Raw genomic sequence first — 47,266 nt, forward strand, 5'->3', positions numbered from 1 at the left:
TTGGCACTGGCTTATCAAGCACCCTGTTGAGTTCTCAAAGAACAACCGCACACCTTCAAACGTTCCGCTCTCGCGGCCCGTTCCCCGGGGCACTCGTTCAACATTACCTGGTCGTTTCCGCTCGACCAAATCCGGGGATCTGATCGGCCTCGCCCAGTTTCTCCACACCGACATCCGCTCGAGGCGGAGAGTCTGTGAAAAGTGGCTCACGCAGACCGGCCGACTTTCGTCTTGCCCGGCTCCTGCTGGCTGAGTCACTCTACCCGGTCGGTGTCGCGGTGGCAAATCCAATGTTCTGGATCCGCGCCGCTCCGCCCGGCTCTGCAGCAAGCCTAGCTCGCTCCAGTTGCTCCCGAGGCCGCGATCCGGATTGTCACTTTCGTGGCTGTCCGTACCGGTATCTCGCTTGCAGAGAAGAAATTACTTGACTGATCGCCCGGACCGCAAATCGATGACCGTGCGCATTGCCTGTCGCACGGTGGCACACAGCGAAAGGAAACCGTGACAGAGTGGCCTCATGGACGCATCCGAGACGCTGGCGGTCGACGCGTTTCTCGGCTTGCTGGTGCCGCTCTGGCAGCTGGTGATCGGCGTACTTGTGCTGGTCACCGTCGTTGTCTCGGTCCGGAAGCTGTTCCTGCGCGGCCCCACCCGAATGGGCGGCGCGCTGCTCCTGGTCGGGTCCGCGGTGGTCGGACTCGCCGTGGTGAGTTACCTGATCCAGACTCTGTGACCCCGGATACATTCGCTCACAGACGACGGTTCGCCAGGCTCGGCAACTCTTCCCGGATCGTCTCCAGCCGGCCCAGGTCCAGGTCGGCGACGGTGATCCCCTCGGCGTCCGGCGCCTGAGCGAGCACGGTGCCCCACGGGTCGATGATCATGCTGCGGCCGAAGCAGGTCCGCCCCGGCTCGTGGTCACCGATCTGACCGGCGGCCAGCACGTAACACTGGTTCTCGATAGCCCGGGCCCGGAGCAGCACCTCCCAGTGGTCCCGCCCGGTGTGCAGCATGAACGCCGCGGGCACCACCAGGATCCGCGCGCCGGCCACCGCCAGTCGCCGGTACAACTCGGGGAACCTCAGGTCGTAACAGATGCTCAGCCCGGTCGGCACCCCACCGATCTCGGTGACGACCGTCTGCTCCCCCGGTGCCACGGTGCGCGACTCCTGGTAGGAGACGCGGCCGGCGATCTCCACGTCGTACAGATGGATCTTGCGATAGGTCGCGGCGAGCGAACCGTCGGGCCGGAACACCAGCGTGGTGTTGAAGGTGCGGGTGTCATCCGGACCGGTCTCGTGGAACGAGCCGGCGTGCACCCAGATGCCCAGCTCGCGAGCGGCCGCGGCGAAGAACTCGGCGAACTCGCCGTCGACCGGCTCGGGTTTCGGCGCGTCGGCCGCGCGACCGAGGAAATCCACGTACTCCGGCAGGACCGCGAGCTCGGCGCCGCCTGCGGCGGCACGCTCGAGCAACGAGCGGGCGACGGAGAGATTGTGGGCACGGTCTTCGCGAGAGTTCAGCTGGCAGACGGCGACGCGCATAGATGCGAGCGTACGTCGTCAGCCGGCCCCCGGTCACCGACCAGCGTCTACCAGCCGACCTCGGCCGGCATCAGCAGCACCTCGGAGCCGACCGGGTGGTAGCCGGCGTTCAACAGCGTGCGCAGGCTGGCTGCGTTGCCCGGAGCGCACTGCGCCCAGATCGGGCGGGCCTCCGGGATCAGGTGCCGGGCCGCCGTGGCCAGCAGGCGGCCATGGCCCCTCCCCTGCGCCGCGGGATCCACCTCGAAGGCGACCTCCCAGCGCCCGGCAAGCCCGCGCCCGACGATCAGCAAGCCGTGCTCGGACTCCCACACCCGGACGTCGGCACGGTAGCGGTGGGCGCGCAGGGCACGGGGATGAGAACTGGTGTCGAGGGGAGTGAGCCGGAGCGGCGGGTCACCCGGCAGCGGGGTCGCCAGCAACGACACGTCGAGGGCGCCGGCGCACAGTTCGAACCGGTCCTCCAGCGCGGTGAGGAAACGCGGCCCGCTGGGGGCGGCGAAATCCTCACCGGCGAGTTTCTCCGCCCAGGCGGGCTCGACGTCGGCGGCGACGACGATGTGGCCCGGAAACGACACCACCGCCGCCCGGTCGGGCGACGGTGGTGGCACGATCTCAAGCCACGGATCCGGCACGTGCCGGTCGCCGTGTTCGATGCCGACGAGGATGCTCGCCAGATCGCGAGAACCGGTCAGGCCGACTTCTCCTCACGGGCGTGCCGGCGACGGCCGACGAACTCGCGCGGGACGATTGTCGGATTCACGTTCTCCAGCACCACCGCACGGTTGATCACCACGCGGGCCGCGTCCGGGTTGCTGGGCACCTCGTACATCACGGAGAGGAGGACCTCTTCCATGATGGCGCGGAGGCCACGAGCGCCGGTGCCGCGGAGCATGGCCTGGTCGGCGATCGCCTCCAAGGCGCCCTCGTCGAACTCCAGCTCCACGCCGTCCAGCTCGAAGAGACGCTGGTACTGCTTGACGTAGGCGTTGCGGGGTTCGGTGAGGATCTTGATGAGGGCTTCGCGGTCGAGGTTGCGGACCGTGGTGATCACGGGGAGACGACCGATGAACTCGGGGATCAGGCCGAACTTCAGCATGTCCTCGGGCATCACCTTGCTGAAGATGTCGTCGGTGTTCCGCTCCGAGATCGACCGCAGCCGGGCGCCGAAGCCGACCCCGCTCTGGCCGACGCGCTGTTCGATGATCCGGTCCAGCCCGGCGAACGCGCCACCCACGATGAACAGCACGTTCGTCGTGTCGATCTGGATGAACTCCTGGTGCGGGTGCTTACGGCCGCCCTGCGGCGGAACGTTCGCCACCGTGCCCTCGAGGATCTTCAGCAGGGCCTGCTGCACGCCCTCGCCGGAGACGTCCCGGGTGATCGACGGGTTCTCGCTCTTCCGAGCGATCTTGTCGACCTCGTCGATGTAGATGATGCCCTGCTCGGCGCGCTTGACGTCGTAGTCAGCCGCCTGGATCAGCTTGAGCAGGATGTTCTCGACGTCCTCGCCGACATAGCCGGCTTCGGTGAGCGCCGTGGCGTCCGCGATGGCGAACGGCACGTTCAGCATCCGCGCCAGGGTCTGCGCGAGGTGCGTCTTGCCGCAGCCGGTGGGGCCGATGAGCATGATGTTGGACTTGGCCACCTCGACGTCGCTACCGCCGCCGGGAGCGCCGCTCGACTCGGCCTGGATCCGCTTGTAGTGGTTGTAGACCGCGACAGCGAGAGCCTTCTTCGCCTGCTCCTGGCCCACCACGTAGGTGTCCAGGAACTGGCAGATCTCCATCGGCTTGGGAAGCTCTTCCCACTTCACCTCGCCGGTCTCGGCCAACTCCTCCTCAATGATCTCGTTGCAGAGATCAATGCACTCATCGCAGATGTAGACCCCTGGGCCCGCGATGAGCTTTTTGACCTGCTTCTGCGACTTCCCACAGAAGGAGCACTTGAGTAGGTCGCCGCCGTCACCGATCCGTGCCACCTACGTTCTCCCTGCCGCTCAACGACCGGCCACCAGCCAGTCCGTTTCCGAGGACTGATTGCCTCGTTGCCATCTCATCGTCTGCCGACCCGCGTAACTGAGGATGCTGGCTCGACGTTACCCGCAAAGGGGCTGTTCTCCGACCCCCCAAAACGGGCGTGTCAGGGACCGGCCAGTCTAGTCGGACCGGCCAGGCCCCTGACAGCGCGTACGTCAGCTGCCGGAGCCGACGGCCTGCAGGCTCTTCTTACGGCTGACCAGGACCGTGTCGACCAGGCCGTACTCCTTGGTCTCCGCCGCGGTCATGATCTTGTCGCGGTCGATGTCCTTGCGGACCTTCTCGACGGTCTGGCCGGAGTGACGGGCCAGCATCTCCTCGAGCTGGGTCCGCATCCGCATGATCTCGCGGGCCTGGATCTCGATGTCCGAGCCCTGGCCGTAGCCGCCCTCGGTGGCCGGCTGGTGGATGATGATCCGCGAGTGCGGGAGCGCCATCCGCTTGCCCGGCGTACCGGCCGCCAGCAGCACCGCGGCCGCGCTGGCCGCCTGGCCCAGGCAGACCGTGCTGATGTCGGGACGGACATACTGCATGGTGTCGTAGATCGCCGTCATGGCGGTGAACGAGCCACCGGGCGAGTTGATGTACATCGTGATGTCGCGGTCCGGGTCGGTGCTCTCCAGCGTCAGCAGCTGGGCCATCACGTCGTTGGCCGACGCGTCGTCCACCTGAACGCCGAGGAAGATGATCCGGTCCTCGAACATCTTGTTGTACGGGTTCGACTCCTTGATGCCCCACGAGGTGCGCTCGGAGAACGAGGGCAGCACATAGCGGTTGTGCACCGGAGCGAACCCGGGAGGCATGGAAAGGTCGGTCATGGTTCAGCTCCTCAGTTCAGCGTTCCGGCACCGTCCGGGACCTGCGCGGCCCCGGTGATCACCTTGTCGATGAAGCCGTAGTCCTTCGCCGCGTCTGCCGTGAACCAGCGGTCGCGGTCGAAGTCTTCGGCGATCTGCTCCTGGGTCTGACCGGTGTGAAACGCGATCCGCTCCTGGAACATGCGCTTGGTGTACAGCATCTGCTCCGCCTGGATGGCGATGTCCGCGGCGGTGCCGCCCATCCCGCCGGAGGGCTGGTGCATCATGATGCGGGCGTGCGGCAGGGCATACCGCTTGCCGGCCGCGCCCGCGCAGAGCAGGAACTGCCCCATCGAGGCGGCCATGCCCATCGCGACGGTGGACACGTCGTTGTCGATGAACTGCATCGTGTCGTAGATGGCCATGCCCGAGTAGACCGAGCCGCCGGGCGAGTTGATCCACAGGTGGATGTCCGCCTCCGGGTCCTCCGCGGAGAGCAGCAGCAGCTGCGCACAGATACGGTTGGCGACCGCATCGGAGACCTCGCTGCCGAGGAAGATGATCCGCTCACGCAGCAGGCGGTTGAAGACCGAGTCGTCGAGGTTGCCACTCAGGGTGGAGGCGCCGCGCCGCGACACGGGCCCGTCGGGAGTGTGGAGATCGGTCATGGCAGCCCTTCACAGCTTGCTGTGTCGGCCGGTGTCCGGCCGGCCGGTTGTCCGTCGTACGACCAACCTAACCGGTCGGATGCGCAACAGCTTCCCGCTCGGGCAGGTGTTCGCTGACAGCGCACCGGCCCCGGACGTACGCCTGAAACGGCACCGGCCACCGCGCACCGTGAGCGGTGCGCGGTGGCCGGTGCATGCCTGTCTCAGGTCAGTGGTTGTGACCCGCGTGCTCGTCCTCGCTGGCGGCCCGCAGGTCGTCCAGGGAGAGCGTGTTGCCGTCGCTGTCCTTCATCGTGACCTGCTCCATGACCGACGCGAGGGCCTTGCCCCGGCGCACGTCACCGAAGACGGCCGCCGCGGCGCCCGACCGGACCAGCTGGTCGTAGTACTGCTGCGGCTGCATCTGGGCGCGCTGCGCCCGGTGCACGATCTCGTGACCGAACTCGTCGTCGCTGACCTGGACGTCCTCGGCGTCAGCGATGGTGTCGAGCAGCAGCTGGATCCGCACGCCCTCTTCGGCGGCCTCGGTCAGCTCCTGGTCGATCTGCTCCTCGGTCTTGTCCTCGGAGGCGAGGTAGTCCTGCAGGGAAGCGCCGATCTTCTCGAGCTGATCGGTCATCGCCTGCTTGCGGCCCTCGACCTCGTCCTTGACGACGCCTTCCGGAGCCGGGATCTCGGCGGCCTGGACGAGCTGCTTGAGAGCCTCGTCGCGGGCCGCGTAGATCTGCTCGACCTTCTTGGCCTTGGTGAGCCGCTCGCGCAGGTCGCCGCGCAGCTCCTCCAGGGTGTCGAACTCGCTCGCCAGCTGGGCGAACTCGTCGTCGATCTCGGGGAGCTGCTTGTCCTTGACGGTCCGGACGATGACCTTCACCTCGGCATCGTTGCCGGCGAAGTCGCCGCCGACGAGCTGGGTGGTGAAGGTGGTCTCGTCGCCGGCGGACAGGCCGACCAGCACCTCGTCCAGACCGGGGAGCAGCTGCTTGCTGCCGACCTCGTGGGAGATGTTGGTGGCCGAGCCACCCGGCACCTCTTCGCCGTCGACGGTGGCGTTCAGGTCGAGCTGGACGTAGTCCCCCTCGGCCGCGGCGCGCTCGACGGTCTTCAGCGTGGCGAACCGCTCGCGCAGGCCGTTGATCTGCTCATCGATCTCGTTGTCGCCGATCGCGACAGCCGGGACCTCGACGGTGATGCCGGCCAGCTCCGGGACGGTGATCTCGGGACGGACGTCGACCTCGGCCGTGAACTTCAGCGGCGCGTTGTCGGCGAACTCGGTGATCTCGACCTCGGGGCGACCCAGCGTCTTGACGTCGTGCTCCTGGACCGCGGCGAGGATCTGCTGCGGAATCGCCTCCTGAACGGCCTCGTTCAGGACCGCTCCACGGCCGACACGCTGGTCCACAACCGCGGACGGGACCTTGCCACGACGGAAGCCCGGCACCTGAACCTGCGCGCCGATCTCCCGGTACGCCTTCTGCAGGCTCGGCTTGAGCTCGTCGAACGGCACCTCGATGGCGAGCTTCACCCGAGTCGGGCTCAGAGTCTCGACGGTGCTCTTCACAGGCGTACTCCTTGTTGCGCGGGTAGTTGAAATCAGTCGGGGTGGCGGGATTTGAACCCACGGCCCCTCGCTCCCAAAGCGAGTGCGCTACCAAGCTGCGCCACACCCCGTGGCGTCGGCCAGTGTATGCGGTCTGCTTACTCGTGTGTGCGCTGGAGTCACCTGCGGGGGAATCCGGTTCGCACAGACGGTGGGTGATTCAGTAAGCTGTGCCCAAGACCTCGGGATTCCGGGGCCTTGCGGGCGTAGCTCAATGGTAGAGCTTCAGTCTTCCAAACTGACTACGCGAGTTCGATTCTCGTCGCCCGCTCAAAACGCATCAGCCCAGCTCACAGAGCTGGGCTGACTGCTTTTCCGGGGTGTTTCACGGGGTTGTCCAGGGTGTTTCACAGGCCCTCGGGAATCCGGATCGACTCGATCCAGGGCGGTGGCGCCGGCGGGTTGCGGCCCACCAGGCCGGCCACCACCCGGGCCTGTCCGGGTGCCTTCTCCGGCCACGGTGTCTCCCCGTCGGTGAACACCACCACGATGTTCGGTTTCAGCTGGGCGCGTAAAGCGTGCTCGATACCGACCCGCATGTCGGTGCCGCCGCCACCCTCCAGCACCACCTCGCCGATGGCCGCGACCCGCCGGACGGTGTGGACATCCGCGTCGCAGGACAGCACCGCGACCCGCTCCCGGCCGATGCCGACGGTGCGCAGCACGCCGGCCAGCTCGGCGAGCACCACCCGCAGCTCACCGTCGCCCATCGAGCCGGACGTGTCGACCACCACCGCGACCCGGGCCATCGGGCGGCGCAGGCGGGGCAGCACCACCCCGGGCACGGCCGCGCCCCGGCGGGACGGCCGCTGGTAGGTGTAGTCGACAGCGCCGGACGCCCAGGACGCCGCCTCCCGGACCGCGCCGGCCAGCGCCCGCCGCCAGTCCACCACCGGTTCCAGGATCTCGTCGGCCCAGCGCCGCCACCCGGCCGGCACGCTGCCGCGGCCGGTCGCCCGGGCCTTGACGGCCTGCGCGGTCTGCCGCCGGATCGCGGCCGCCTCGACCACGCTGACCTGGGGCGCGTCCGCGGACTCCCACGGCATCGGCTGCCCGTGCGCGCCGGAGCCGCACTGCGGGTGGTGCGGGGTGGGCGGGATCGACGGCAGGTACTCCTCGAACAACCGGCCGGGCGGCAGGTCGAACGTCGCCGGTCGCAGCGCACCGGCCGGCAGCCCGGCGATGTCGTCGTTGATCTCGCAGTCCTGGGCGATGTTGATCCGGTGGTGGTCGCGGCGCAACGCCGGCGGGACCAGCTCGGCCCGGCCGTGATGGTCACGCAGCAGATGGGCCACCTCGTGGACCCAGACCGCGGCGAGCGCGGCGACCGGGATGGCGTCGACGAACTCCGGTGAGACGTAGCAGCGCCAGTGCCGGTCGACGGCCATCGTGGACACCGCGGTGGTCGGCACCACGGTCAGGCTGTAGAGCGCGGAAGCCAGGTAGGGCTGCTCCCCCGCCGCCCGCAGCCGCGCGCCGAGCAACTTCGTCCGGTCCAGCTCGCGGTGCTCAGGCGCCACCGGTCAACATCCCGGACGCACTGAGCACCTCGACGAACGCGTCGATCGCGGGCGGCACCGGCCACGCCGGTTGCCGCATACGGGCCAGGTCGAACGCGGCCCGGGCGGCCACGTCCGGCACACCGGCGTCGACCGCTTTCGCCAGCACCACCCAGCCGGCCTCCCAGCGTTCCCGGGTCACCGACGCCTCGATCGCGGCCACCACGGCGGTGAGGAAGGCGAGTTGCCGGTCCCCGCGGTCGGGCAGCGCGAACGCCTCCGGGTCGGCCAGCACCCGCTCCGGGTCGGGCAGGTCGAGCTCGTGCAGATACGTCGCCAGCTCCAGTCCCGCACCGTCACCGACCGCGCCGATCAGTGCGGTGGTCAGCGCGTCCCGGCCGGTGTCCGTACAGAAATGGAAGACCAGCAGGCGCAGGGCCATGTCCCAGGTGCGCGGCGAGGGCCAGGCGCCACCGCGGGCCTCGGCGTCGGACGGCAGGTGATGGGTCAGGCCGGGCCGGGCGGTGAGGAACCCGGCGATCACGCCCCGGGCGCGGGCCAGCGCACCGGCCGCGCGAGCCGGGACGATGGCCGGCACGTCCACCTGCGGCCAGACCCCGGCCAGGCCCCGGGCGACCACCCGGGGGTCGTACGTCCAATGCAGGTGGACGAAGCGGTTGGCCAGCGGCGGGCTGAGGTGCCAGCCGTCCGCGGCGCTGGCCGGCGGGTTCGCGGCCGCGACGATCCGCACCGCCGGTGGCAGGGTCAGGCTGCCCACCCGGCGTTCCAGCACCACCCGGAGCAGGGCGGCCTGCACGGCGGGCGGCGCCGAGGACAGCTCGTCGAAGAACAGGATGCCGCGGCCGGCCCGGGACAGCCGGACCGCCCAGTCGGGTGGCGCCATCGGCACGCCCTGGACCGCCGGGTCGTCGCCGACGATCGGCAGGCCGGCGAAGTCGGACGGCTCGTGCACGCTGGCGATCACGGTCTCCATCGGCGCGCCGAGCCCCTCGGCGAGCTGGGTGAGCGTCGCCGACTTGCCGATGCCCGGCTCACCCCAGAGCAGCACCGGCAGGTTCGCGGCGACGACCAGGGCCAGGGCGGCCACCCGCTGGTCGGTGGCCGGCTCGGTCCGGGTGGTGCGGATCCGGCTCAGCAGCTCGTCGGCGGCGTCCAGCCCGGTTGTCATGCGTGCTCCTTCAGATACTCGACCGCGGCGTGGAACGCCGGGCCGCGCTGGTCCTTCGGCTCGAGGTAGGCCAGCATGTCGTCGAGGTAGTCGAGCACCGACACGTCGTCCTGGTTGGGCATCCGCGGGTCGGCGCCGGCGTCGACCAGCGCGATGATCAGCTCGGGCGGCCAGAGGTTGACCACCGCGAGGTAGAGCGGGGTGCTGCCCTCCTTGTCCCGGTCGTTGACGTTCAGACCGGCCTCGAGGAGCCGGGGCAGCAGGCGGGTGTGGTCGAACGAGCGCAACCGGTGCAGCAGCGTGCGCCCGCGGCCGTCCCGGACACCCGGGTCCATCCCGCCGTCGAGCAGCTCGAGGACCACCCGGGTGCCGCCGTGCACCATCCGCAGCCACAGGTCCCGCCGGTGGTCGCGCAGCCGTTTCGGGAGCCGGCCGGACATCCCGGTCCAGGCCTGCGCCGCGGCGAAGCAGCCGGACACCGGGCCGCCGAACGCGCGCAGGGCGCGTTCCCGCTGCGCCTCGGCGGCGGTGTGCGCGGGCAGGTGGAGCCGCCCGTCCCGGTGGTCGATCACGTGCCACTCCCCGTGGCAGCGGACCCGGGTGAACACCGCCCGGTCGGCCGGCTCAGCCGGCGGGGCGGCCGGGGTGCCGGGGAACAGCGCCGAGCGGATCAGCGGGTGCAGCGCGCCGGCCGGGAGCCGGCCGTGCCGGACCAGGTCGAGATCGGGTGGGAAGCGCAGCAGGCGGGGCGACAGGTGCGGAAGGCGGCGCACCTCCGTGTAGCCGTCCCAGGTCACCTGCTGAGCTGTGGCCGTCACCACGTCGCCGTCGACGCCCAGGCGCAGGATCTGGCGGCGGTCCAGCCAGCCGGTCAGCGTCAGGGTCCGCTCGCCGAACTGGGCGGCGACCCGCCGGGCCTCGGCCACCAGGGCGTACGGATCGATCAGCCGGAAATGATCGTCGGTGAACAGCCGAACGGCCTCCTCGTGGCTGATCGGCAGGCCGGCAGCGTGCCAGGCCTCGAGCAGGTCGGTGGGCGTGCGCGGCCCCTCGACCCCGGCCGCGGTCAGAGCAGGCCCGCTCACCGTGGCGCGCAGCTCACCGGCCCGCCGGGCGTCCCAGTGGTGCGGTGCCAGCCGGATCGGTGGCACCGGCAGGTGTTCCGCGTCCACCGGCAGCAGGTCGGCGAGCCGGCCGGTGCCGAGGGTGAGCCGTTGCGAGCCCAGCACCGACTGCGGGCTGCGGACCGTGAGCAGCACCGTCTCGAGGTCGACCGGGCCGTCCGGTGCCAGCAGATAGAGCACGTCGGTGGCCAGCGTCGAATAACCGCCGAGGGCCCGGGGCAGGTGCCAGCGCAGCAGGTCGGGCGCGAACCCGGCGAGCATGCCGAGCAGCGTGGCCGCGCCATCGGGGCCGAACCGCTCGGCGAGCGACGCGGCGTCGAAGGTGACGTCGACGTCGCCGGCCGCGCAGGCCGCCGCCCAGTCGCCGCGCTCCCGGGCCGCGGTGCACTCCGTGATCATCCGGGCCGGTACGGCGTACCGCCGGATCCGCTCCCACTCGGCCAGGCTCATCGGTACACGCTCGCGATCGCGCCGAGGTCGGTGTGCGGCGGTGTCACCGAGCGGGGTGACTGCCGGCGCATCCGCCGGGGCACCCCGCCGTTGAGGCCGAGGTGCTCCAGCTGCCCGGCGGCGGCCAGCAGCACCCGCGCGCCCCGGCCGGTCACGCCGGTGAACCGCAGGTCGAGACGGCGCAGGGTGCTGCCCGGCAGCGCGGCGGCCAGCAGCGCGGCACCGGTGTCGCCGACCTCGTTGGGCCGGCCGCCGAGGGCCCGCTCGGACGGCGGCCGGGCCAGGTCGAGGGCGACCCAGTCGCGCAGATTCGCGGCCAGCGGCGCCACGTCGGTGATCCCGTTGCCGCCCAGCCCGAGCGTCATGCCGAGGCCGGCCAGGCCCTCGGCGAGCGCGGCCGCGCCGTCGTCGCCGAGGTGGTTGACCGCGAGGTAGAGCTCGCGGACGCCGCCGTCGCGGACCAGTCGCAGCAGCACCGGCACCGCCGCGGCGCGCAGCCCGTTGGCGCCCAGGAACAGCCGCTGCATCACCGGCGGGCGGGCGGCCAGCGCGTCGGCCAGGTGCTCCAGCCCGGCCGCGGTGAGCCCGGTGTTGACCAGGTCGAGGGTGCGCAGCGTGGTGTTGCCGGCCAGCGCCGCGGCCAGCCGGGCCACCCCGGCGTCGCCGATCGGGTTGCGCTTGAGCCAGAGGGCGCGCACGTCCCGGTCGGTGCGGAGCCGGTCGGCGAGCGCGGCCGCGCCCTCCGCGTCGATCCGGTTGCAGCCGAGATAGACGGTGCTGAGACCGTGGCCGGGGACGAGCGCGTCGGCGACCGCCTGGACGCCCGGGGTGCCGAGTCCGTTCGTACCCAATAACAAATGGGTCGCGTGCGGTGAGGCGACCGCGGTCCGGACCAGCCGGGTCGCCTGCTCCGGGCCGACGCCCTGCTTGCAGAGATCGACCCGGCCGTCCGGACGGACCAGCCCGCGGGCGAACTCCTCGACCGCGACCACCGGTTCGGGTGACGCGAGCCGGCGCAGCAGCCCGTCGAAGTCGGCCGGTGCAGCCAGGCCGCTCTCCGGGTCACTGATCGCCGGGCACCGCACGGCGGGGGTCTCGTCCATCGGCCACCATCCCACCGAACGAAAAGGTCCAGGTGGCGAAGCCGGCCGGATTCGAACCGGCGTCCTCCTGCTCGATGCCAAGGCGCGACGACCTCTGCGCTACGACTTCGCCGCGGCGGAGCCTACGGGAGTGGTACGACATTCTCGGACCCTCGTTGACAGGTGACCCGTTGGTCACATAACTTAGCGTCATGACCGACGACGATCGGGTGTTCAAGGCCCTGGCCGACCCGAGCCGTCGCTTCCTGCTCGACCTGCTCTTCGTCCGGGACGGCCGCACGCTCACCGAGCTGGAGTCCGAGCTGGCGATGACGCGCTTCGGCGTCGCCAAGCACCTGCGGGTGCTCGAGGAGGCGGGACTCGTCGTCACCCGCCGATCGGGCCGGGAGAAGTTGCACTTCCTCAACCCGGTGCCGATCCGCCAGATCCACGACCGGTGGATCGACAAGTACACCGAGCACCAGATCACCACTCTCATCGATCTCAAGCACACGCTGGAGGAAGAGTCATGAGCGACACCAAGGTGTTCCGCATCTGGATCAAGGCGACTCCGGAGAAGATCTGGGAGGCGCTCACCGACCCGGAGTGGAACAAGCGCTACGGCTACGGCACCCCGCAGACCTACGACCTGCAGAAGGGCGGCCAGTACCAGGCGGTCGCCAGCCCGGAGATGAAGGACTACGCGAAGGCGCACGGGTTCGAGATGGCCGACATCGTCGTCGAGGGCGAGGTGCTCGAGGCGGACGCGCCGCGCCGGCTGGTGCAGACCTGGAAGATGCTGATGGACCCGGGCACCGCGGCCGAGCCGTACACCACGCTGACCTGGGACATCGAGGACTCCGGGCCGGGCGTCTGCCGGGTCACCATCACGCACGAGCTGACCGGCGCCCCGGCGCACGCGGCCATGGTGCAGGGCAACCCGGACGCCGGCGCCGAGGGTGGCGGCGGCTGGGCCTGGGTCCTCAGCGACCTCAAGTCGCTACTGGAGACCGGCTCGATCCTGGCCGGCAAGTAACCGGGCGGAGCGGTCCTGGCGGGACCGCTCCCACCGTCCGATTTTGCTAGCGTCCGACCCATGGCCGTGTTCTGGTTCGCCGTTCTCGGGCTGGGCATGTCGATGAGCGGCACGGCGATCTGGCTGGCCCGGCGGGACAGGCGGCGCGCGCTCGACGAGCGGGACGAGCCCGAGCAGCACGGCCGCCACAGTGGGTGAGAGCCGCGGCTGACAGACTTGACCGCGTGAGTGACGGGGAGTTGGCGGCGTACAGTCTCGTCGAGCTCGCCGTCGACCGGTTGCGGCGCGACATCCTGAGCGGGCGCACCGACCCGGGTGAGCGGCTGGTCGAGGAGCAGTTGACCAAGCGGCTCGGCATCAGCCGGGCGCCGCTGCGCGAGGCCATGCGACTGCTGGCCGAGCAGGGCCTGGTCGAGCACATCCCGCGGCGCGGCGCGCGGGTGGCGACCCTCTCCGACGCCGACGTGGGCGAGCTGTACGAGATCCGCGACATCCTGGAACGCCACGCCGTCACCAGCCGGCCCACCGGCGCCGATCTGGCCGGGCTGCGCTCCGCGCTGGACGTCATCCGGGCGGCGACCGATCAGGACGACCGGCTGGAGCTGGCCAACGCGCACCGCCGCTTCCACGTCGAGGTGGTCGCGCTCAGCGGCAACCGTCAGCTCACCGCGCTCTACGAGACGGTCCTCGTGAAGATCCAGCTCTACATGGCGGTGAACATGCGCCGCGAGGCCGAGGTGGCCCGGGCCGAGGACGGGGTGCTGCGCCACGAGCGGCTCTTCGCCGCGGTCGAGCGGGGCGACGCCACCGAGATCCTGACCGCGTTGAGCGCGCACGGGGCTCGCACCTACCTGACGCGCTGACAAACGCTGAACCGCTAGATCACTCCGGGAAATCACCCCGTTACACGACGTGGGATCCCTCGAAACAGAACTGTCGACAATCGACGGCATGGCTTTCTGACAGCAGGCCGTCGAAGGGACGACAGTCATGACTGCGACGATCGGGCCGGTGCCGGCCGACCCCTACCCCTGGCCCTACGACGGCGCGGTACCGGTGGACCGCACCGCGCTGCTCTGCATCGACTGGCAGACCGACTTCTGCGGGCCGGGCGGCTACGTCGACGCGATGGGCTACGACATCGAGCTCACCCGCGCCGGGCTCCCGGCCACCGCCAAACTGCTCCAGCACGTCCGCGACCTGGGCATGCTCGTCATCCACACCCGCGAGGGCCACGACCCGGACCTGTCCGACCTGCCGGCCAACAAGCGCTGGCGCTCGGCCCGGATCGGCGCCGAGATCGGCGGCCCGGGCCCGTGCGGCCGCATCCTGATCAAGGGCGAGCCGGGCTGGGAGATCGTGCCCGAGGTCGCGCCGGCGCCCGGCGAGGTGATCGTCGACAAGCCCGGCAAGGGCGCGTTCTACGCCACCAACCTCGACCTGGTGCTGCGCACCCACGGGATCACCCATCTGATCCTGACCGGCATCACCACCGACGTCTGCGTGCACACCACGATGCGCGAGGCGAACGACCGCGGCTACGAGTGCCTGATCCTGAGCGACTGCACCGGCGCCACCGACCCGGGCAACCACGTCGCGGCGCTGCACATGGTCACCATGCAGGGCGGCGTCTTCGGCTGCGTGGCGACGTCCGACGACGTCATCGCCGCGACGGAGGTCTGAGCCGTGCCGACCGTTGAGGCATCACCCACCCCGTTCACGCTGGAAAAGACCAGCACCGCGCTGCTGGTCATCGACATGCAGCGCGACTTCCTGCTCCCCGGCGGCTTCGGCGAGAGCCTGGGCAACGACGTCGCGCAGCTGCGGCGCACCATCGAGCCGCTGGCCGCGCTGCTGGCAGCCTGGCGAGCGGCCGGGTGGAAGGTCATCCACACCCGCGAGGGCCACCTGCCCGACCTGTCCGACTGCCCGCCGGCCAAGCTCCGGCGCGGGCCGATGATCGGCCAGGCGGGTCGCTTCGGCCGGGTCCTGATCCGTGGCGAGTACGGCCACGACATCATCGACGAACTCGCACCCGTCGAGGGCGAGGACGTCGTCGACAAGCCCGGCAAGGGCGCGTTCTACGCCACCGATCTCGCCAAGATCCTCGAGAACGACGGCATCACCTCCCTGGTCGTCACCGGGGTGACCACCGAGGTCTGCGTGCACACCACGGTCCGCGAGGCGAACGACCGCGGCTACGAGTGCCTGGTGCTCGCCGACTGTGTCGGCTCCTACTTCCCCGAGTTCCAGCGCGTCGGCCTGCAGATGATCGCCGCACAGGGCGGGATCTTCGGCTGGGTCGCGGAATCGTCCGCCCTGATCGAGGAGATCACGCGATGACACCTGCCAACAGCGCGGTGAAACCTGCCTACTGGGTCCGCGGCGACACCAACGCCTTCTTCGGCTTCGGCGTCAACGTCCTGGTCAACGTACTCACCCTGACCGGTCTCTGCCTCGGCGTGATCAAGTTGCCGGCCGGTGACGTGTTCGGGGTGATCCTGCCGGCGCTCGGCATCGCCCTGGTCGGCGGCAACGTCTACTACACGTACCTGGCTCGCAAGCTGGCCGTGCGGGAGAACCGCACCGACGTCACGGCGATGCCGTACGGGCCGAGCGTCCCGCACATGTTCATCGTGATCTTCGTGATCATGCTGCCGATCTACCTGACCACCAAGGACCCGGTGAAGGCGTGGACGGCCGGCATCGCCTGGGCGTTCATCATCGGCGTGATCGTGCTGATCGGCGCGTTCGTCGGGCCGTACATCCGCAAGTACACGCCGCGGGCCGCGCTGCTCGGCACCCTGGCCGGCATCTCGATCACCTTCATCTCGATGAACCCGGCCGGCAACATGTGGAAGGCCGCCTGGATCGCCCTGCCGGTCTTCGGGCTGCTGCTGGTCGGCCTGCTCACCGACGTGAAACTGCCGTTCAACCTGCCGATCGGCCTGGTCGCGCTGCTGGCCGGCACCGCGATCGGCTGGATCGGCGGGGTGATGAGCGTGCCGGACGTGACCGCCGCCGCGAAGGACATCGCGTTCGCCTTCCCGCACCTGAAGTTCGACCTGCTGATCGACGGCCTGACCGACATGGCGCCGCTGCTGGCCACCGCGATCCCGCTGGGTGTCTACAACTTCACCGAGGCGATGACCAACGTGGAGAGCGCGGCCACCGCCGGCGACCGGTACAACCTGCGCAGCGTGCTGCTGGCCGACGGGGCCGGCGCGGTGATCGGCTCGTGCCTCGGCTCACCGTTCCCGCCGGCCGTCTACGTCGGTCACCCGGGCTGGAAGGCGGCCGGCGGCCGCACCGGGTACTCGATGGCCACCGGCGTGGTGATCGCGCTGCTCTGCTTCTTCGGCCTATTCGGACTGCTCGGCGCGATCTTCCCGACCGCCGCGATCGTGCCGATCCTGCTCTACATCGGCCTGCTGATCGGGGCGCAGGCGTTCCAGGCGACGCCCCGGGCGCACGCCGCCGCGGTGGTCGCCGCGCTGGTGCCGAACATCGCCCAGTGGGCCACCGGGCAGATGGACAACGCGCTCGCCGCGGCCGGCACCACCGCGGCACAGGTCGGCAACGACGCGCTGACCGGCGCCGGTGTGGTCTACGACGGGCTCAAGACGCTCGGCGAGGGCGCCATCCTGGCCGGTCTGGTGCTCGGCGCGATCGTGGTGTTCATCATCGACAAGCGTTTCTGGCACGCCGCGATCTTCGCCGGGACCGGTGCGGCGCTCACCTTCGTCGGCCTGATCCACGCCCCGAAGGTGCAGTTCAACGCGAACGGGCAGGTCGCACTCGGCTACCTGTTCCTGACCGTGGTCTGCGTGCTCTTCGCGCTGACCCGGCCCGCACCGCGCGTCCCGGAGCCCGGTGAGGACCCGGAGGAGGCGCCGGCCGGCCGCGAGACCGTACCGGCAGCCTGACCGCGTGGACGGCCCGGCTGCCCGCCGGGCCGTCATCGGACGAGAGGACATCGCATGGAGCGCGACCGGCCCGAGGTGATCGCCGAGGTCACCGCGGCCTTCGAGGCCTATGAGCGGGCGCTCGTGGCGAACGACGTCGAGAAGATCCTGAGCTTTTTCGCACCGGAGGCGGTCCGCTTCGGCATCGCCGATCAACAGGTCGGCATCGAAGAACAGGAGAGGTGGCGGCGCGCGCAAGGCCCGTTGCCGCCGGGCCGCGCCCTCAAGGAGACCCAGATCATTTCGTACGGCCTGAGCACCGCGGTCGTCACCACCCTGTTCGGCTACCCCGGCTCGGACGTGCTGGGCCGGCAGACGCAGGCGTGGGTGCGCCGGCCCGAGGGCTGGCGCATCGTCACCGCGCACGTCTCCGAACCCCGCACGTGAGCCGCCGGGTCAGACGAACAGGCTCTTCACCCAGTTCACCGCGTCCATCACCCAGGCGGTCTGCTGCAGGAAGGTGAACCCGGCGCCGACCAGGAACACGCCCACCACCATGTGCGAGCCCCGGGCGGTGTGCCGGGTGCGGCCCATCTGCCGCTCCAGCACCGTCCGGCCGACCAGCCGGGCGAGCGCGAAGACACCCGCGGCCACCAGCAGCGTCACCACGAACACCACCACCGGGGTGGTCAGTGAGCCGCCGCCGGAGAGCGCCCAGATGCCCCAGCAGACGAACGTGAACAGCACCGCGGCGGTGCTCCACTCGCCGCCGCGGCGCAGCTGGCGGACGTGCCAGCCGAGGCTGTGCTGCGGGCGGGGCGCGTCGGCTCCGGGCCAGCCGGTGCCGGTCGGCTCGTGCTGGGCGGTGTTGTCGTGCTGCTGCGGCGCGCGCGGCGTGACCTGGGCCCGGCCCTGGCTGAACGGCGACTGCGGCGCGTTCTGCGGCGCCGGCGAGGTCGGCGCGTGCGGCGTCTGGACCTGGGTGTGCTGGTGCTCCGGCGCCTGCACCCGGGTGGGCGGGTGGTTCGGCGTCTGGACACGCGGCGGCTCGCCGGACCGCGGAACGGCGGGTGCGGGCTGCGTCGGCGGCTCCGCCCACGGGTCCTGCGGCGGCATGTCGAGCGTCCGCTCCGACCACTGCGGTTGCTCCGGCATGATTCCCCTCTCGATCAGGTGGCTGATCAGCCACCTGCCTTCGAGAGTAACGACGCCGCAAATAGGTGGCCCGCGACACGGCAGTCCGTTACACAAGCTCCATGGATTCCGCGATACGACTCCGGCAGGGCACGGCCGAGGATTTCCCGGCGGTCTGGGACCTTCTGGGCCTGGTGTTCCACGACGAGTTCGAGGACGAGGCGCGGGACGCCGAGGAGGCGATCTTCGAACCGGAGCGGTCCCTGGTCGCCGACGACGCCGGGCTGATGGCCGGGCACGCGCTCGCGTTCAGCCGCCGCCTGGCCGTGCCCGGCGGTGAGCTGCCGGCCGCGCACATCTCCAGCGTCGGGGTCCGGCCCACGCACCGGCGGCGCGGCCTGCTGACCGCGCTGATGCACCGCCAGCTGATCGACATCGCCGAGGCCGGGCGGGAGCCGCTCGCCGTGCTGTGGGCCAGCGAGACCTCGATCTACCCCCGGTTCGGGTACGGCCCGGCCGCCTTCCGCCACAAGTTCTCGATCATGAACCAGGAGGTCCGGCTGCCCGCCCCGCCGCCCGGCCCGCCCGCCCGGCTGCGGATGGGATCGCCGGCCGACCTGCTCGGCGAGCTCCGCCAGGTGTACGACCGGGTGCGCCCCGGCCGGGTCGGCTGGTCCGACCGCGACGACAACTGGTGGCGGTACGTCCTGGCCGACCCGAAGGACCAGCGCGACGGCGCCACCCGGCAGCACGCGGTGCTCCTGGACGGACCCACCGGCCCGGCCGGGTACGCGCTCTGGCGGGTCAAGGGCGGCTGGACCGACCACGGCCCGGACGGCGAGGTGCAGGTGGGTGAGGTGGTCGCCGGTGATCCGGTGACGTACCAGGCGCTCTGGCGCTTCCTGCTCGGCATCGACCTGACCCGGACCGTGTCCTACAAGCTGGGCGCCGTCGACGAGCCGCTGCAGTTCCTGGTGGACGAGCCGCGGCGGCTGGGCGCCCGGAAGATGGACGCGCTCTTCGTCCGGCTGGTGGACGTGCCCGCCGCGCTGGCCGCCCGGCGCTACCTGACCGCTGTCGACGTGGTGCTCGAGGTCGACGACCCGATCCTGCCGGCGAACGCCGGGCGCTGGCGGCTGACCGGCGGGCCGGACGGTGCGACCTGCGTCCGGACCGGTGGCCCGGCCGACCTGGCCTGCGCGGTGACCGATCTCGGCGCGGCCTACCTGGGTGGCACCTCGCTGGCCACCCTCGGGGCGGCCGGACGTGTCCACCAGCTGTCCGACAATGATCCGAGTGCGGCGTTCGGCTGGCACCGCCCGCCGAGCGTGACCGAGGTCTTCTGAGCGGACGGGCGGGTACCGTCAGATCATGGCTGAGCCCGAACGCCGCCGGCGGCGTGTCCGTCCCTCCTCGGACGCGTCCTCGGGTGCCTCCTCGAGCGCCTCTTCGGGCATCTCCTCGGGTGCCTCCTCGGGCGCGGACGACGTCCCGGCGGCCCAGGCGCCGGTGCCCACGCCTCCCCCGGCTCCCCCGGCGACGCCGGTCCCTCGTGCACCGATCCCGACCGCGCCCACCAGCCCGGCGGCACCCGTCCCCACCGCGCCCACCGGCCCGGCAGTGCCGATCCCGGCCGCGCCGGCCGGCCCGGGTGTGCCGGTGCCCGCGCCGCCCGCGTCGGCGCCCGCCCGGCCGGTGCGGCCCGCCGGACCGCCACCGCCGAAGCGGACCGCCGGCAACGGCGGCGGCAACACCGAGGACCGCGAGGTCGAACGTGGCCTGCGCGGCCTCGTCGGATCCGGGTCGTCGCAGGTCAGCGTCGGAGCCGCACTCCGGGCCCGGGACGCCGCGCGGCCGAGTGACGAGGACCTGGCCGCCGCCGACCGGGACCTGGTGATCGTGCGGCGCAACTGGCTGCCGCGCGAGGAGTTGCCACGCCGGTAGAAGCTGCGCGACCACAATGCCCGGACACTACGATGTGGTGGACCACCGGCCGCAGGATCCTGGAAACGGTTGACTAGCCCATGCAGTGGAAGAACCGCCCCAATGGCCTGACCTGGTCAGGTGTCATCAAGAACGAGGAAGCCAAGCGGGAGGCCGCCGCGCAGCTCGCGGCCGAGCTTCAGGACGGGCAGACGGTCGGGATCGGCTCCGGTTCGACGAGCTTCCTCACCCTGCAGGCCCTCGCCACGCGCGCCGAGAAGGAGGGCCTCTCCTTCACCGCGATCCCGACCTCGATCGAGGTGGCGAACGCCTGCTCCGCGCTCGGTCTGCGGATCACCACGCTGAACGACGCCCGCCCGGACTGGTGCTTCGACGGCGCCGACGAGGTCGACGACCACAAGCGGCTGATCAAGGGCCGGGGCGGTGCGCTCTACCAGGAGAAGCTGATGATGTCCGCGGCGCCGAAGGCGTTCATCGTGGTCGACCAGTCCAAGATCGTGGACCGGCTCGGGCAGAACTTCGCGGCGCCGGTGGAGATCGACCCGGCCGCGCTCAGCCTGACCTTCGAGAAGCTCGAGGGCTTCCCCGGTCTGGAGGAGGTCACCCTGCGCGCCGCCGGCGGCAAGGACGGCCCGGTGATCACCGAGCGCGGCAACCTGACCCTGGACCTGCGGTTCAGCGAGATCGGCGAGGACGCGCACACCCGGCTCAAGCAGATGCCCGGCGTGGTGGAGACCGGCCTGTTCTTCGGCTACGACTTCGAGCTGATCCTGGCCGGCTGATCTGGCCGGCTGATCTCAGCCGGCCAGGTCCACTCCCCGGCTGGTGCTCACGGCTGCCTCAAGGCGGTTGAGGCAGCCGCCGGCACCAGCCGGCCGTGCGTGCGACCTTGCTCAGAACGTGAGCGCCGCACGCAGCACGGCGGCCACCTGATCGGCCGCGGCCCGGGCCGCGTCGATGGTGGCGATCTTGCGGGCGAAGCCGTGGTTCACGCCCATGTACCGGGTGTGCACCACCGGCACCCCGGCACTGATCAGCGCGTCCGCGTAGTCGGCGCCCTCGTCGCGGAGCGCGTCGTACTCGGCCGTGATGATCAGGGTGGGCGGCATGCCGGACAGGTCGGCGACCGCCAGTGGCGCCACGTCCGGGGTGAGCCGCTGCCGCGGGTCCGGGACGTAGGTCTCCCAGGCCAGCTTCATCGAGGCGCGGTCGAGGCCGTACTCGCCGAGCTCGTCGTAGGACTCGGCCGAGGTGAGCGGGTCGAGGGCCGGGTAGATCAGCGCCTGGAAGTCCAGCGGGGTGGCGGCGTCCCGCTGCCGGCGCGCGGTGACCGTGGCCAGCTGGCCGCCGGCGCTGTCGCCGCCGATCGCCAGCCGGGACGGGTCGACGCCCAGCTCCGAGCCGTTCTTGCGGACGTAGCCGAGCACTGTCGCGGCGTCGTCGAGCGCGGCCGGGTGCACGTGTTCCGGTGCGAGCCGGTACCCCACCGACAGCACCGCGCAGCCGGACCGGTCGGCGACCCGGCGGCAGAACCGGTCAACGGTCTCGATGCTGCCGTAACACCAGCCGCCACCGTGCAGGTAGACGAAGAGCGGCGCGTCGGCGCGGGTGGCGTAGAGACGGCAGGGCACGCCGTCGGCGTCCAGGTCGGCGACGACCGGCAACGGCAGTGCCGGGCCGGTCTCCGCCTCGTTGGACTCCTCCATCGCCGTGCGGGCGGCGAGGAGCTGGTCGTAGGGGCTGGCCGCGAGCTGCTCGGCAGTAGGGCGGCGGCGAAGTCTCGCCGCCGCCGTCACCTGGGGGTGGAGCATGCCTGCGTCAGCCGAGCTGGGCCAGGACGAGACCGCCGCGGGCCTTCGGGGTGAACCAGGTGCTCTTGCGCGGCAGCTTCAGCCGGGCCAGGTTGACCGCGACGAAGTCCTCAACGGTCACCGGCGCGATCAGCACGGCCAGCGCGGCCCGACCGGCGTCGACCTCACCACGCAGCCACTCGACCGGGTAGTCACCACCGATGTAGGAGATCCGCTTGTCGCCGGGTTCCAGACCCAGCACGTCACCCAGCAGCACCCGCTCGACCAGTCCGTGGTCCAGGTTGTCCACCGCGGTTCCGGCCGGGTCGGACGGCAGTGCGACCGAGTAGGAGCGACCCCCTGCGTACACCTCGATCGTGCCCTTGGGGGGAAGGGCCGCGGCGCGCGGCAGCTCAGTGACCGTCGCACCTGCCTCGCGGAGGCCTTTCAGAAACTCCTCCGGCGTCGCCGGAAGCTCGCTGACCAGGCGGTTGTAGGGCTGGATCGCGACCGAGGCGGGTGTGGTGATCACCGCGAGGAAGCGCGGCAGCCCACCGGTCTGCGCGGCCAGGCTCCGGTGGTTGCCGTCGGCGACCACCAGCTCGCCGCCGCCGGCCAGCGCGGTGAGCCGGTCCTGCAGCTCACCGGCGCCCAGCACCCAGATGGCGTGGGTCCGGCCGGTCTGGTCGGTGTCGGTGGCCTCCGGCTCACCGGCCGCGTCGCAGGCGTCGGCGAGCGCGGCATGCAGTTCCTCGCCCTTGCCGGTCTGCAGCAGCAGCACCGGCGAGAGCAGCGTCTGCAGCGCCTCGGCGAGCGCGACCCGCTCACGGACCTTGGCGATGAAGACGTCCTCGTTGCGGATGACCAGGCCCGGCTCGTCGGCGCTGGTGGAGATCTCGGCCGTTTCGACCATGCTCCACAGGCCGTAGGCGGGCGCCTCGTCCTTCGCGGTGATCCGATAGAGCACCACGACGTGCTCAGCCTGCCGGTAGTCGCCCTCGGACTTGTCGCGCTCCAGCCGGACGACGGCGTCCGGCAGGGCTTCCGCGAAGGTCTTGCCGAGGGAGTCGGGCGCGAGATGCGGCATTTCCACGGCCAGCGAGCTGTGCGGATTGGCCGTGATGATGTCGGTGATTTCGGCGTCGTCGGCGAACTCGTCGTAGTTCTGGGCTCCGGTACCGCCAGTGGTGATCCAGGCCCGGCTGATCGGGTGCACGACCGTCATGAGGGGCAACTTACCCCGCGGACCGGCGGTGCCTACCTACCGGCATGTTCGCGCGTGACCTGCTCAACTGTGCCCGTCGATGAGCGTTAACCGGACGTTCGACCGGAAGTGCCGTCCCGAGGAGCGGATGTTCCGTCCCGAGGAACGGATTCGCGGTGACCGTGACCGGCGGTGCGACGAGTCCCGCCAGTTCCGGGGAGAGATCCGCCCAGACGCCGCGTTGAACGCCGATCGTCATGTCTGCTGCCGTGCTGGATGAGGTGTACATCACCTCATCCAACGACGGTGCGGGCCCTCGGGTGGTGCACTAGTCGAAAATCGGGCCGAGTTCGCGGCTTCGCTTGATCTCGTAGAAGCCCGGGGTGCCGGCGACCAGCAGGACGCCGTCCCAGAGCTTTCCGGCCGCCTCGCCCTTGGGCGCCGGGGTGACGACCGGGCCGAAGAAGGCGATCTTGGAGTCCGGGTCCGGGCCGGGCGCGTGGATCACCGGGGTGCCGACGTCCGTGCCGACCGGCTTCATCCCGGCGTTGTGGCTGGTTCGCAGCGCCTCGTCGCGGGTGTCGGAGGTGGCCGCCGCAGCCAGCGCCGGGTCCAGACCGGCCTCGGTCAGGGCCTCGGTGAACAGCTTCTCGTCCAGCTCGTACTTCTGCAGGTGGATCCGGGTGCCGAGCGCGGTGTAGAGATCGCGCAGCACCTCCGGCCCGGCGGCCTCGGCCGCGGCGATGCAGACCCGGACCGGGCCCCAGCCCTTGTCCATCAGGTCCCGGTACTGCTCCGGGAGGTCCCGGCACTCGTTGAGAACGGACAGACTCATCACGTTGAACCGGATGTCGAGGGGACGCACCTTCTCCACCTCGAGCAGCCAGCGGGAGGTGATCCAGGCCCACGGGCACAGGGGGTCGAACCACATGTCGACAGTCGCGCGTTCGCTCATGGGATCGATCCTGCCACCGCTGAAGGCGGTGGGGGTGCGGTGTGAGACGGGCGCGACGCATAGGCTGCGAGGAAAAGCAGTCAGCTCGAAGGAGAGTGCACGTGGCCGGTGTTCACAACCTGACCCAGGTCGAGGCTGCGGAGCGGAGTCGATTGCTCGAGGTCGTCGGCTACGACATCACCCTCGACCTGACCGACGGAAACGGCGATCCCGGTTCCGTCACCTTCCGCTCCACCACAGTGCTCACCTTCCGCTGCGCCGAGCCCGGCGCGGAGACGTTCGTCGAGGCCGCGGCCGTGAAGCTGCACACCGCCACGCTGAACGGCGAACCGCTGGACCTGAGTGCCTGGTCGCCCGAGAAGGGCCTGCGGCTGACCGCCCTGGCCGCCGAGAACACCCTGGTGGTGGACGGCGACTTCGCGTACTCGGCGAGCGGGCAGGGCCTGCAGCGCAGCGTCGACCCGGTCGACCAGGAGATCTACCTCTACAGCCAGTTCGAGACCGCGGACGCCCAGCGGGTCTACGCGGCGTTCGACCAGCCCGACCTGAAGAGCGTCTACACCTGGCACGTGACCGCGCCGAGCCACTGGAAGGTGGTGTCGAACTCGCTGGTCGAGCGGGAGGAACCGGCCGCCGGCGGCGCGCGGACCGTGCACTTCGCCACGTCGGCGAAGATGAGCACGTACATCACGGCGATCTGCGCCGGGCCGTACCACGAGGTCCGCGACTCGCACGACGGCATCGACCTGGGCGTGTTCTGCCGCGCCTCGATGGCGCAGTACCTGGACGCCGACGACCTGTTCCTGGTCACCAAGCAGGGCTTCGACTTCTTCCACGAGCAGTTCGGCGTGCGCTACCCGCTGCCGAAGTACGACCAGCTCTGGGTGCCGGACTTCAACGCCGGCGCGATGGAGAACTTCGGCTGTGTCACCCACGCCGAGGCGCACTACATCTTCCGCTCGCAGGTCACCGACTACGAGTACGAGCAGCGGGCCAACACGATCCTGCACGAGCTCGCCCACATGTGGTTCGGTGACCTGGTCACCATGCGCTGGTGGAACGACCTGTGGCTGAACGAGTCGTTCGCCGAGTGGGCCAGCCACTGGTGCAACACGCACGCCACCCGGTTCACCGACGCCTGGTCGACGTTCCTGTCCATCCGGAAGGCCTGGGGCTACCGGCAGGACCAGCTCTCCTCCACCCACCCGGTGTACTGCGAGATGCCGGACCTGGAAGCCGTCGAGGTCAACTTCGACGGGATCACCTACGCCAAGGGCGCCAGCGTGATCAAGCAGCTGGTGGCGTACGTCGGCCTCGACCCGTTCCTGACCGGTCTGCGCGCCTACTTCGCCAAGCACGCCTGGGGCAACGCCACCTTCGACGACCTGCTCACCGAGCTGGAGGCGGCGTCCGGCCGGGAGCTGCGCAAGTTCGCCGCGCAGTGGCTGGAGACCGCGCAGGTGAACACCCTGCGCCCGGTCGTCGAGCTGGACGACCGGCAGCACTACACCAAGGTGACGGTCCTGCAGGAGGCTCCGGCCGACTACGCGACGCTGCGCACCCACCGGATCGGGATCGGCCTCTACGACCTGGACGGCGACCGGCTGGTGCGGCGCGAGCTGCTCGAGGTGGACGTGTCCGGGGAGCACACCGAGGTCACCGCGCTGGCCGGGGTCAAGGCGCCGGACCTGCTGCTGATCAACGACGACGACCTGACGTACGCGAAGCTGCGCCTGGACGAGCGCTCGATGGGCACGCTGGTCAAGCACATCGCCGGCTTCGACTCGGCGCTGCCGCGGGCACTGTGCTGGGCCGCGGCCTGGGACATGCTGCGCGACGCCGAGCTGGCCGCCCGCGACTACGTGGAGCTGGTCTGCTCGGGCCTGCCGGCCGAGAGCGACATCAACCTGACCACCGCCACCCTGCGGCAGGCCGGCAGCGCGCTGGTCAGCTTCGCGGACCCGGCGTGGGCACCGACCGGCTGGGCGATGCTGGCGACGCTGTCCGAGACCCAGCTGGCCGCTGCCGAGCCGGGCAGCGGATGGCAGCTGACCTGGGCGCGGGCGTACATCACCGCGGCGCGTACCGAGGAGCAGGCCGCCGTGCTGCGCGGCTGGCTCGACGGCACGGCCCCGGCCGGCCTGGTGGTCGACACCGAGCTGCGCTGGTCGCTGCTGCAGGCGCTGTCCGCGCTGGGTGCCGCCGCCGAGTCGGAGATCGACGACGAGCTGACCGGTGACAAGACGGCCAGTGGGGAGCGGGAGGCGGCGGTCGCTCGCGCGCTGCTGCCGACGCCGGAGAACAAGGCCCGGGTGTGGGCCGACCTGACCGGGCCGCAGACCCCGCCGAACTGGCTGAACCGGTCGCTGCTGCAGGGCTTCCAGAGCACCCGCCAGGTGGCCCTGACGGCGCCGTACGCGGAAAAGTTCTTCACCGAGGTGGGCAAGGTGTGGGCGCGCTCGGACAGCGAGCCGGCGCAGGAGTTCACCCAGCTGGCGTACCCGGCGTTCCAGATCAGCCAGGAGACGGTCGCGCTGACCGACGCCTGGCTGGCCGAGGACGGGCACCCGGCGTCGCTGCGGCGGCTGGTCGCCGAGGGCCGGGACGGCGTGCTGCGCGCGCTGAAGGCCCGGGCCAAGGACGTGTCGGCCGGCTGATCCGGTAGTACCAGGGAACGGCCTCGTCCGATTGTTCGGGCGGGGCCGTTTTTCGTGGATTCCCGGGCGGGGCTAGTTTTCGTGGATTCCCACAAAAGGAACTTACCGGCGCGTAACCCAACCGCAACAACACTGCGTGAGTAGGCTGACACTCCGCGTTCGGGTGATGGCGGCGTTGGAGGTAGAGCCCGTGACGATGCTGAGCCAGGGATCACCGGCCCGATGGACCGCGCCGGACGGGCGGTGGACCGAACCCGACCTGCACCTGTTCCCGCAGGACGGGCACCGGTACGAGATCGTCGACGGCAGCCTGCACGTCACGCCACGCCTGGGCGGGACGCACGACGCCGTGGTCGACGCGATCGTCACCACGCTGCGCGCGGCCGCACCGCCGGACTGGTGGGTGTGCGCCCGCCTGGGCGTCGAGATCGGCACCAGCAGCCTGGTGCCCGACGTCACCGTGCTGCGACCCCGGTCGTCCGGGACGAGCTGGGTGAACCCGGCAGACGTGGCCCTGGTCGTCGAGGTGACCTCGGACGAGACCCGGCGCTACGACGACCTGCTCAAACCCGCGGTGTACGCGGCCGGCGGCATCCCCGCCTACTGGCTGGTGGAGCCGGGCACGGAGCTGCGGGTGCACACGCTCGACGGCGCGGCATACCGGCAGGTCCAACGAGTCGAGGGCGCCGAGCTGGTGAAGCTCGACGCCCCGTACCCGGTCAGAGTGGCACCGGGGGCCTGGCGATAGACCAGGTCAGGAACGGCCGGCGTGCGACGCCAGCTGGTCGAGACCGATCATCAGGCCACCGATCAGGTCGCCACCGGAGAACGAACCGGCCATGCCGAAGGCGGCCAGCTTCGCGTCCCGGTCGGTGATCCGCTTACGGGCCTCGTCGCCCGTGACGATCTCCAGCCTGCGCTGGCTCGGCGAGACGGCGAGGAGCACCGCACGATGCGGGTCCACGATCTCGCTGTGCAGTTTCTCGGCCGACTCGCGGATCGGCTCCGCCAGCTCGCCGAGGTAGATGCTGAAGGTCAGGCCGGTCGCCTGGTCGGCGAGGCGCAACGCCTCGTCCAGGCGCAGCAGCTGACGGGTCGTGAACGGGCTCTCGCGGTCGGTCACGACCGCCTCACCACTTGTCACTTGCGCCTCCTGTCGGGCCGGGCCGGACCGGAGCGCCGGAGCTGTCCTCGATGACCAGTCCGCGCTCGATCGCCTTGACCGCGTGGCCGTGGCTCGCCGCGACGGATCGCTCGGGCGAGGCCAGGAACCACATCGGCGGGAACTCGTACGGCTGACCCGGACGGTACCGACGGGACGGCTTGTCCCGGTCAGAACCGGCGAGCGCGAGGAAGGACACCAGGCCGATGATCGCGGCCGGGATGATCAGATAGACCAGAATGGTGGTTATTACAGACAACTGAACGCCCCCAGGCGCCGGTGATCCATCGTGAGACTGAACATCAATCACGGTAGCGGAGCACGAGTCGTCCCGGACCGTCGGGTCTCGAACCGGGGTCTCACGCCGTCGGGATCTACGCGGAATGTGCGTCGCAATGCGAAAATCACCTTCACGCGCCGTCCGCGTACTTTCCACCCGCGAACGGCAGGAGGGGGATTTCCATGCGCCTGACCGTCCCCGCCGCTGGCGCGGCGATGTTCACGGCTCTGGCAGTCGCCGGAGCTCCCGCCGTGCTGCTGCCGGCCACCGCCGCGCGGGCAGCCGACGCCGTATTCCTCGAACTCAACCCGAGCACGGTGCGCGCCGGTGACGTGGTGTCCCTGCGCGCGTCCTGCAACAGCAACGCGAAGGCCGCCACGGTCACCGCGGCACCGATCGGATCGGTGCCGGTCGAGCCGGATTTCAACTTCCTGACCGCGACCGTGACGGTGCCGGCCGACCAGAAAGCCGGCGACTACAAGGTCACCCTGCACTGCCCGGACGACAAGACCGCGAGCGCGAACCTGCACGTGGTCGCGAAGGTCGAACCGGCCCGCGGCCCGGCCACCGGCGGCGGCGGGACAGCACCCGGGCCGGAGGCGTCCCTGCTGGTCGGCGGGGGCCTGACGGTGATGGTCGCGGCGGGCGCGCTGGCCCTGCTCTCGGTACGCCGCCGGCGACCGAACTGAGGCCGGGGTGACCGACCAGACCGGGCGCCCGCCCCGCATGCCGGAGTCGGTGCAGCGCAAACGCCCGGCCCAGGTGATCGGCGCCCCGCCGCCGGGCGTGGTGACCGGCCCGCTGCCGGCGCCACCACCGGTCGGCGGGGGCCGTTCACCCTTCCGGATGCCCCGGCCGCGCCGCCGGACGCCACCGTCGTCGGCGCGCCGGCGCAAGGGCCGCCTGCCGTTCGGCTGGATCGCGCTGATCCTGTTCTTCGTCGGGCTGTTCGCGGTCGGCATGGGGCTCGGCGTGGCCACCGGCTTCGACCTCGGCGGGCTGTTCCGCGGGCCGGACGCGCCGCCGCCGCGCGCCTTCCCGGTGCTGGAGCCGAGCCGGCCGCAGCGGCTGACCATCCCGGACCTCAAGGTCGACGCGCCGATCCTGGACGTCGGGCTGGCCGGCGACGGGTCGGTGGACGTGCCGCCGCTGAAACGGCACAACGAGGTCGGCTGGTTCGACGGCGGGCCGACACCGGGACAGTTCGGGCCGGCGCTGTTCGTCGGGCACGCGGACACGCGTACCGGGCCGTCGGTCTTCCACGACCTGGGCAGGCTCAAGCCGAAGCAGCCGATCGAGGTGCGCCGGGCGGACGGCACGGTCGCGGTGTTCGAGGTGAACTCGGTGGAGCACTACGACAAGGACGAGCTCCCGGTGCACCGGGTCTACGGCGACTACAGCCGCCCGGCGCTGCGGCTGATGACCTGCGGCGGGAAATGGCTCGGTGGCGAGCAGGGCTACGCCGACAACATCGTCGTCTACGCCTCGCTGGTCGACTCCCGCTAGCCCTTCGGTCTGGGCCGGCCGGGAGCCGACCAGGCGCGGGATATGACTACGCCGCCTCGGCGGGTGCCGCGGCGGCGTGGTTGTCGGGCAGGTCGAGCCAGTCCATCCAACGGGGATCGGGGGTGCGGTGCCCGAGGACCCGCCAGGCGACCCCTCGTGGCGCCTGGGGTATGGAATGCAGGCGCCAGCCGAGCTCGGCCGGTGTCTTGTCGCCCTTGCTGTGATTGCACTTGGCGCAGGCGGCCACCACGTTCTCCCAGGCGTGCAGACCACCTCGGCTGCGCGGGAAGACGTGATCGATGGTCTCGGCGGAACCCCGGCAGTAGGCACACCGGCCGGCGTCCCGGGCGAAGATCGCACGGCGGGAGAGGCCGATATGGGTGCGGTAGGGAACTTTCACATACCGCGTGAGGCGGACCACCGAAGGAACCGGGAGGGTTTGCCGCGCGCTGTGCAGGATGCCGTCTCCGTCGGAGATGCACTCCGCCTTGTCGGTGAGGACGAGAATTGTCGCCCGGCGCACCGATACGACGCACAGCGGCTCGTAGGTGGCGTTCAGCACTAACGAGGAAGAGCCCACTGTGGGTCGTATGTCAGGCATCGCAGTCACCCTTCCGGATCAGTTGCTTTCAGGCGCTCCCGTAGCTCAGCCGTGTGTGATCTGGGCCTCGCTGGAGTAGCCCGTGCGCCAATAGTCCCTGATGGATGACCAAATTGCGAGCACAATCTGTGGCACGCGGGTAAACGTCTGAGGTCTCTCACCCAGCCGGACCCGGTACCTTGACTTCCCGTGCTCCTAGGTCCTTCCTTACCTCCCTCCCCTTCGCCCTCGGCCGGCGCCGTCGAGAGCGCCACGGCAGCGATCACCGACGCCTGCGGCAATGACGCGCTCTGCAAACAGGTCTTCGTCTGGACCCAGAATCAGTGGCTCGCCAACAGCAGCTACGTGATCATCATCAAGCCGCTGCGGGTCATCGGCATCATCGTGGTGGCGATGCTGATCCGCTGGCTGCTGCACCGCGCGATCACCCGGCTCACCGCGAGCACCTCGCGGGCCGCCATGCCGGCGCTGCTCAAGCCGCTCAAGGAGCGGGTCGCCGAGACCGCCGAGGACGCGCAGTACATCCCGGAGCGGCGCCGCCAGCGCGCCGAGGCGATCGGCTCGGTGCTGCGCAGCTTCGTCAGCGCCGTGGTCTTCACCATGGCCGCCCTGCTGCTGATGGGTGAGTTCGGCTTCAACCTGGCCCCGCTGCTCGCCAGCGCCGGCATCGTCGGCGTCGCGCTCGGTTTCGGCGCGCAGAGCCTGGTCAAGGACCTGATCGCCGGTCTGTTCATGCTGCTGGAGGACCAGTACGGCGTCGGTGACACGGTCGACCTGGGCGAGGCCATCGGCGTGGTGGAGAGCGTCGGCCTGCGGATCACCACGGTCCGGGACTCCCGCGGCGTGCTCTGGTACATCCGCAACGGCGAGATCGTCCGGGTCGGCAACAAGAGCCAGGGCTGGGCCATGGTCGTGATCGACATTCCGATCGGCTTCGTCAACTCGGAGGAGGCGATCAACGTGCTGAAGGGCGCCGCCATCGCGATCGCCGAGCACCCGGAACACCAGACCGAGTTCATCGAGCCGCCGGACGTGGTCGGCGTCGAGCAGCTCACCGTGGACGGCGCGGTGATCCGTACGATCGCGAAAACCACCGCGGACAGTCAGGCGACAGTGCAGCGGGAGCTGCGCCGGACGCTGAACGAGGCGATGGAGTCCAGCGGGCTGTCCGGACGGATCGCCGCCTCCCGCATGGTGCCGCGCTCCTCGGTGCCCCCGCCCTGGTACACGGCCCCGGAGAATTCTTCGCCTTCGATCGGTGAGCAGCCGCCGGGCGGAGCGGCCTGACCAGGCCCTACGCCACATTAATCGGTTACACCCTCCGCCGAATGGTCGAAAATCGGGCCAACCGCCCTAGCATCGACTAGGACGATCGGGCAGAATCCGGAACAGCTTCTGCACATGCAAAGGCACGTTCGCGCCGGTGGACCCGAGAGTGCGGACGACTGTCGCCGGACTCTCGGCGATCGTCGAGAGCGATGGAGGGCGCGTGGCCAGCAACCCGGAGGGGCCAGAACCGACCGAAGAGGCTACGGAGAGTGGCAGCGATGTCACTTTCCGAAGCCTTTTCGGGCTGCCGGAGTTCCGGGCGGTATACCTGTCCTCGGTGACCAGCTGGATCGGCGACTACCTGTCCCGCGCCGCCGTGACCGTTCTGGTCTACCAGCAGACCCGGTCGGTGCTGCTGTCCGCGATCTCGTTCGCACTCGGCTACCTGCCCTGGATCCTGGCCGGCCCGCTGCTCGCCTCGCTCGGCGACAGGTATCCGCATCGCCGGGTGATGGTGATCGCCGACGTCTACCGGATGACCCTGACCGCGCTGCTGCTGATCCCCGGCCTGCCGCCCGCGCTGATCCTGCTGGTGGTCCTGCTCAACAGCCTGGGCAGCCCGCCCGCCCAGGCGGCCCGGTCGGCGATGCTGCCGCTGGTGGTCGGCCGGGAACGGCTCACCCTGGCGATCGCCATCCAGTCGACCTCCACCCAGGCCGCCATGGTCACCGGGTACCTGATCGGCGCGACCGTCGCCGTCGGCGTGAACCCGCGCCTGGCCATCGGCCTGGACGTGTGCACGTACGCGATCTCGGCGCTGCTGATCGCCACCCAGGTACGGGCCCGGCCGGCCGCGGTGGCACTGGCACAGCGCCGGCACCTGCTGCAGGAGACCGCCGAGGGCTTCCGGGTGGTCTTCGGCAACCCGGTGCTGCGGTCCATCGCCATCGTGGTCTTCGCCGTCGTCGCGTTCTTCATCGTCCCGGAGAGCCTGGCCGCCTCCTGGGCCGCCCAGGCCGTGCCCAACGGCTCCCGCGGCCTCGACCAGGGCATGATCATGGCGGCCGGGCCGTTCGGGTTCGTCGTCGGCGGCCTGCTGTTCAGCCGGCTGGTCCCGGCCGACCGGCGGCGGCGGATGACCCCGCTGCTGGCCGTGATCACCCCGCTGGTGCTCACCCCGGTCCTGCTGTCGCCGCCACCGTTCGCCGTCGCGCTGCTGGTGACCGTCTCCGGGCTGGCACAGGGCGCCCTGCAGCCGACGCTCAACGCGGCGTTCGTGCTGGTCCTGCCGCCCACCCACCGGGCCCGGGCGTTCGGCGTGATGAACAGCGGGATGCAGGCCAGCCAGTTCGCCGCGGTGCTGATCACCGGGTCGCTGGCCGACACCTTCCGGATCCCGCTGGTGGTCGGCCTGTGGAGCGCGGCCGGCACGCTCGCGATGGGTGCGGTCGCGGTGTTCTGGCCGAACCAGGCCCGCTTCTCGGCCGCCGAGCAGGACGCCTCGGCCGAGACCCCGCCGCCCGCGACCGCGCCGCCGTTCGCCGCGCCGCCCGTCACCGCACCGCCGAAGCAGGCCGAGCCGCCGGTCACGCCCGCCGAACACGCCGAGCCGGCCGCCTGAGCCCCGGGAGCGCCGAGGGTCACACCGCGGCGCACCGGACGGCTGGCAGGATGGAACGGTGACCGCACCCGTACCGGAAGAGGCCAATTTCTTCACCGCCGTCGGCGGCGAGCCCACGTTCCGCCGCCTGGTGGACAAGTTCTACGAGGGTGTCGCGCAGGACCCGCTCCTGCGGCCGATGTACCCCGAGGAGGACCTCGGGCCCGCGTCCGAGCGGATGCGGCTCTTCCTGATGCAGTACTGGGGCGGCCCGAGCACGTATTCGGAGACCCGCGGCCACCCCCGGCTACGGATGCGGCACGCGCCGTTCCGGGTCGGCCCGGCCGAACGGGACGCGTGGCTGGCGTGCATGCGGGCGGCGGTGGACTCGATCGACCTGACCGCGGAGCAGCGCACCACGCTCTGGGACTACCTGGAGCGGGCCGCCTATTTCATGGTGAACACGGAGCCCGCCGTCTGAATCGTGTCGCCACTGGCGGGTGACTCGTTGATCGGATTGTGCACCCACGATCCGGGAGTCGCCCCATGCGCCGTCGCCTGCTGGCCGTCGCCACCGTAGTCCTGGCCACGCTGGCCGGGGCACCACCCGCGATGGCCGACATCGCGCAGTCCGACATCGTCTCCAGCAACCCGGTGGACTGGACCCCGCACGTGCTGGACGGCACGGTCTGGTCCCTCGCCGTGGTCGGCGACACCGTGATCGTCGGCGGCGCGTTCACCAAGGTCGCGGACAGCAGCCGGCGCACCACCCTGGCCCGGAAGAACATCTTCGCGTTCGATCTGAACGACGGCTCGATCCGGACGTTCGCCCCGGAGGTGGACGGCGCGATCTACTCGCTCGCGCCGGGCGCCGACGGGACGGTCTACGCCGGCGGCGCGTTCAAGAGCGTGAACGGCACCGCCCAGCGCGGCATCACCCGGCTCTGGCTGGGCAGCGGCAACCGGGACACCTCGTTCAAGGCGAAGGTCAACTGGGGTGACGTGCGCGCCCTGGCCACCCGGGGCGACCGGCTCTACGCCGGCGGCACGTTCACCGCGATCAACGGGACCAGCCGAGCCGCGCTGGCCAGGCTGGACGCCGAGACCGGCGCCGTGGACTCCGGCTTCGACGCCCGCCTGAGCGCGCCGGGGCTGAACCGGACCCGGGTCGAGCACTTCGACGTCACCGCGGACGGGCGCAAGCTGATCGCGGTCGGCGCGTTCCTCAAGTCCGGCGGCTACGACCGGACCCAGATCGCCCAGTTCGACGTCGGCGGCTCGTCGGCGCAGCTGACCGGGTGGTACACCGACGACTACAAGCCGCAGTGCATGAAGGGCTTCGACACCTACCTACGGCAGGTGAAGTTCTCCCCGGACGGGTCGTACTTCGTGGTCGCGGCGACCGGGCGGGCCTCGTCGGCGCAGAAGCTGTGCGACTCAGCGGCGCGCTTCGAGACGAACCGGACCGGCCAGCAGCGGCCCACCTGGGTGCAGCGGACCGGCGGGGACTCGCTCTACGCGGTCGCGATCACCGGACCGGTCGTCTACCTGGGCGGGCACCAGCGGTGGTTCGACAACCCGTACGGCACCGACGGGAACGGCCCGGGGCCGGGCGCGGTCGCCCGGCCGGGCATCGGCGCGGTCAACCCGAACACCGGCAAGGCGCTGTCCTGGAACCCGACCCGCGCGCGGGGCGTGGGGGTGCGGGCGTTCCTGACCGTCCCGGGCGGCCTGCTCGTCGGCTCGGACACCGACCAGCTGGGCAAGGAGTACCACGGCCGGGTGGGAATGTTCCCGGCGAGCTGAGCCGGCTTGGCGGGACTGACGGGGGCTCTGCCGGGTTACAGCAGGGCCCCTTCGTCGTGGAGCCAGTCGACGAAGGACGTGGCGACGGCGGCGCCGCAGTCGAGCAGCTCGACCAGGAGCTTGTCGTGGGTCCCGGCGGCGAGCGGCACCTGGAGCTCCGCATAGATCGGGAGCTGGCCGCGCTCGGTCGGGTCACCCACATACGCCTTGCAGAAGCGCCGCGTGTGGTTCCACTCGTTGACCACGCGGTAGGCCCGGTCGGCCCAGTCCGGCGGGACCGTCGCGTGCGGACGCGCCCGCATCACCAGGATCTCGTCATCCGGGCCCTCCAGGGTGAACAGCACCGCGTGCCGCTCCCACATGGCCAGCAGGCTGCCCCCGCCGTCGGCGAGGAACCGGATGTCGAGCAGGTCGAGCGCCTTGCCGATGCGCGTCAGCGACACCGGCTCGATCACATCGGCGGCGCCGGTCGCGGGCAGATCCGCCGGAGACCCGCTCCGGCTCGGCTCGCGTTGGGCCGGGACACCGACACGGACGGTGCTCTGCACCGCAACCTCGCCACCGGAATCCGCCTCGTCACTCGCGGCCGATCCCGAGCGCCATGACCACCACGGCATCGTGTGCACCTCACTCCCCAACAGGCCCGCTGCCGGACGTAGCGGTGGACCCGAGGGCCGACGGTACCCGGACAGTGTCTGAAGGTCATCCCCCCAACGGGAGGGCGGAACCGTAAGGACGATGCGGACTCACCCTTTCGGGTGACTGATCATCGTCATAACGGTCAATTTGTGGGCGCTCTGTCGCCACGCGACTCCATATGGTGCCGAAATTCCCACCCAACCACCGACGGTCCGCACTCGCGCCGCCGCCGGTTCCGCGTCCCGCGGACCGAGGAAACCCATCCGCGCGACCGCCTGGACGAGTCGCTGGGAGACCTGCACCGGCTCGCCGCCCTCCGGAGTGACGACCAACGCAACGTGATCGAGGAGCGCGTCCCGGACCGCTCGCTGCCCGACCACCCGGCCGTCGACGCCGACCGAGGAGATCTCCCGCAGCGTCCCGGCGGCCGCGGCGGCCAGCCGGCTCAGCTCGGCGGCGGAGACCGACTCGATCGACCGGCTCGCGGCCGGCGGCAGCGCCCAGTGCCACAGGGTGTCCCGCCGGACCGGCAGATCCTGGCCACCCGCGGCCAGCACGGCCAGCAGAGCGGCGGCGGAGACCGTGGCGTCCCCCGGCCCGGGTCCGGCCACCTCGCGGGTGACCAGCACGTCCCAGGGCAGATGCGCCCAGAGGGCGGTCCGGCCGCCGGCCGACCGCAGCCGGACCGGCGCCGCCGGGTCCAGCCGGGTCAGCCGGGCCAGGAACGCGCCTGCGTCGGGAACCCCGAGCAGGCCGTGGGCACTCATGACCCGCCGTCCGAGAAGTACGGCTTCAAGAAGTCCTTCTCCGCCTCGGAGAGCCGCCGCGGATGCCCGGCCCCCAGGTTGTACGGCACACAGACCGACTGCGCCCGGCTGGCCAGCACGCCGTCGTCGAACAGCTCGTACGACACGGTGAACGACGCCGTCCGCAGCTCGGAGACCCACATCTCGATCCGTACCGGGTCACCGAAGTCCACCGGGCGCAGATAGTCGATCTCGTGGCGGGCGATCACGATGCCCTCCTCGAACGAGCCGAGGCCGTGCTTGCGGGCGCCCACGAAGAACATGGCGACGCGCGCCTCCTCGTACAGGGTGAGGAAGCGCGCGTTGTTGACGTGCCCGTACGCGTCCATGTCGGACCAGCGCACGGGCACGTCGAGGATGAACCGCTCAGTCACGGGTGAGCTTGCGGTAGGTGACCCGATGCGGGCGAGCCGCATCCGCACCCAGGCGGTCGACCTTGTTCTTCTCGTACGCGTCGAAGTTGCCCTCGAACCAGAACCACTTGTCCGGGTCCTCGTCGGTGCCCTCCCACGCCAGCATGTGGGTGGTGACCCGGTCCAGGAACATCCGGTCGTGGGAGATGACCACGGCGCAGCCGGGGAACTCCAGCAGGGCGTTCTCCAGGCTGGAGAGCGTCTCCACGTCCAGGTCGTTCGTCGGCTCGTCGAGCAGGATCACGTTGCCGCCGATCTTCAGCGTCATCGCGAGGTTGAGCCGGTTGCGCTCGCCACCGGACAGCACCTTGACCGGTTTCTGCTGGTCCGGGCCCTTGAAGCCGAACGCCGCGACGTACGCCCGGGACGGCATCTCGACCTTGCCGACCATCATGTGGTCGAGCCCGTCGGAGACGACCTCCCAGACCGTCTTGGTGCCGTCCAGGCCGGAGCGGTTCTGGTCGACGTACGACAGCTTGACCGTCTCACCGACCCGCACCGAGCCCGCGTCCGGCTGCTCCAGCCCGACGATCGTCTTGAACAGCGTGGTCTTGCCGACGCCGTTCGGGCCGATGATGCCGACGATGCCGTTGCGCGGCAGCGAGAACGACAGGTGATCGATGAGCACCCGGCCGTCGAAGCCCTTGACCAGGTCCTTGGACTCGATGACGGTGCTGCCCAGGCGCGGTCCCGGCGGGATCTGGATCTCCTCGAAGTCCAGCTTCCGGGTCTTCTCCGCCTCGGTGGCCATCTCCTCGTACCGCTCGAGGCGGGCCTTGCTCTTGGTCTGCCGGGCCTTGGCGTTGGACCGGACCCACTCGAGCTCCTCGGTGAGGCGCTTCTGCAGCTTCTGGTCCTTGCGACCCTGCAGGGTCAGCCGGGCCGCCTTCTTGTCCAGGTACGTCGAGTAGTTGCCCTCGTACGGGAACGCGTGACCGCGGTCCAGCTCGAGGATCCAGGTCGCGACGTTGTCCAGGAAGTACCGGTCGTGGGTGATGGCGATGACCGTGCCGGCGTACTTCGACAGGTGCTGCTCCAGCCACGAGACGCTCTCCGCGTCCAGGTGGTTGGTGGGCTCGTCGAGCAGCAGCAGGTCGGGCGCCTCGAGCAGCAGCTTGCACAGCGCGACGCGACGGCGCTCACCACCGGAGAGCTGGGTGACGTCGGCGTCCGGCGGCGGGCAGCGCAGCGCGTCCATCGCGAGCTCGAGCTGCGAGTCGACGTCCCACGCGTTGGAGTGGTCCAGCTCCTCCTGGAGCTTGCCCATCTCCTCCATCAGTTCGTCGGTGTAGTCGGTGGCCATCTGCTCGGCGATCGCGTTGAACCGCTCCAGCTTGGCCTTGGTGTCGGCGACGGCTTCCTCGATGTTGCCGAGGACGGTCTTCTCCTCGTTCAGCGGCGGCTCCTGGGCCAGCATGCCGACGGTGTAGCCGGGCATCAGCCGGGCCTCGCCGTTGCTGACCTGGTCGATACCCGCCATGATCTTGAGAAGACTGGACTTACCGGCGCCGTTCGGCCCGACAACACCGATCTTGACGCCTGGCAGGAAGCTCAGCGTCACGTTGTCGAGCACGACCTTGTCGCCGTGCGCCTTGCGCGCCTTTTCCAGGACGTACATGTACTGGGCCACGGTGTGCCCTACCTCCGCGATCGTGGTTTTTTCGGTGCCGGGTCAATGCGGTGCCGGGGATCAAAGGACAATCTTTCCAGGTGCCGCCGCCGACGTGAACGCCAACCCCTGGCGGTCACTCCGAGACCGCCTCCTGCTCTGTCACCTTCCCGGCCGCGCTCGTGATCAACACACGGTCGCGGTTCACCGAGAAGGTCGTGCCGTCCCAGGCGGCGGTGGCGGTGAAGTTACCGTCCCCGTCGTCCCGCACGTCGGCGAGGAAGAGCGCAGTCTTCCCCTCCACCCACAATGCGCTCTGTCCGCCCTTGTTCGCGTGATAGAAGAGCCGACCGGCATTGTCCTGGCAGATCCAGACCACCGTCTTGCTCTTCGTCGCCACCTCCAGCACCAGGCCCAGCTCACCGGCAGCGCCGGATTTGGCGCCCATCTCCTGGGTCTTCTGCGGGCAGAGCCCGTCCGTCGGCAGCAGCGCCGGCCCCGACGAGGACGAGTCGTCGGGCACCGAGGGCGAGGCCGCATCCGACGACGGCTGCCCGCGCCGCTCACTGAGCAGATACCCACCGGTCATCCCGATGATCGTGAGCATCACCGTGGCAATGACCACAGGGAAGAACAACGGGCGCCGATGCTGGGAATGATCATCGAGGGGTGTCACCGGCACAGGATGACACCCTGGTCAAAATCGCATGACGAGAGTGGGTACGACCCGAGCTGGCTACGCACAGTAGGCTCAGCTTGGGAACAGAAACCACCCGGAGGTGTACTCAGCGTGGCCCAACGAAGTTCCTTCGTCGTCGTCGCCAACCGTCTGCCCGTGGACGAAGTCACTCTGCCGAACGGGGAACGCCAGTGGCGCCCCAGCCCAGGCGGCCTGGTCACGGCGTTGCATCCGGTGCTCGTCGAGCACCGCGGCACCTGGATCGGATGGGCGGGCGGGGACGGTACCGCCCCCGAGCCGTTCGATCTGGAGGGCATCCACATCCACCCGGTGCCATTGAGCGCCGACGAACTCGAACGCTATTACGAGGGCCAGTCGAATGCGACGATCTGGCCGCTTTATCACGATGCGGTGGAAACCCCGGTCTACAAGCGCCGCTGGCGTGATTCGTACCGGGCGGTCAATCATCGGTTCGCCGAGGCGGCGGCCGACGTGGCCGCCGAGGGCGCCACCGTCTGGGTGCAGGACTACCAGCTCCAGCTGGTGCCGGCGATGCTCCGGGAGATGCGCCCGGATCTGAAGATCGGCTTCTTCCTGCACATCCCGTTCCCCCCGATCGAGCTGTTCATGCAGATGCCGTTCCGGGCCGAGATCCTGCGTGGCCTGCTCGGCGCCGACCTGGTCGGGTTCCAGCAGCGGCTGGCGGCGCAGAACTTCGTCCGGCTGGCCCGGCACCTGCTCGGCCTGCGCTACGTGGGTCAGTCGATCCAGGTGGACGGGCGCCAGGTGAAAGCCGGCGCGTTCCCGATCAGCATCGACACCAAGGACATGGAACGCCTGGCCGCCGACCCGGCGGTGCAGGCCCGGGCCAAGCAGATCCGGGCCGAGCTGGGTGATCCGAAAACGGTCATCCTCGGCGTCGACCGGCTGGACTACACCAAGGGCATCGAGCTGCGCCTCAAGGCGTTCCGCGAGCTGCTTGCCGACGGCAAGCTGAACGTCGGCGACGCGGTGATGGTGCAGGTGGCCACGCCCAGCCGGGAGCGCGTCGAGCACTACCAGACGCTGCGGGTCAAGGTCGAGCGCGAGGTCGGCCGGATCAACGGCGAGTTCGGCAAGGTCGGCACGCCCGCGGTGCACTATCTGCACCAGTCGGTCGACAAGCAGGAGCTCGCCGCGATGTATGCGGCGGCCGACGTGATGATGGTGACCCCGCTGCGGGACGGCATGAACCTGGTCGCCAAGGAGTACATCGCCTGCCGCGGCGACACCGGGGGCGCGCTGATCCTCAGCGAGTTCGCCGGTGCCGCCACGGAGTTGCGCCAGTCGTTCCTGTGCAACCCGCACGACCCGGACGGCGTCAAGGAGGCGCTGATGCGCGCGATCAACGCCGAGGCTCACGAGCTCAAGCGCCGGATGCGGGTCATGCAGCGCCACCTGCGCACCCACGACGTCGCCCGGTGGGCCCACACGTTCCTCGACGAACTCGGGTCCGACGACACCGAAAACTGACAACCACTGCACCGGCGCCGGACCGCTCGTGGTCCGGCGCCGTTCCTTTTCCTGTACGAATACTCCAGCGCCCGCCCGCAGGCTACGAGCCGAGTCCCGCCCGTGAGGCCGACGCGAGACCGTGACCACTCCCGGCCGAGGCGCGCCTCCAGGTCTTGGCCGGCTCTCAGCCTGCAGCCACCTGCCGTGCTCGCTCCGCGGTCAGCCGGCAGCCGGGATGAAGCCGGCGGTGACCGCGACGACGTCGCCGATCACCACGACGGCCGGCGGGCGGATCCCGGCCGCGGCGACGTCCGCGGCGACCTCGGCGAGCGTGCTGCGCAGCGAGCGCTGGTGCGCGGTCGAGCCCTCCTGGATCACCGCGACCGGCGTCGACGCGCTGCGGCCCTCGGCGATCAGGCGCTCGGCGATCTTCGGGAGGTTCTTCAGGCCCATCAGCACCACCAGGGTGCCGCGCAGCCGGGCCAGCGCCGCCCAGTCGACCAGCGAGTCCTGGTGTTCCGGCGGGATGTGCCCGGAGACCACGGTGAACTCGTGTGCCACCCCGCGATGGGTGACCGGGATGCCGGCCAGCGCGGGTGCCGCGATCGAGCTGGTCACCCCGGGTGCCACGATCACCGGGACCCCCGCCGCCGCGCAGGCCAGGGCCTCCTCGCCGCCCCGGCCGAAGACGAAGTTGTCGCCACCCTTGAGCCGGACCACGAACTTGCCCTGCAGCGCCCGGTCCACCAGGATCCGGTTGATCTCCTCCTGGGCGGCCGACGGCCCGTACGGGATCTTCGCGGCGTCGATCAGCTCGACCTCCGGCCGCAGCTCACCGAGCAGCATCCCGGGGACCAGCCGGTCGGCGACCACCACGTCGGCGGCGGCCAGCAGGCGACGCCCCTTCACCGTGATCAGCTCCGGGTCACCCGGGCCGGCGCCGACCAGCGCGACGCCCTTGAACTCCGGGGACGCCGGGGGCGTGGCCTCCAGCGCGTGCGCCACCAGGTCACGGACCGCCATCGCGCGCCGGCGGTCACCACCGTCGGTCACCGCGACCGTCACCTGCCCGTGCCGGGTCACCGCCGGTGTCCAGGCGGTCGCCGCGTCCCGGTCGTCAGCGCGTACGCAAAAAATGCCTTTTTCCTCGGCTGCCACGCTGACCTGGGCCGCCGCCTCCGGATCGTCGACCGCGACGTGCACCAGCCAGGCGCCCGCCACGTCGCCCGGCACGAAGCGGCGCGGCGTCCAGCTCGCCCGGCCCGCGTCGATGTGCGCCTGCAGGGCCGGCGTCAGCACGGGCGACACGATCTCGACCCGGGCGCCGGCCGCGATCAGCGCGGGCACCCGCCGGGTGGCCACCGAGCCGCCGCCGACCACCAGCACGCGGCGTCCGTCCAGGCGCAGGGCCAGGGGGTAGAGGCTCATTTCTCCGAGACTCCCGCCGAGTCGAACGTGGCGACCTCGTGCAGCACCCGGACCGCGGACGCGACGATCGGCAGCGCGAGCACCGCGCCGCTGCCCTCGCCGAGACGCATCCCGAGGTCGAGCAGCGGCTCCAGGCCCAGGTGGGCGAGCGCGACGGTGGCGCCCGGCTCGGCCGAGCGGTGCCCGGCGACCATCGCGGCGACCGCGTCCGGTGCGAACGCGGCGGCGGCCAGCGCGGCCGAGGCGGCGATCACGCCGTCCACGATCACCGGGACCCGGTGGGCGGCCGCGCCCAGGATGAACCCGGCCAGCGCGGCGTGCTCCAGGCCACCGACGGCGGCCAGCACGCCGATCGGGTCGGCCGCGGCCGGGGTGTGCCGGGCCAGCGCCGCCGCGATCACCTCGGTCTTGTGCGCCAGCATGGCGTCGTCGATGCCGGTGCCCCGGCCGGTCACGGCGGCCGGCTCGGCACCGGTGAAGACCGCGGTCAGCGCCGCCGCGGGTGTCGTGTTGGCGATCCCCATGTCGCCGGTGAGCAGGCATTTCGCGCCGGCCGCGACGAGCTGACCGGCGACCGCGATGCCCAGCTCGACGGCGGCCAGGGCCTCCTCGCGGGTCAGCGCCGGCTCGACGGTCATGTCCCGGGTGCCCCGGCGGATGTTCGCGTCCAGCAGGTTCGGGCCGCCGTGCAGCGGGATCGCCACCCCGGCGTCGATCACCATCACGTCCACGCCGGCCTGCCGGGCGAACGCGTTCACCACGGCGCCGCCGGCCACGAAGTTCGCCACCATCTGCGCGGTGACCTCCTGCGGCCACGGGCTGACGCCCTGCGCGTGCACGCCGTGGTCACCGGCGAAGACCGCGACGGTGGCCGGGGCGGGCAGCGGCGGCGGGCAGACCCCGGCCAGTCCGGCCAGGCGGATCGACAGCTCCTCCAGGGCGCCCAGCGAACCGGCCGGCTTGGTCAACCGGCCGTGCAGCTCGCGGGCGGCGGCCATGGCCGGCTCGTCGGCCGGGCGGATGGCCGCCAGGGTGGTCTCCAGGGTCACGGTCGCTCCTCGATCACTTCTCGCTTCGTTCCGCGAGGATGTCTCGCAGAGTCTGCACGAATCGGTCCGTGGTGGCAGTGTCGCGCACCGCAATCCGGAGCCAGTCGGTGCCCAGTCCCGGGAAGGTGTCCCCGCGGCGCACCGCGTAGCCACGTTCGCGCAGCTCGGCACGGACCCGATCGGCGCCGGGAATGCGTACCGAAACAAAAGCGGACATCGGGACGCCGGCAACCGTGACGCTCGGCACGTGCCGCAACCGTTCCACCAGGTGGTCGCGCTCGGCCGTGAGCGCGGCCGCGATCTCCCGTTCCGCGGCGATCGCGATCGGCGACGCGCACGCGACCGCCGCCGCGAGCGCCGGCGTCGAGACCGCCCAGAGCGGCTGCGCGGCGACGAGCCGGGACAGCACCTCGACCGGCCCGAGCGCATAACCGATCCGCAGGCCGGCCAGCCCCCAGGTCTTGGTCAGGCTGCGCAGCACCACCAGACCGGGCAGATCGCCACGGTCGGCGAGAGATTCCGGTTCGCCGGGAAACCCTTTCCGGTACGTGGTGTCGGCGAACGCCTCGTCGACCACCAGCACCCGGCCGGGCCGGGCCAGCGCCGCCAGGTCACCCGCCGGGTGCAGCACCGAGGTGGGATTGGTGGGATTGCCGACGAAGACCAGGTCGGCGTCGTCGGGCACCAGCGCCGGGTCGAGCCGGAACCCGTCCTCCTCGCGCAGCAGCACCCGCTCCACGCGATGCCCGGCGTTGCGCAGCGCCGCCTCCGGCTCGGTGAACTGCGGATGCACCACCACCGCCCGCCGCGCCCCGCGCAAAGCCTGCGCGAGCAGTACGAACGCCTGCGCGGCGCCCGCGGTGAGCAGCACCTCGGCCGGGTCCCGGCGGTGGCGCGCGGCGACCGCGGCGGTCGCCTCGGTGGCGTCCGGATAGGCGGCCAGGTCGCTGAGGGAGGCCAGGATCGGCTGGGCCAGCCAGTCCGGCATCGGCTGGTGGCGGACGTTGACCGCAAGATCGATCAGGCCCGCCCCGACCTCGGCATCGCCGTGATGATCAAGATCGAACGTCATGGGGCCCAGCATGCCGCACGTCCGTTCTCTTGCTGATTCGTGGGGACTGTGGGGTGTTTTGTCATACCTTCGAAGGGTGACTGACCGACGCCCCACCGTAGCCGGAAGAGTCGCCCTGCTGATCCGAGCCGGGCTCATCGCGGGCCTGGTCATCGCCGGCCTCTCCTACCCGTTGACCGCCCTGGCCGGGATGGGGGTCAAAGCCGGCACCGACGCGCTCGAGAACCTGCCGGAACAGCTCACCGAGGTGCCCTCGGCACAGACCACCTACGTGTACGCCAAGGACGGCAAGACCCTGCTGACCACGTTCTACGAGGAGTACCGGCGGCAGGTCGCGCTCAAGGGCATGTCGCCGTACATCACCCAGGCCATCGTGGCGTCCGAGGACACCCGCTTCTACGAGCACCACGGCGTCGACGCCAAGGGTGTGGCCCGCGCCTTCGTCGCCAACCAGCAGGCCGGCGGCGTCTCCCAGGGCGCCTCCACGCTGACCATGCAGTACGTCCGGATGGCCCTGCGGGACAGCGCGTCGACGCCGAAGGAGGCCCTTGAGGCGACCGAGCAGACCGCCAGCCGGAAACTGCGCGAGATGCGGCTGGCCATCGAGGTCGAGCAGCGGCTCAGCAAGCAGCAGATCCTGCAGCGCTACCTGAACGCCGCCTACTTCGGCCACCGGGCGTACGGGATCTACGCGGCCTCCGAGGTGTTCTTCTCGAAGGCGCCGAAGAACCTCACCCTGACCGAGGCTGCGCTGCTGGCCGGGCTGGTCAAGGCGCCGTCCGCGTACGACCCGGCGACCAAGGACCAGGCGGCCGCGCAGACCCGGCGCAACTACGTGATCGACCAGATGCTGAAGATGGGGTCGATCACCGCGGCGCAGGCGGCGAGCGCGAAGAAAGCCAAGATCAAACTGAAGCTGAGCACTCCCCCGAACGACTGCGTCTCGGTCAACTCCGAGCACAACGACTGGGGCTTCTTCTGCGACTACTTCAAGAACTGGTGGCGGGAGCAGCCCGCGTTCGGCAAGAACACGCTGGACCGCGAGGAGAACCTGCGCCGCGGCGGATACCGGGTGGTCACCTCGATCGACCCGGAGATCCAGGCGTCCGCCATGAAGCACGTGCTCGCCAAGGAGAAGCGCAACAGCCCGTTCGCGCACGGCCAGGTGGTGGTCCAGCCGGGCAGCGGGCGGATCGTCAGCATGGCGGTGAACCGGCGCTACTCGCTGCAGCAGGACGACAACGGCCGGCACAGCGACTCGGCACAGAGCAACGACGTGCGCGGCAACTACCCGAACACGGTGAACCCGCTGCTCGGCGGCGGTGACATGGCCGGGTACCAGGCCGGGTCGACCTTCAAGATCTTCACGATGCTGGCCGCCCTGGAGGCCGGGATGCCGCTCTCCACGTCGTACTACTCCCCGCCCCGGTTCGTCTCGAAATACATCACCGCGCCCGGACCGGCCACCTGCGGCGACAACTGGTGCCCGAAGAACTCCAGCCCGTCGATGACCGGCAACCAGACCATGTGGAGCGGGTTCGGCAAGTCGGTGAACACGTACTTCGTCCAGCTCGAGCAGCGGGTCGGCGCGGAGAAGGCGGTGGAGATGGCCGAGAAGCTCGGGCTGAAGTGGCGTACCGAGGTGGACAAGAAACTGGCCACGCCGGACCACGCCTCCGGCTGGGGCGCCTTCACCCTCGGGGTCAGTGACGCCACTCCGGTCGAGATCGCCAACGCGTTCGCCACGGTCGCCGCGGAGGGCCGCTACTGCGAGCCGCTCCCGGTCATGGCGATCCGCGATCCGGACGGCAAGGACGTTTCGTACCAGGGCAAACTCGTCGCCGCCCCGCGCTGCAAGCGGGTGATCAGTGAAAACGTGGCCCGCGCCGCGACCGACGCGGCGAGCTGCGTGACCGGGTACGGCGCCCAGCGTGGCAGCTGCGGCGGCTGGGGCACCTCGGAGATGGTGTACGCGACCATCGGCCGGCCGATCGCCGGCAAGAGCGGCACGACCGACAACAACAAGACCGCGTGGTTCAGCGGCTTCACCCCGCAACTGGCCGCCTCAGCGTTCGTGGCCGACCCGGACAACCCGGAGCACTACGTGGGGACGGGCCGGTCGACAATCTCGAAGTACACGGTGGCGGAGACCCTGCGAGACGCCCTGAAGGGCCAGCCGAAGCTCAAGTTCACCCCACCGTCGGACAAACTGGTCTATTGACCCACGCGCCCCGGGCCGCCGCGGAGCCTAGCGGCGGCCCAGGTCACGCCGGGTGATCCCCAACAGCTCTCGTGCCCACCCCCGATGCCCCCACTCCCCGCGACGTCCGGCTATCCCGCAATGGCACTGTGGCTGCCGTAATGTCCCGCTCTCCCGCAACGTCACCGCAGCTCCCGCAACGCCCCGCTCTCCCACGACGTCCCGCTCTCCCGCGACGTTCCGCGGCTTCCGCGACGTCCCGCTCTCCCACGATGTTCCGCGGCTCCCGCACTCCCGCGATGTTCCGCGGCTCCCGCGACGTCCCGCTCTCCGCAGCGGCCGCGACGCGCATCGCTCGCCCAGCTGGCTCTCACGGCCGTCTCGCGCCCCGCTTAACGGCCACCAGAGCCAGCTCGAGAACCTGAGCCGACCGCGACAGCGGCTACAGACTCGAACAACCACAGGCCCAAGAAGGCCGCCACCTCGCCCCAACAAGCCAGGCGAGTCCCACCGGCTCCAGCAGCGACATCAAAGCCGCTCCGGCAACTGCGCGCACCAACCCCGGCAGCCGGCCAGCAACCCTGGCGAGCACTCATCGTGCTCTCAAAGCCGCGACAACCACCGCCAGCGCTCGCCGAATCGGACCAGCGAGCGCCGGCGGTGGCATCACGCCTTTTCAGCAACTACCGGCGATCGCCGACCCGTCCGGGCGAGCGCTCATCGTGGTTCCCAAAACCGGGGCCAGGTGACGGCCAGCAGCAGCGAGCCCAGGCAGCGCAGACAGCGCAGTGTCGGCGGGGGCGGCGGGGCGGCCACGCCGAGCCCTGGATCAGGCATGCCGCCTGGACAAATCCGGCGGAATAGATGAGCTGGGCCCAACTGGCAAAAAAGGCCGACCGCGCCGGCCTGGGCCGAAGCCAGCCCGGGGCGGGGCGGGATAGGGGGGGGGGGGGGGTGGGGGCTGGGCGCGGGGGAGGGAGGCGGGAGGGATGGATCGGGGGAGGGGTGGGGGCCAGGCTGGGTTGCGGCCGCCCAGGGG

At 70.6% G+C, this 47,266-nt stretch carries 47 protein-coding genes and 3 tRNA genes; 23 read left to right on the forward strand and 27 right to left on the reverse strand.

The genetic code is table 11. The features are described 5' to 3' along the window. The first annotated feature begins 517 nt into the window (after window positions 1–517). Window positions 518–733, forward strand: coding sequence for a hypothetical protein (locus ADL15_RS43965; protein WP_067705374.1), 216 nt, complete (start codon window positions 518–520; stop codon window positions 731–733). Between the two features lie 16 nt (window positions 734–749). Here ADL15_RS43965 and ADL15_RS43970 read toward each other — a convergent pair whose 3' ends face one another. From ADL15_RS43970 to ADL15_RS44000, 7 genes are all read right to left on the reverse strand, one after another. After that, entirely contained in the window at window positions 750–1,544 is a 795-nt protein-coding gene (locus tag ADL15_RS43970; protein ID WP_067705376.1) for a carbon-nitrogen hydrolase family protein, read from the reverse strand. Between the two features lie 47 nt (window positions 1,545–1,591). After that, entirely contained in the window at window positions 1,592–2,155 is a 564-nt protein-coding gene (locus ADL15_RS43975; protein WP_232344926.1) for a GNAT family N-acetyltransferase, read from the reverse strand. Window positions 2,156–2,235: 80 nt separating this feature from the next. Next, entirely contained in the window at window positions 2,236–3,525 is a 1,290-nt protein-coding gene (gene clpX / locus ADL15_RS43980; protein WP_067705380.1) for an ATP-dependent Clp protease ATP-binding subunit ClpX, read from the reverse strand. 213 nt (window positions 3,526–3,738) lie between these two features. Further along, window positions 3,739–4,401, reverse strand: a complete 663-nt coding sequence (locus ADL15_RS43985) for an ATP-dependent Clp protease proteolytic subunit (protein ID WP_067705382.1) — start codon at window positions 4,399–4,401, stop codon at window positions 3,739–3,741. A gap of 11 nt (window positions 4,402–4,412) precedes the next feature. Continuing rightward, window positions 4,413–5,048, reverse strand: a complete 636-nt coding sequence (locus ADL15_RS43990; RefSeq protein ID WP_067705384.1) for a ClpP family protease — start codon at window positions 5,046–5,048, stop codon at window positions 4,413–4,415. A gap of 208 nt (window positions 5,049–5,256) precedes the next feature. Beyond that, window positions 5,257–6,606 (reverse strand): trigger factor, encoded by a 1,350-nt coding sequence (gene tig, locus ADL15_RS43995; RefSeq protein WP_067705386.1) that lies wholly within the window; start codon window positions 6,604–6,606, stop codon window positions 5,257–5,259. A gap of 36 nt (window positions 6,607–6,642) precedes the next feature. Then, window positions 6,643–6,716: transfer RNA gene (locus ADL15_RS44000), tRNA-Pro, on the reverse strand. Window positions 6,717–6,845: 129 nt separating this feature from the next. Here ADL15_RS44000 and ADL15_RS44005 point away from each other — a divergent pair. Then, window positions 6,846–6,916, forward strand: a tRNA-Gly gene (locus ADL15_RS44005). A 76-nt stretch (window positions 6,917–6,992) separates the two neighbouring features. Here ADL15_RS44005 and ADL15_RS44010 read toward each other — a convergent pair. The 5 genes from ADL15_RS44010 to ADL15_RS44030 all read right to left on the reverse strand — a co-directional run bounded on the left by ADL15_RS44010 (window position 6,993) and on the right by ADL15_RS44030 (window position 12,119). Next, on the reverse strand, window positions 6,993–8,165 hold the full coding sequence (locus ADL15_RS44010; protein ID WP_083972493.1) for a vWA domain-containing protein: 1,173 nt from the start codon (window positions 8,163–8,165) through the stop codon (window positions 6,993–6,995). Continuing rightward, the gene (locus ADL15_RS44015) at window positions 8,155–9,333 is read right to left on the reverse strand and encodes an AAA family ATPase (RefSeq protein ID WP_067705388.1); all 1,179 of its coding nucleotides are present in this window, start codon (window positions 9,331–9,333) and stop codon (window positions 8,155–8,157) included. Before ADL15_RS44015 ends, ADL15_RS44010 begins: the two co-directional genes overlap by 11 nt. Next, window positions 9,330–10,907 carry an ankyrin repeat domain-containing protein gene (locus ADL15_RS44020; RefSeq protein ID WP_067705390.1) on the reverse strand — a complete coding sequence of 526 codons (1,578 nt, stop codon included), beginning with the start codon at window positions 10,905–10,907 and terminating at the stop codon, window positions 9,330–9,332. Before ADL15_RS44020 ends, ADL15_RS44015 begins: the two co-directional genes overlap by 4 nt. Next, a complete protein-coding gene (locus ADL15_RS44025; protein WP_067705392.1) occupies window positions 10,904–12,010 on the reverse strand; it encodes a leucine-rich repeat domain-containing protein in 1,107 nt (368 codons plus the stop codon). Before ADL15_RS44025 ends, ADL15_RS44020 begins: the two co-directional genes overlap by 4 nt. Window positions 12,011–12,043: 33 nt before the next feature. Further along, window positions 12,044–12,119: transfer RNA gene (locus ADL15_RS44030), tRNA-OTHER, on the reverse strand. A gap of 82 nt (window positions 12,120–12,201) precedes the next feature. Between ADL15_RS44030 and ADL15_RS44035 the strand changes: the two genes are divergently transcribed. From ADL15_RS44035 to ADL15_RS44065, 8 genes are all read left to right on the forward strand, one after another. Next, entirely contained in the window at window positions 12,202–12,522 is a 321-nt protein-coding gene (locus ADL15_RS44035) for an ArsR/SmtB family transcription factor (RefSeq protein ID WP_067705394.1), read from the forward strand. Next, window positions 12,519–13,025 (forward strand): SRPBCC domain-containing protein, encoded by a 507-nt coding sequence (locus ADL15_RS44040; protein ID WP_067705395.1) that lies wholly within the window; start codon window positions 12,519–12,521, stop codon window positions 13,023–13,025. The genes ADL15_RS44035 and ADL15_RS44040 overlap by 4 nt, the downstream gene beginning before the upstream one ends. A gap of 60 nt (window positions 13,026–13,085) precedes the next feature. Continuing rightward, window positions 13,086–13,223 (forward strand): hypothetical protein, encoded by a 138-nt coding sequence (locus ADL15_RS53670; RefSeq protein ID WP_157441974.1) that lies wholly within the window; start codon window positions 13,086–13,088, stop codon window positions 13,221–13,223. Window positions 13,224–13,249: 26 nt separating this feature from the next. Beyond that, complete coding sequence (locus ADL15_RS44045) at window positions 13,250–13,888, forward strand: GntR family transcriptional regulator (RefSeq protein WP_067705397.1); 639 nt, start codon at window positions 13,250–13,252, stop codon at window positions 13,886–13,888. 127 nt (window positions 13,889–14,015) lie between these two features. Continuing rightward, a complete protein-coding gene (gene biuH, locus ADL15_RS44050; RefSeq protein WP_067705400.1) occupies window positions 14,016–14,708 on the forward strand; it encodes a biuret amidohydrolase in 693 nt (230 codons plus the stop codon). A gap of 3 nt (window positions 14,709–14,711) precedes the next feature. Next, window positions 14,712–15,368 carry a cysteine hydrolase family protein gene (locus tag ADL15_RS44055; RefSeq protein WP_067705403.1) on the forward strand — a complete coding sequence of 219 codons (657 nt, stop codon included), beginning with the start codon at window positions 14,712–14,714 and terminating at the stop codon, window positions 15,366–15,368. Continuing rightward, on the forward strand, window positions 15,365–16,951 hold the full coding sequence (locus ADL15_RS44060) for a SulP family inorganic anion transporter (RefSeq protein ID WP_067705405.1): 1,587 nt from the start codon (window positions 15,365–15,367) through the stop codon (window positions 16,949–16,951). Before ADL15_RS44055 ends, ADL15_RS44060 begins: the two co-directional genes overlap by 4 nt. A 54-nt stretch (window positions 16,952–17,005) precedes the next feature. Further along, window positions 17,006–17,377 carry an AtzH-like domain-containing protein gene (locus tag ADL15_RS44065; RefSeq protein ID WP_067705407.1) on the forward strand — a complete coding sequence of 124 codons (372 nt, stop codon included), beginning with the start codon at window positions 17,006–17,008 and terminating at the stop codon, window positions 17,375–17,377. Window positions 17,378–17,386: 9 nt separating this feature from the next. On the opposite strand, the gene ADL15_RS44070 is transcribed toward ADL15_RS44065, so the two are convergent. Beyond that, the gene (locus ADL15_RS44070) at window positions 17,387–18,085 is read right to left on the reverse strand and encodes a DNA-directed RNA polymerase II (RefSeq protein ID WP_067705410.1); all 699 of its coding nucleotides are present in this window, start codon (window positions 18,083–18,085) and stop codon (window positions 17,387–17,389) included. A 101-nt stretch (window positions 18,086–18,186) separates the two neighbouring features. On the opposite strand from ADL15_RS44070, the gene ADL15_RS44075 reads away from it, so the two are divergent. The 3 genes from ADL15_RS44075 to rpiA all read left to right on the forward strand — a co-directional run bounded on the left by ADL15_RS44075 (window position 18,187) and on the right by rpiA (window position 20,790). After that, window positions 18,187–19,410: a GNAT family N-acetyltransferase gene (locus tag ADL15_RS44075; RefSeq protein WP_067705412.1), complete on the forward strand. Its 1,224-nt coding sequence runs from the start codon at window positions 18,187–18,189 to the stop codon at window positions 19,408–19,410. 307 nt (window positions 19,411–19,717) lie between these two features. Next, the gene (locus ADL15_RS44080; RefSeq protein WP_373873104.1) at window positions 19,718–20,008 is read left to right on the forward strand and encodes a hypothetical protein; all 291 of its coding nucleotides are present in this window, start codon (window positions 19,718–19,720) and stop codon (window positions 20,006–20,008) included. 80 nt (window positions 20,009–20,088) lie between these two features. Further along, window positions 20,089–20,790: a ribose 5-phosphate isomerase A gene (gene rpiA, locus ADL15_RS44085; protein ID WP_067705414.1), complete on the forward strand. Its 702-nt coding sequence runs from the start codon at window positions 20,089–20,091 to the stop codon at window positions 20,788–20,790. A 111-nt stretch (window positions 20,791–20,901) separates the two neighbouring features. Here the strand turns inward: rpiA and ADL15_RS44090 are convergent, their stop codons facing one another. The 3 genes from ADL15_RS44090 to ADL15_RS44100 all read right to left on the reverse strand — a co-directional run bounded on the left by ADL15_RS44090 (window position 20,902) and on the right by ADL15_RS44100 (window position 23,957). Next, window positions 20,902–21,819 carry an alpha/beta hydrolase gene (locus ADL15_RS44090; RefSeq protein WP_067705416.1) on the reverse strand — a complete coding sequence of 306 codons (918 nt, stop codon included), beginning with the start codon at window positions 21,817–21,819 and terminating at the stop codon, window positions 20,902–20,904. Window positions 21,820–21,826: 7 nt separating this feature from the next. Beyond that, entirely contained in the window at window positions 21,827–23,023 is a 1,197-nt protein-coding gene (locus tag ADL15_RS44095; protein WP_067705418.1) for a DUF1015 family protein, read from the reverse strand. Window positions 23,024–23,330: 307 nt separating this feature from the next. Next, on the reverse strand, window positions 23,331–23,957 hold the full coding sequence (locus ADL15_RS44100) for a mycothiol-dependent nitroreductase Rv2466c family protein (protein WP_067705420.1): 627 nt from the start codon (window positions 23,955–23,957) through the stop codon (window positions 23,331–23,333). A gap of 101 nt (window positions 23,958–24,058) precedes the next feature. On the opposite strand from ADL15_RS44100, the gene pepN reads away from it, so the two are divergent. Next, window positions 24,059–26,614 carry an aminopeptidase N gene (pepN, locus tag ADL15_RS44105; protein WP_067705422.1) on the forward strand — a complete coding sequence of 852 codons (2,556 nt, stop codon included), beginning with the start codon at window positions 24,059–24,061 and terminating at the stop codon, window positions 26,612–26,614. 196 nt (window positions 26,615–26,810) lie between these two features. Next, window positions 26,811–27,362 (forward strand): Uma2 family endonuclease, encoded by a 552-nt coding sequence (locus ADL15_RS44110; protein ID WP_067705463.1) that lies wholly within the window; start codon window positions 26,811–26,813, stop codon window positions 27,360–27,362. Window positions 27,363–27,368: 6 nt separating this feature from the next. Here the strand turns inward: ADL15_RS44110 and ADL15_RS44115 are convergent, their stop codons facing one another. Continuing rightward, window positions 27,369–27,758 carry a DUF5130 family protein gene (locus ADL15_RS44115; RefSeq protein WP_067705424.1) on the reverse strand — a complete coding sequence of 130 codons (390 nt, stop codon included), beginning with the start codon at window positions 27,756–27,758 and terminating at the stop codon, window positions 27,369–27,371. Beyond that, window positions 27,745–28,035, reverse strand: coding sequence for an aa3-type cytochrome oxidase subunit CtaJ (gene ctaJ, locus ADL15_RS44120; protein ID WP_083972495.1), 291 nt, complete (start codon window positions 28,033–28,035; stop codon window positions 27,745–27,747). Before ctaJ ends, ADL15_RS44115 begins: the two co-directional genes overlap by 14 nt. A 203-nt stretch (window positions 28,036–28,238) precedes the next feature. On the opposite strand from ctaJ, the gene ADL15_RS44125 reads away from it, so the two are divergent. Both ADL15_RS44125 and ADL15_RS44130 read left to right on the forward strand, forming a co-directional pair. Further along, on the forward strand, window positions 28,239–28,745 hold the full coding sequence (locus ADL15_RS44125; protein ID WP_067705426.1) for a hypothetical protein: 507 nt from the start codon (window positions 28,239–28,241) through the stop codon (window positions 28,743–28,745). 7 nt (window positions 28,746–28,752) lie between these two features. Further along, window positions 28,753–29,562, forward strand: a complete 810-nt coding sequence (locus tag ADL15_RS44130; protein ID WP_232344927.1) for a class F sortase — start codon at window positions 28,753–28,755, stop codon at window positions 29,560–29,562. 46 nt (window positions 29,563–29,608) lie between these two features. Here ADL15_RS44130 and ADL15_RS44135 read toward each other — a convergent pair whose 3' ends face one another. After that, window positions 29,609–30,163 (reverse strand): HNH endonuclease, encoded by a 555-nt coding sequence (locus ADL15_RS44135; RefSeq protein ID WP_067705469.1) that lies wholly within the window; start codon window positions 30,161–30,163, stop codon window positions 29,609–29,611. A gap of 189 nt (window positions 30,164–30,352) precedes the next feature. Between ADL15_RS44135 and ADL15_RS44140 the strand changes: the two genes are divergently transcribed. The 4 genes from ADL15_RS44140 (at window position 30,353) to ADL15_RS44155 (ending at window position 34,838) form a co-directional block, all read left to right on the forward strand. Continuing rightward, window positions 30,353–31,450 (forward strand): mechanosensitive ion channel family protein, encoded by a 1,098-nt coding sequence (locus ADL15_RS44140; protein WP_083972496.1) that lies wholly within the window; start codon window positions 30,353–30,355, stop codon window positions 31,448–31,450. 319 nt (window positions 31,451–31,769) lie between these two features. Then, entirely contained in the window at window positions 31,770–33,053 is a 1,284-nt protein-coding gene (locus ADL15_RS44145; RefSeq protein ID WP_232344928.1) for an MFS transporter, read from the forward strand. A 58-nt stretch (window positions 33,054–33,111) separates the two neighbouring features. Beyond that, window positions 33,112–33,513: a globin gene (locus ADL15_RS44150; RefSeq protein WP_067705430.1), complete on the forward strand. Its 402-nt coding sequence runs from the start codon at window positions 33,112–33,114 to the stop codon at window positions 33,511–33,513. A gap of 65 nt (window positions 33,514–33,578) precedes the next feature. Further along, window positions 33,579–34,838, forward strand: coding sequence for a delta-60 repeat domain-containing protein (locus ADL15_RS44155; RefSeq protein WP_067705432.1), 1,260 nt, complete (start codon window positions 33,579–33,581; stop codon window positions 34,836–34,838). 35 nt (window positions 34,839–34,873) lie between these two features. Here ADL15_RS44155 and ADL15_RS44160 read toward each other — a convergent pair whose 3' ends face one another. From ADL15_RS44160 to ADL15_RS44180, 5 genes are all read right to left on the reverse strand, one after another. Continuing rightward, window positions 34,874–35,455 carry a type III secretion system chaperone family protein gene (locus ADL15_RS44160; RefSeq protein ID WP_067705435.1) on the reverse strand — a complete coding sequence of 194 codons (582 nt, stop codon included), beginning with the start codon at window positions 35,453–35,455 and terminating at the stop codon, window positions 34,874–34,876. Window positions 35,456–35,584: 129 nt separating this feature from the next. Further along, window positions 35,585–36,244, reverse strand: coding sequence for a serine/threonine-protein kinase (locus ADL15_RS44165; protein WP_067705438.1), 660 nt, complete (start codon window positions 36,242–36,244; stop codon window positions 35,585–35,587). Next, window positions 36,241–36,657: an acyl-CoA thioesterase gene (locus ADL15_RS44170; RefSeq protein ID WP_067705441.1), complete on the reverse strand. Its 417-nt coding sequence runs from the start codon at window positions 36,655–36,657 to the stop codon at window positions 36,241–36,243. Before ADL15_RS44170 ends, ADL15_RS44165 begins: the two co-directional genes overlap by 4 nt. Continuing rightward, on the reverse strand, window positions 36,650–38,326 hold the full coding sequence (gene ettA, locus ADL15_RS44175) for an energy-dependent translational throttle protein EttA (protein ID WP_067705445.1): 1,677 nt from the start codon (window positions 38,324–38,326) through the stop codon (window positions 36,650–36,652). The genes ADL15_RS44170 and ettA overlap by 8 nt, the downstream gene beginning before the upstream one ends. Before the next feature lie 115 nt (window positions 38,327–38,441). Then, window positions 38,442–38,981 (reverse strand): hypothetical protein, encoded by a 540-nt coding sequence (locus ADL15_RS44180; protein ID WP_232344929.1) that lies wholly within the window; start codon window positions 38,979–38,981, stop codon window positions 38,442–38,444. Between the two features lie 114 nt (window positions 38,982–39,095). Here ADL15_RS44180 and ADL15_RS44185 point away from each other — a divergent pair, with 114 nt between their 5' ends. Continuing rightward, window positions 39,096–40,496, forward strand: a complete 1,401-nt coding sequence (locus ADL15_RS44185; RefSeq protein ID WP_067705449.1) for an alpha,alpha-trehalose-phosphate synthase (UDP-forming) — start codon at window positions 39,096–39,098, stop codon at window positions 40,494–40,496. A 201-nt stretch (window positions 40,497–40,697) separates the two neighbouring features. On the opposite strand, the gene cobA is transcribed toward ADL15_RS44185, so the two are convergent. Genes cobA through cobC form a run of 3 tightly spaced genes read right to left on the reverse strand, consistent with a single transcriptional unit; the run spans window position 40,698 to window position 44,027 of the window. Further along, window positions 40,698–41,906 carry a uroporphyrinogen-III C-methyltransferase gene (cobA, locus tag ADL15_RS44190; protein ID WP_067705451.1) on the reverse strand — a complete coding sequence of 403 codons (1,209 nt, stop codon included), beginning with the start codon at window positions 41,904–41,906 and terminating at the stop codon, window positions 40,698–40,700. Beyond that, window positions 41,903–42,955: a nicotinate-nucleotide--dimethylbenzimidazole phosphoribosyltransferase gene (cobT, locus tag ADL15_RS44195; RefSeq protein ID WP_067705453.1), complete on the reverse strand. Its 1,053-nt coding sequence runs from the start codon at window positions 42,953–42,955 to the stop codon at window positions 41,903–41,905. The genes cobA and cobT overlap by 4 nt, the downstream gene beginning before the upstream one ends. Window positions 42,956–42,968: 13 nt before the next feature. After that, a complete protein-coding gene (gene cobC / locus ADL15_RS44200) occupies window positions 42,969–44,027 on the reverse strand; it encodes an Rv2231c family pyridoxal phosphate-dependent protein CobC (RefSeq protein WP_232344930.1) in 1,059 nt (352 codons plus the stop codon). 76 nt (window positions 44,028–44,103) lie between these two features. Between cobC and ADL15_RS44205 the strand changes: the two genes are divergently transcribed. Next, window positions 44,104–46,248 carry a transglycosylase domain-containing protein gene (locus ADL15_RS44205; RefSeq protein WP_067705457.1) on the forward strand — a complete coding sequence of 715 codons (2,145 nt, stop codon included), beginning with the start codon at window positions 44,104–44,106 and terminating at the stop codon, window positions 46,246–46,248. Window positions 46,249–47,266 lie beyond the last annotated feature (1,018 nt).

Origin of the sequence: Actinoplanes awajinensis subsp. mycoplanecinus (genome assembly GCF_001509495.1) — a bacterium.
Classification (GTDB): Bacteria; Actinomycetota; Actinomycetes; order Mycobacteriales; family Micromonosporaceae; genus Actinoplanes; species Actinoplanes palleronii.

What these genes read in the sequence shown, in the direction of transcription:
- ADL15_RS43965 (WP_067705374.1), top strand. Translation starts at nt 518, where the DNA reads ATGGACGCATCCGAGACGCTGGCGGTCGACGCGTTTCTCGGCTTGCTG.
- ADL15_RS43970 (WP_067705376.1), bottom strand. Translation starts at nt 1,544, where the DNA reads ATGCGCGTCGCCGTCTGCCAGCTGAACTCTCGCGAAGACCGTGCCCAC.
- ADL15_RS43985 (WP_067705382.1), bottom strand. Translation starts at nt 4,401, where the DNA reads ATGACCGACCTTTCCATGCCTCCCGGGTTCGCTCCGGTGCACAACCGC.
- ADL15_RS43990 (WP_067705384.1), bottom strand. Translation starts at nt 5,048, where the DNA reads ATGACCGATCTCCACACTCCCGACGGGCCCGTGTCGCGGCGCGGCGCC.
- ADL15_RS44015 (WP_067705388.1), bottom strand. Translation starts at nt 9,333, where the DNA reads ATGACAACCGGGCTGGACGCCGCCGACGAGCTGCTGAGCCGGATCCGC.
- ADL15_RS44020 (WP_067705390.1), bottom strand. Translation starts at nt 10,907, where the DNA reads ATGAGCCTGGCCGAGTGGGAGCGGATCCGGCGGTACGCCGTACCGGCC.
- ADL15_RS44025 (WP_067705392.1), bottom strand. Translation starts at nt 12,010, where the DNA reads ATGGACGAGACCCCCGCCGTGCGGTGCCCGGCGATCAGTGACCCGGAG.
- ADL15_RS44035 (WP_067705394.1), top strand. Translation starts at nt 12,202, where the DNA reads ATGACCGACGACGATCGGGTGTTCAAGGCCCTGGCCGACCCGAGCCGT.
- ADL15_RS44040 (WP_067705395.1), top strand. Translation starts at nt 12,519, where the DNA reads ATGAGCGACACCAAGGTGTTCCGCATCTGGATCAAGGCGACTCCGGAG.
- ADL15_RS53670 (WP_157441974.1), top strand. Translation starts at nt 13,086, where the DNA reads ATGGCCGTGTTCTGGTTCGCCGTTCTCGGGCTGGGCATGTCGATGAGC.
- biuH (WP_067705400.1), top strand. Translation starts at nt 14,016, where the DNA reads ATGACTGCGACGATCGGGCCGGTGCCGGCCGACCCCTACCCCTGGCCC.
- ADL15_RS44060 (WP_067705405.1), top strand. Translation starts at nt 15,365, where the DNA reads ATGACACCTGCCAACAGCGCGGTGAAACCTGCCTACTGGGTCCGCGGC.
- ADL15_RS44065 (WP_067705407.1), top strand. Translation starts at nt 17,006, where the DNA reads ATGGAGCGCGACCGGCCCGAGGTGATCGCCGAGGTCACCGCGGCCTTC.
- ADL15_RS44070 (WP_067705410.1), bottom strand. Translation starts at nt 18,085, where the DNA reads ATGCCGGAGCAACCGCAGTGGTCGGAGCGGACGCTCGACATGCCGCCG.
- ADL15_RS44075 (WP_067705412.1), top strand. Translation starts at nt 18,187, where the DNA reads ATGGATTCCGCGATACGACTCCGGCAGGGCACGGCCGAGGATTTCCCG.
- rpiA (WP_067705414.1), top strand. Translation starts at nt 20,089, where the DNA reads ATGCAGTGGAAGAACCGCCCCAATGGCCTGACCTGGTCAGGTGTCATC.
- ADL15_RS44090 (WP_067705416.1), bottom strand. Translation starts at nt 21,819, where the DNA reads ATGCTCCACCCCCAGGTGACGGCGGCGGCGAGACTTCGCCGCCGCCCT.
- ADL15_RS44095 (WP_067705418.1), bottom strand. Translation starts at nt 23,023, where the DNA reads ATGACGGTCGTGCACCCGATCAGCCGGGCCTGGATCACCACTGGCGGT.
- ADL15_RS44100 (WP_067705420.1), bottom strand. Translation starts at nt 23,957, where the DNA reads ATGAGCGAACGCGCGACTGTCGACATGTGGTTCGACCCCCTGTGCCCG.
- ADL15_RS44110 (WP_067705463.1), top strand. Translation starts at nt 26,811, where the DNA reads ATGCTGAGCCAGGGATCACCGGCCCGATGGACCGCGCCGGACGGGCGG.
- ADL15_RS44125 (WP_067705426.1), top strand. Translation starts at nt 28,239, where the DNA reads ATGCGCCTGACCGTCCCCGCCGCTGGCGCGGCGATGTTCACGGCTCTG.
- ADL15_RS44135 (WP_067705469.1), bottom strand. Translation starts at nt 30,163, where the DNA reads ATGCCTGACATACGACCCACAGTGGGCTCTTCCTCGTTAGTGCTGAAC.
- ADL15_RS44155 (WP_067705432.1), top strand. Translation starts at nt 33,579, where the DNA reads ATGCGCCGTCGCCTGCTGGCCGTCGCCACCGTAGTCCTGGCCACGCTG.
- ADL15_RS44160 (WP_067705435.1), bottom strand. Translation starts at nt 35,455, where the DNA reads ATGCCGTGGTGGTCATGGCGCTCGGGATCGGCCGCGAGTGACGAGGCG.
- ADL15_RS44165 (WP_067705438.1), bottom strand. Translation starts at nt 36,244, where the DNA reads ATGAGTGCCCACGGCCTGCTCGGGGTTCCCGACGCAGGCGCGTTCCTG.
- cobA (WP_067705451.1), bottom strand. Translation starts at nt 41,906, where the DNA reads ATGAGCCTCTACCCCCTGGCCCTGCGCCTGGACGGACGCCGCGTGCTG.
- cobC (WP_232344930.1), bottom strand. Translation starts at nt 44,027, where the DNA reads ATGACGTTCGATCTTGATCATCACGGCGATGCCGAGGTCGGGGCGGGC.